55 protein-coding genes and 1 pseudogene are annotated in these 53085 nt (G+C 74.0%); 33 read left to right on the top strand and 23 right to left on the bottom strand.

Going from position 1 to position 53085, the window contains the following annotated elements; translation table 11 throughout:
- Nucleotides 1-91: pseudogene (locus tag ABT238_RS33040) on the top strand (indole-3-glycerol phosphate synthase); the annotation flags it as partial.
- A 38-nt stretch (nucleotides 92-129) separates the two neighbouring features.
- On the opposite strand, the gene ABT238_RS33035 reads toward ABT238_RS33040, so the two are convergent.
- From ABT238_RS33035 to ABT238_RS33025, 3 genes are all read right to left on the bottom strand, one after another.
- The gene (locus ABT238_RS33035) at nucleotides 130-654 is read right to left on the bottom strand and encodes a peptidylprolyl isomerase (RefSeq protein ID WP_350570499.1); all 525 of its coding nucleotides are present in this window, start codon (nucleotides 652-654) and stop codon (nucleotides 130-132) included.
- Nucleotides 655-808: 154 nt separating this feature from the next.
- On the bottom strand, nucleotides 809-1012 hold the full coding sequence (locus tag ABT238_RS33030) for a DUF397 domain-containing protein (RefSeq protein ID WP_350802477.1): 204 nt from the start codon (nucleotides 1010-1012) through the stop codon (nucleotides 809-811).
- Nucleotide 1013: 1 nt separating this feature from the next.
- A complete protein-coding gene (locus tag ABT238_RS33025) occupies nucleotides 1014-1874 on the bottom strand; it encodes a helix-turn-helix domain-containing protein (RefSeq protein WP_350802472.1) in 861 nt (286 codons plus the stop codon).
- A 314-nt stretch (nucleotides 1875-2188) separates the two neighbouring features.
- On the opposite strand from ABT238_RS33025, the gene ABT238_RS33020 reads away from it, so the two are divergent.
- The 6 genes from ABT238_RS33020 (at nucleotide 2189) to ABT238_RS32995 (ending at nucleotide 4376) form a co-directional block, all read left to right on the top strand.
- Nucleotides 2189-2554, top strand: a complete 366-nt coding sequence (locus ABT238_RS33020; protein ID WP_350802467.1) for an ATP-binding protein — start codon at nucleotides 2189-2191, stop codon at nucleotides 2552-2554.
- Nucleotides 2551-2784: a hypothetical protein gene (locus ABT238_RS33015; protein ID WP_350802462.1), complete on the top strand. Its 234-nt coding sequence runs from the start codon at nucleotides 2551-2553 to the stop codon at nucleotides 2782-2784. Before ABT238_RS33020 ends, ABT238_RS33015 begins: the two co-directional genes overlap by 4 nt.
- Nucleotides 2781-2906, top strand: coding sequence for a hypothetical protein (locus ABT238_RS33010; RefSeq protein ID WP_350802457.1), 126 nt, complete (start codon nucleotides 2781-2783; stop codon nucleotides 2904-2906). The genes ABT238_RS33015 and ABT238_RS33010 overlap by 4 nt, the downstream gene beginning before the upstream one ends.
- Nucleotides 2907-2958: 52 nt before the next feature.
- Nucleotides 2959-3390, top strand: coding sequence for a VOC family protein (locus ABT238_RS33005; RefSeq protein WP_350570489.1), 432 nt, complete (start codon nucleotides 2959-2961; stop codon nucleotides 3388-3390).
- Between the two features lie 112 nt (nucleotides 3391-3502).
- Nucleotides 3503-3937, top strand: a complete 435-nt coding sequence (locus tag ABT238_RS33000) for a ribonuclease domain-containing protein (RefSeq protein ID WP_350802450.1) — start codon at nucleotides 3503-3505, stop codon at nucleotides 3935-3937.
- Nucleotides 3915-4376 (top strand): barstar family protein, encoded by a 462-nt coding sequence (locus ABT238_RS32995; protein ID WP_350570485.1) that lies wholly within the window; start codon nucleotides 3915-3917, stop codon nucleotides 4374-4376. Before ABT238_RS33000 ends, ABT238_RS32995 begins: the two co-directional genes overlap by 23 nt.
- 528 nt (nucleotides 4377-4904) lie before the next feature.
- On the opposite strand, the gene ABT238_RS32990 is transcribed toward ABT238_RS32995, so the two are convergent.
- The 3 genes from ABT238_RS32990 to ABT238_RS32980 all read right to left on the bottom strand — a co-directional run bounded on the left by ABT238_RS32990 (nucleotide 4905) and on the right by ABT238_RS32980 (nucleotide 7441).
- Complete coding sequence (locus tag ABT238_RS32990; RefSeq protein WP_350570483.1) at nucleotides 4905-5555, bottom strand: LuxR C-terminal-related transcriptional regulator; 651 nt, start codon at nucleotides 5553-5555, stop codon at nucleotides 4905-4907.
- Nucleotides 5519-6844 carry a sensor histidine kinase gene (locus tag ABT238_RS32985; RefSeq protein WP_350802437.1) on the bottom strand — a complete coding sequence of 442 codons (1326 nt, stop codon included), beginning with the start codon at nucleotides 6842-6844 and terminating at the stop codon, nucleotides 5519-5521. The genes ABT238_RS32990 and ABT238_RS32985 overlap by 37 nt, the downstream gene beginning before the upstream one ends.
- Before the next feature lie 189 nt (nucleotides 6845-7033).
- On the bottom strand, nucleotides 7034-7441 hold the full coding sequence (locus ABT238_RS32980) for a VOC family protein (RefSeq protein ID WP_350570479.1): 408 nt from the start codon (nucleotides 7439-7441) through the stop codon (nucleotides 7034-7036).
- Between the two features lie 225 nt (nucleotides 7442-7666).
- Here ABT238_RS32980 and ABT238_RS32975 point away from each other — a divergent pair, with 225 nt between their 5' ends.
- Together ABT238_RS32975 and ABT238_RS32970 are read left to right on the top strand one after the other, a co-directional pair.
- Nucleotides 7667-7963, top strand: a complete 297-nt coding sequence (locus ABT238_RS32975) for a hypothetical protein (protein ID WP_350570477.1) — start codon at nucleotides 7667-7669, stop codon at nucleotides 7961-7963.
- A 68-nt stretch (nucleotides 7964-8031) separates the two neighbouring features.
- Entirely contained in the window at nucleotides 8032-8571 is a 540-nt protein-coding gene (locus tag ABT238_RS32970) for a hypothetical protein (protein WP_350570475.1), read from the top strand.
- 130 nt (nucleotides 8572-8701) lie between these two features.
- Here the strand turns inward: ABT238_RS32970 and ABT238_RS32965 are convergent, their stop codons facing one another.
- Nucleotides 8702-8911 carry a hypothetical protein gene (locus ABT238_RS32965; protein WP_350570474.1) on the bottom strand — a complete coding sequence of 70 codons (210 nt, stop codon included), beginning with the start codon at nucleotides 8909-8911 and terminating at the stop codon, nucleotides 8702-8704.
- Between the two features lie 144 nt (nucleotides 8912-9055).
- Nucleotides 9056-9640, bottom strand: coding sequence for an RNA polymerase sigma factor (locus ABT238_RS32960; protein ID WP_350570472.1), 585 nt, complete (start codon nucleotides 9638-9640; stop codon nucleotides 9056-9058).
- Nucleotides 9641-9768: 128 nt separating this feature from the next.
- Between ABT238_RS32960 and ABT238_RS32955 the strand changes: the two genes are divergently transcribed.
- Together ABT238_RS32955 and ABT238_RS32950 are read left to right on the top strand one after the other, a co-directional pair.
- Entirely contained in the window at nucleotides 9769-10104 is a 336-nt protein-coding gene (locus ABT238_RS32955; RefSeq protein WP_350570470.1) for a hypothetical protein, read from the top strand.
- Between the two features lie 91 nt (nucleotides 10105-10195).
- Nucleotides 10196-11032 (top strand): arylamine N-acetyltransferase family protein, encoded by an 837-nt coding sequence (locus ABT238_RS32950; RefSeq protein WP_350570468.1) that lies wholly within the window; start codon nucleotides 10196-10198, stop codon nucleotides 11030-11032.
- A gap of 190 nt (nucleotides 11033-11222) precedes the next feature.
- Here ABT238_RS32950 and ABT238_RS32945 read toward each other — a convergent pair whose 3' ends face one another.
- Nucleotides 11223-11756, bottom strand: a complete 534-nt coding sequence (locus tag ABT238_RS32945; RefSeq protein WP_350802411.1) for an NUDIX hydrolase — start codon at nucleotides 11754-11756, stop codon at nucleotides 11223-11225.
- Between the two features lie 246 nt (nucleotides 11757-12002).
- On the opposite strand from ABT238_RS32945, the gene ABT238_RS32940 reads away from it, so the two are divergent.
- Nucleotides 12003-12638 carry a hypothetical protein gene (locus ABT238_RS32940; protein ID WP_350570466.1) on the top strand — a complete coding sequence of 212 codons (636 nt, stop codon included), beginning with the start codon at nucleotides 12003-12005 and terminating at the stop codon, nucleotides 12636-12638.
- A gap of 169 nt (nucleotides 12639-12807) precedes the next feature.
- Here the strand turns inward: ABT238_RS32940 and ABT238_RS32935 are convergent, their stop codons facing one another.
- Together ABT238_RS32935 and ABT238_RS32930 are read right to left on the bottom strand one after the other, a co-directional pair.
- The gene (locus ABT238_RS32935; protein ID WP_350570465.1) at nucleotides 12808-13314 is read right to left on the bottom strand and encodes an LbetaH domain-containing protein; all 507 of its coding nucleotides are present in this window, start codon (nucleotides 13312-13314) and stop codon (nucleotides 12808-12810) included.
- 85 nt (nucleotides 13315-13399) lie between these two features.
- On the bottom strand, nucleotides 13400-14785 hold the full coding sequence (locus tag ABT238_RS32930; protein ID WP_350570463.1) for an LCP family protein: 1386 nt from the start codon (nucleotides 14783-14785) through the stop codon (nucleotides 13400-13402).
- Nucleotides 14786-15009: 224 nt separating this feature from the next.
- On the opposite strand from ABT238_RS32930, the gene ABT238_RS32925 reads away from it, so the two are divergent.
- The 4 genes from ABT238_RS32925 (at nucleotide 15010) to ABT238_RS32910 (ending at nucleotide 19583) form a co-directional block, all read left to right on the top strand.
- The gene (locus ABT238_RS32925) at nucleotides 15010-15096 is read left to right on the top strand and encodes a putative leader peptide (RefSeq protein WP_350554585.1); all 87 of its coding nucleotides are present in this window, start codon (nucleotides 15010-15012) and stop codon (nucleotides 15094-15096) included.
- A 180-nt stretch (nucleotides 15097-15276) separates the two neighbouring features.
- On the top strand, nucleotides 15277-15831 hold the full coding sequence (gene ssuE / locus ABT238_RS32920) for an NADPH-dependent FMN reductase (protein ID WP_350570461.1): 555 nt from the start codon (nucleotides 15277-15279) through the stop codon (nucleotides 15829-15831).
- Nucleotides 15832-16210: 379 nt separating this feature from the next.
- Complete coding sequence (locus tag ABT238_RS32915) at nucleotides 16211-16999, top strand: ABC transporter ATP-binding protein (RefSeq protein WP_502884372.1); 789 nt, start codon at nucleotides 16211-16213, stop codon at nucleotides 16997-16999.
- Between the two features lie 22 nt (nucleotides 17000-17021).
- Nucleotides 17022-19583 carry an ABC transporter permease gene (locus ABT238_RS32910; RefSeq protein WP_350802392.1) on the top strand — a complete coding sequence of 854 codons (2562 nt, stop codon included), beginning with the start codon at nucleotides 17022-17024 and terminating at the stop codon, nucleotides 19581-19583.
- A 141-nt stretch (nucleotides 19584-19724) separates the two neighbouring features.
- Here the strand turns inward: ABT238_RS32910 and ABT238_RS32905 are convergent, their stop codons facing one another.
- Nucleotides 19725-21395, bottom strand: coding sequence for an LCP family protein (locus tag ABT238_RS32905; protein ID WP_350802383.1), 1671 nt, complete (start codon nucleotides 21393-21395; stop codon nucleotides 19725-19727).
- A gap of 220 nt (nucleotides 21396-21615) precedes the next feature.
- On the opposite strand from ABT238_RS32905, the gene ABT238_RS32900 reads away from it, so the two are divergent.
- Nucleotides 21616-22656 (top strand): glycosyltransferase family 2 protein, encoded by a 1041-nt coding sequence (locus tag ABT238_RS32900; protein ID WP_350570457.1) that lies wholly within the window; start codon nucleotides 21616-21618, stop codon nucleotides 22654-22656.
- A gap of 129 nt (nucleotides 22657-22785) precedes the next feature.
- Nucleotides 22786-23424 carry an acyltransferase gene (locus ABT238_RS32895; protein WP_350570455.1) on the top strand — a complete coding sequence of 213 codons (639 nt, stop codon included), beginning with the start codon at nucleotides 22786-22788 and terminating at the stop codon, nucleotides 23422-23424.
- A 23-nt stretch (nucleotides 23425-23447) separates the two neighbouring features.
- On the opposite strand, the gene ABT238_RS32890 is transcribed toward ABT238_RS32895, so the two are convergent.
- From ABT238_RS32890 to ABT238_RS32880, 3 genes are all read right to left on the bottom strand, one after another.
- Nucleotides 23448-25142 (bottom strand): LCP family protein, encoded by a 1695-nt coding sequence (locus ABT238_RS32890; protein ID WP_350802368.1) that lies wholly within the window; start codon nucleotides 25140-25142, stop codon nucleotides 23448-23450.
- 235 nt (nucleotides 25143-25377) lie between these two features.
- Complete coding sequence (locus ABT238_RS32885) at nucleotides 25378-26652, bottom strand: LCP family protein (RefSeq protein ID WP_350570452.1); 1275 nt, start codon at nucleotides 26650-26652, stop codon at nucleotides 25378-25380.
- Between the two features lie 36 nt (nucleotides 26653-26688).
- Complete coding sequence (locus tag ABT238_RS32880) at nucleotides 26689-27480, bottom strand: TIGR03089 family protein (protein ID WP_350570451.1); 792 nt, start codon at nucleotides 27478-27480, stop codon at nucleotides 26689-26691.
- A gap of 104 nt (nucleotides 27481-27584) precedes the next feature.
- On the opposite strand from ABT238_RS32880, the gene ABT238_RS32875 reads away from it, so the two are divergent.
- Nucleotides 27585-28835, top strand: coding sequence for an N-acetylmuramoyl-L-alanine amidase (locus ABT238_RS32875; protein WP_350570449.1), 1251 nt, complete (start codon nucleotides 27585-27587; stop codon nucleotides 28833-28835).
- 34 nt (nucleotides 28836-28869) lie between these two features.
- Here ABT238_RS32875 and ABT238_RS32870 read toward each other — a convergent pair whose 3' ends face one another.
- Nucleotides 28870-29313 (bottom strand): SgcJ/EcaC family oxidoreductase, encoded by a 444-nt coding sequence (locus ABT238_RS32870; protein ID WP_350570448.1) that lies wholly within the window; start codon nucleotides 29311-29313, stop codon nucleotides 28870-28872.
- A 54-nt stretch (nucleotides 29314-29367) separates the two neighbouring features.
- Between ABT238_RS32870 and ABT238_RS32865 the strand changes: the two genes are divergently transcribed.
- The 3 genes from ABT238_RS32865 (at nucleotide 29368) to ABT238_RS32855 (ending at nucleotide 30963) form a co-directional block, all read left to right on the top strand.
- On the top strand, nucleotides 29368-30390 hold the full coding sequence (locus tag ABT238_RS32865; RefSeq protein ID WP_502884371.1) for a DNA-3-methyladenine glycosylase family protein: 1023 nt from the start codon (nucleotides 29368-29370) through the stop codon (nucleotides 30388-30390).
- A gap of 70 nt (nucleotides 30391-30460) precedes the next feature.
- Nucleotides 30461-30652, top strand: a complete 192-nt coding sequence (locus tag ABT238_RS32860) for a hypothetical protein (RefSeq protein WP_350570446.1) — start codon at nucleotides 30461-30463, stop codon at nucleotides 30650-30652.
- Nucleotides 30649-30963 carry a PIN domain-containing protein gene (locus ABT238_RS32855; RefSeq protein WP_350802356.1) on the top strand — a complete coding sequence of 105 codons (315 nt, stop codon included), beginning with the start codon at nucleotides 30649-30651 and terminating at the stop codon, nucleotides 30961-30963. Before ABT238_RS32860 ends, ABT238_RS32855 begins: the two co-directional genes overlap by 4 nt.
- Before the next feature lie 18 nt (nucleotides 30964-30981).
- Here ABT238_RS32855 and ABT238_RS32850 read toward each other — a convergent pair whose 3' ends face one another.
- The 3 genes from ABT238_RS32850 to ABT238_RS32840 all read right to left on the bottom strand — a co-directional run bounded on the left by ABT238_RS32850 (nucleotide 30982) and on the right by ABT238_RS32840 (nucleotide 33839).
- A complete protein-coding gene (locus ABT238_RS32850; protein WP_350570442.1) occupies nucleotides 30982-32274 on the bottom strand; it encodes a coenzyme F420-0:L-glutamate ligase in 1293 nt (430 codons plus the stop codon).
- Nucleotides 32271-33230 (bottom strand): 2-phospho-L-lactate transferase, encoded by a 960-nt coding sequence (gene cofD / locus ABT238_RS32845; protein ID WP_350570441.1) that lies wholly within the window; start codon nucleotides 33228-33230, stop codon nucleotides 32271-32273. Before cofD ends, ABT238_RS32850 begins: the two co-directional genes overlap by 4 nt.
- Before the next feature lie 84 nt (nucleotides 33231-33314).
- Entirely contained in the window at nucleotides 33315-33839 is a 525-nt protein-coding gene (locus tag ABT238_RS32840) for a cysteine dioxygenase (protein ID WP_350570503.1), read from the bottom strand.
- A gap of 790 nt (nucleotides 33840-34629) precedes the next feature.
- Here ABT238_RS32840 and ABT238_RS32835 point away from each other — a divergent pair.
- The 3 genes from ABT238_RS32835 to ABT238_RS32825 all read left to right on the top strand — a co-directional run bounded on the left by ABT238_RS32835 (nucleotide 34630) and on the right by ABT238_RS32825 (nucleotide 40698).
- The gene (locus ABT238_RS32835; RefSeq protein WP_030310813.1) at nucleotides 34630-34899 is read left to right on the top strand and encodes a WhiB family transcriptional regulator; all 270 of its coding nucleotides are present in this window, start codon (nucleotides 34630-34632) and stop codon (nucleotides 34897-34899) included.
- Nucleotides 34900-35067: 168 nt separating this feature from the next.
- Nucleotides 35068-39015 (top strand): glycosyltransferase, encoded by a 3948-nt coding sequence (locus ABT238_RS32830; protein ID WP_350570440.1) that lies wholly within the window; start codon nucleotides 35068-35070, stop codon nucleotides 39013-39015.
- Between the two features lie 6 nt (nucleotides 39016-39021).
- Nucleotides 39022-40698, top strand: coding sequence for a DUF5719 family protein (locus ABT238_RS32825; protein ID WP_350802350.1), 1677 nt, complete (start codon nucleotides 39022-39024; stop codon nucleotides 40696-40698).
- A gap of 70 nt (nucleotides 40699-40768) precedes the next feature.
- Here ABT238_RS32825 and ABT238_RS32820 read toward each other — a convergent pair whose 3' ends face one another.
- On the bottom strand, nucleotides 40769-41221 hold the full coding sequence (locus ABT238_RS32820) for a metallopeptidase family protein (RefSeq protein WP_350570436.1): 453 nt from the start codon (nucleotides 41219-41221) through the stop codon (nucleotides 40769-40771).
- Between the two features lie 164 nt (nucleotides 41222-41385).
- On the opposite strand from ABT238_RS32820, the gene ABT238_RS32815 reads away from it, so the two are divergent.
- The 6 genes from ABT238_RS32815 to ahcY all read left to right on the top strand — a co-directional run bounded on the left by ABT238_RS32815 (nucleotide 41386) and on the right by ahcY (nucleotide 47931).
- Nucleotides 41386-41751: a DUF3499 domain-containing protein gene (locus ABT238_RS32815; protein WP_280686050.1), complete on the top strand. Its 366-nt coding sequence runs from the start codon at nucleotides 41386-41388 to the stop codon at nucleotides 41749-41751.
- Nucleotides 41752-41979: 228 nt separating this feature from the next.
- Entirely contained in the window at nucleotides 41980-43362 is a 1383-nt protein-coding gene (locus ABT238_RS32810; RefSeq protein WP_350570434.1) for a phosphomannomutase/phosphoglucomutase, read from the top strand.
- 101 nt (nucleotides 43363-43463) lie between these two features.
- A complete protein-coding gene (locus ABT238_RS32805; protein ID WP_344321698.1) occupies nucleotides 43464-43646 on the top strand; it encodes a Trm112 family protein in 183 nt (60 codons plus the stop codon).
- A gap of 97 nt (nucleotides 43647-43743) precedes the next feature.
- The gene (locus tag ABT238_RS32800; RefSeq protein ID WP_350802343.1) at nucleotides 43744-45063 is read left to right on the top strand and encodes an SIS domain-containing protein; all 1320 of its coding nucleotides are present in this window, start codon (nucleotides 43744-43746) and stop codon (nucleotides 45061-45063) included.
- Nucleotides 45064-45168: 105 nt separating this feature from the next.
- Nucleotides 45169-46146: a cation diffusion facilitator family transporter gene (locus tag ABT238_RS32795; protein WP_350802342.1), complete on the top strand. Its 978-nt coding sequence runs from the start codon at nucleotides 45169-45171 to the stop codon at nucleotides 46144-46146.
- A gap of 336 nt (nucleotides 46147-46482) precedes the next feature.
- Nucleotides 46483-47931, top strand: a complete 1449-nt coding sequence (gene ahcY / locus ABT238_RS32790; protein WP_350570429.1) for an adenosylhomocysteinase — start codon at nucleotides 46483-46485, stop codon at nucleotides 47929-47931.
- Between the two features lie 86 nt (nucleotides 47932-48017).
- Here the strand turns inward: ahcY and ABT238_RS32785 are convergent, their stop codons facing one another.
- The gene (locus ABT238_RS32785; RefSeq protein WP_350570428.1) at nucleotides 48018-49139 is read right to left on the bottom strand and encodes a hypothetical protein; all 1122 of its coding nucleotides are present in this window, start codon (nucleotides 49137-49139) and stop codon (nucleotides 48018-48020) included.
- Nucleotides 49136-49699 (bottom strand): SigE family RNA polymerase sigma factor, encoded by a 564-nt coding sequence (locus tag ABT238_RS32780; RefSeq protein WP_350570426.1) that lies wholly within the window; start codon nucleotides 49697-49699, stop codon nucleotides 49136-49138. Before ABT238_RS32780 ends, ABT238_RS32785 begins: the two co-directional genes overlap by 4 nt.
- Before the next feature lie 135 nt (nucleotides 49700-49834).
- Here ABT238_RS32780 and ABT238_RS32775 point away from each other — a divergent pair, with 135 nt between their 5' ends.
- Entirely contained in the window at nucleotides 49835-50488 is a 654-nt protein-coding gene (locus ABT238_RS32775; RefSeq protein WP_350570424.1) for a hypothetical protein, read from the top strand.
- A gap of 31 nt (nucleotides 50489-50519) precedes the next feature.
- Here ABT238_RS32775 and ABT238_RS32770 read toward each other — a convergent pair whose 3' ends face one another.
- Nucleotides 50520-51458 carry an RDD family protein gene (locus tag ABT238_RS32770; RefSeq protein WP_350802339.1) on the bottom strand — a complete coding sequence of 313 codons (939 nt, stop codon included), beginning with the start codon at nucleotides 51456-51458 and terminating at the stop codon, nucleotides 50520-50522.
- A gap of 219 nt (nucleotides 51459-51677) precedes the next feature.
- Between ABT238_RS32770 and ABT238_RS32765 the strand changes: the two genes are divergently transcribed.
- Nucleotides 51678-52682 (top strand): stage II sporulation protein M, encoded by a 1005-nt coding sequence (locus ABT238_RS32765; RefSeq protein WP_350802336.1) that lies wholly within the window; start codon nucleotides 51678-51680, stop codon nucleotides 52680-52682.
- The last annotated feature ends 403 nt before the right edge of the window (nucleotides 52683-53085 follow it).

The raw sequence follows: 53085 nt of genomic DNA, 5'->3' as shown, positions 1-53085 counted from the left end.
CGTGGAGGAGTTCTTCCACCGCGACTGGGCCTCTCAGGCCCGCCACAAGGTGGGCGTCCCGGTGCTGCGGCTGTTCGCCAGCGACTCGTAGGAAGTCGGCGGGGCCGACTTCCTACTCCGCGGGGGGAGTCAGCGAATCTCGATGGTGATCGACTCGATGACGACAGGCTCCAGGGGGCGGTCCCCGGGTCCGGTCGGGGTGGCGGCGATGGCGTCCACGATCTTCTGGCTGTCGGGGTCGGCGACCTCGCCGAAGATGGTGTGCTTGCGGTTGAGGTGGGGGGTGGCGCGGGTGGTGATGAAGAACTGGGAGCCGTTGGTGTTCGGGCCCGCGTTGGCCATGGCCAGGAGGTAGGGCTTGGTGAAGAAGAGCTCGGGGTGGAACTCGTCGGCGAACTCGTAGCCGGGCCCACCGGTGCCGTCGCCGAGCGGGTCACCGCCCTGGATCATGAAGTTGCCGATGACGCGGTGGAAGGTCGTCCCGTTGTAGAGGGGCGCGGAGGTCGGAGCCCCGGTGGAGGGATCGGTCCACTCACGTGAGCCCTCGGCGAGTTCGACGAAGTTGCGCACGGTGCGAGGGGTGTGGAACTGGAAGAGCTTGGCGGTGATGGTGCCGTGGTTGGTCTTGATGACGGCGTAGTGCTGCGAGCCCATGGGCGGGGCACCTTTCGGAAGAGGTCAGACCCGCCCGATCCTGTCACGGGCTCACGCGGTGTTTGGGGCCCCGCTGGCTCTCGCGGCCGACCACGCTTGAATCAAAAGTGAGACGCGTCGGCCTCTCGCTCGGGAGCGAGAGGCCGACGTGGTGTCAGGCCCAGAGGGCGGCGTGATGGTCGAACTCGCCGACCTTCACATCCTTGAGGAATTTGGCGAAATCTACGGGAGTCGTGCGAATGATGACACTTTCGCTGTCTGACTCCCTCATCTCCACCACCCCGTCAAAGGTGCGAACTTCTATGCATTCGCCCGAGGAGCTGCTGAAAGATGACTTCTGCCAGTCTTTTTGGTGCACTTCAGTCCTTCAGATTCTGAGCCGTCTCGCCGATCAGCTCGCGTGACTCCTCTTCGGAGAGCGCCGCCTTCTCAATCCGCTGGAAAATTGCACGATAGCTCTCGATCTCGCTCGGCGCATCGAAGAAGATTGGGCCTCGCGAGGATTCTAGCTCCACCGTGTCGAGCTCAGGAACCTCGCCAATGCTGAAGATGAGGCTTTCGATCGCGCCTGGATAGGTGTGAGCCTTGAATGGGACCACGCGGATGCTGACATTGCCTCGATGCGAGTCCTCGATCAGGCAGCCGAGCTGCTGGCGGAGAGTCTGCGTGCCGCCGTAGCGTGTCAGCAGGCTCGACTCATGGATGTATGCCTCCAGCTTCTTGTCGGGATTGCGCATCAAGAAGTTTCGCCGCTGGGTGCGGAAGGCCGTGTGGAGATCGAGTTCGTGGATCGAAAGGCTCGGAATCCTTCTGCTGAACATGCCCTTCGCGTAGTCGCCGGTCTGAAGGAGGCCTGGAACGAAGGTCGATGTCCAGACCTTGATCGGACCGGCCGCGAATTCCTCGTGCTCGGCGGACTCGAGGAAGGCACTGTGAAGTACTCCTCGATACTCCTCCCACCAGCCCTTGTTGCGGTCCTGCGTCATGTTTCCGAGTGCCTCAATGAGTGGATCGTTGAGGCACTTGCAGGCTCCGGCTATCGCCCGGATTCGCTGGCGGCTGACACCGGCCTTCCCGCTCTCCATCTGGCTGACCTGGCTGACGTCGATGTCGAGGATCTTCGCGAGCTGGGGGCCGTTGAGGCCGGCAGCTTCGCGAATCCTCCGCAGCTCGGCGCCGAGCCTGCGTTGCCTGAGCGACGGGTGACGGCGTGGCGGCATGGTTCCTTCCCTGTGTGAGTAGGCCAAGTCTGCCGCGCGGTCGACTCGTCGGTCCACCAAAGGGTCCAGGCGGCACACCTTGGAGTGAGTTTCGACGTTCGTGGGATCAAATTTGGGACTCTTGGTATAGCTTCAAGGCGTCGGAACCCAACGGACCGTCAGTAGCGCCCCACTTCACGGGCAGCCGGTACCTGCTGCCCGGGCGCCGAAGAGCAACCACGCGTGACCTCCAATCCCGCCCTGGCCTGGCTCACGGCGACGTTCCCGCCGACCGACACCTCCCCACTCTCACCACCACCCCACGGGGGTTCACCATGCGTGCCTTCAACCCGCCCGACTGGTCCGCCGCCCGCAGCGAGCTGCGCAACCTCCTCACGTCCGCCGGCTGGCACCCCGACACCACCGCCGACGCCGAACTCGCCCTTCACGAGCTCTTCGTCAACGCCTGGCGGCACGCCGGCTGCCAGGCGCCCCGCGTCATCGTCGTCCTCAGCCCCCGCACCCTGCGGGTCTCGGTCTGCGACGACAGCCCCGACCTGCCCGAGCCCCGCCTCCCCGCCGACCCCTTCGCGGTCTCCGGGCGCGGGCTCCACCTCGTCCGAGCGCTCACCCACCGGTTCGGCGCCGACCCCACCAAGACCGGCAAGGTCACCTGGTTCGAGCTGGACGCCGCCGCGTGAACGCCCCCATCACCCCCAGCGACACGTACCTGCGCACCTACACCGAGCCCGAGGTCACCGCCCTCCTCCGCGAACTCCACGAGCGCGGCAAGACCTTCGGCATCCAGTGGGGCTCCGCCACCGTCAACGGCACCACCATCGACGGCCGCCTCCTCATCGACTTCGGCGACACCTCCCTCGCCACCCTCCTCAACCTCCTCGAACTCCTCCGCGAAGCGGGCCGGACGTGACCGGCTTCCTCATCGGCGCCGCCTTCGCCGCCCTCCTCGCCCTCGCCATCGCCACCGTCATCACCGGCGTCATCACCGCCCTCAAGGTCCACCACCACGCCGACGACGACCAGCCCAACTGACCCCCCGGAAAACCCGATCGAACACCCGCTTTCCGCTTGCTACGCTGCCTGAATGTCATCGGTCAAGAAGTTCCAGGTCACCTTCGACTGCGCGAAGCCCACCCTCCTCGCCCGCTTCTGGTGCGAGGTGCTGGGATACGTCGCCTCGCCGCCGGACGGGTTCGCCACGTGGGACGACTTCGACCGCTCGGACGCACCCGGCAAGGAGCCCCAGTACTTCCCCTGCACCGACCCCACGGGCGAGGGCCCGCGCGTGCTCTTCCAGCGCGTCCCCGAGGGCAAGGTCGTCAAGAACCGCGTCCACCTCGACGTCCGCGTCGGCACCGGACTCGTGGGGGAGGAGCGCCTGGCCACGCTCCAGGCCGAACGCGAACGGCTGACCGCGCTCGGAGCGACGTGCGTGCAGGTCCTGATCGCCGACGAGGAGAACGAGTCCTGCATCCTGATGCGGGACATCGAGGGCAACGAGTTCTGCCTCGACTGAGGTGTCACCCGGGCGGGTGGGCGTCCCGCAGTCCCCGGCGCGCCCGCCCGCACGCCCAACCCCCCTGCGGTACCCCTTCGATGCACGCATCCCCGCACCGAAACGGGTACCCATGACCCTCCGCCGTCTGGCGCAGGCCGCCCTGGCCCTGGCCCTCGCCTGCCCCGTCCTCGCTCCGGCCGCCCCCGCCTGGTCCGCCCCCGTCTCCACCCGGGCGGTCATCCAGCCCCCGCTCCCCGTCGAGGACTTCCCTCCGCAGGTCGAGCGCGCCTGCCACATCTGGTTCGACCTCGGCTGGCCCACCAACCCGCGCCCGGTCGACTTCCGCCTCCCCGGCCCGGAGTACATCCGCGGCAGCAACCCCTACGGCAACCGCAGCGGCGACCTCCCGGCCGGCGCCCCGTACCACGAGTACGACGTCAACCCCCGCCCGACGCCCACCACCCACCGCGACGCCGAGCGCCTGGTCCGCGACGAGGCCACCGCCCGCACCTGGTACACCTTCGACCACTACGCCAACTTCCGTGAGATCTCCAGTGGTTGCTGAGGAACCCCTCGGCCCGGCCCGGTGGGACCTCCTGCCGGGCCATCCCTGGGCCGGGTTCGCCGCCGGCGCCCACCAGCTCCGCCTCGTCCGCGGCGACCGCTGCCGCACCCGGGCCGCCCTCTTCGCGCAGTGGGCCGAATCCCTCGCCTTCCCAGGCTACTTCGGCCACAACTGGGACGCGTTCGAGGAGTGCCTCCACGACGTCCTCCACCCACCCGGTGCCGAGACCACCACCCGCCTCCTCGTCCTCGTCACAGCCGCCGACGCCCTCCTCGCCGACGAGCCCCCCGACCAACTCACCCTCCTCCTCGCCATCCTGGACACGGCGGCCGCCACCACCCTCTCCACCGACTCCCCGCTCCGCGTCCTGTTCACCACCACCCCACCCCGCGCCGCCGCCACCGGCCACCGCCTGCGCACCGCGGGCCGCGCCATCTGACCGCGCCGACCGCGCCGCAGCGGTGCCGGCGGCCCTGGAAGGGCGGCCAGTCCGAGTCGGGGGGAGGCGACACCTGCCTCCGTTCGAACCTCCCGCCCGTCCGACGGCCGGCGCCGGTCGATGGCGACGGCGGCCACCCAGCAGGCCTGGCAGGCATCGGCCTTCCCCGGCAGCCATAGGTACGGCGAGGCGGACAGGCCGTCCTTCCGGATCCCGCACAGCGTCGTCCCGAAGTGCCCATGGGCGTGGGAGACATCGGCGGGCAGCTCCTCGGACTCCGCCCGTTCCCAGCGCCGGTCCGGTGACACGTACTGCGGCCGCGAGATCTCGTCCACGCCGTGGCCCAGCTCGGTCCACGCGTAGCACCAAGAGCAGAACCACTGCTCCTTCACCGGTAGGTCCTACGGCATCCGGACGTCGGGTAGCGGTACCGGCTGCGTCCCGTGTCCACACACGTCACAGATCACGGCCGAACCATGCCATGCGGCCCCGACAGGATCTTCCCGGGCGCCCTGCGGAGCCCGCCGGTCAGGAGGTGACCTCCAGGAAGGCCAGCACCGCCCGCACCCGGCGGTGGTCCTCCTCCGAGGGCGGCAGGTCGAGCTTGAGGAAGATGTTGGCGGTGTGCTTCTTCACCGCCCGCTCGGTGATCACCATGCGCTCGGCGATCCCGGCGTTGGAACGTCCCTCCGCCATCAGTTGGAGCACCTCGCGCTCCCTCGGCGTCAGCCGGTCCAGCGGTTTGCGCCGTTCGGTGCCGCCGACCAGCATGGCGATCACCTGCGGGTCGAGTGCGGTGCCGCCCGCCGCCACCCGGTGGACCGTCTCCACGAACTGGTCGGGGTCGAACACCCGGTCCTTCAGCAGGTAGCCGATCGCGCCGAGGCCGTCGGCGAGCAACTCCTTGGCGTAGAGCTGCTCGACGTACTGGGAGAGCACCAGGACCGGCAGCCCGGGTATCCGCCGCCGCGCCTCCAGCGCCGCCCGCAGGCCCTCGTCGGTGAACGTCGGGGGAAGCCGTACGTCGACCACGGCCACGTCCGGGCGCTCGGTGAGCAGGGCCCGCAGCAGGTCCGGTCCGGTGTCCACCGCGGCCGCCACCTCGAAGTCGTAGGCCTGCAGCATCCGGACCAGGCCGTCCCTCAGGAGGAAGAGGTCCTCGGCGAGGACAACGCGCACGGCAGCTCCATGGTCAGGGTCGTGGGGCCGCCGTGCGGGCTGCGGACGGCCAGGAGTCCGTCGAAGGTAGCAAGCCGGCGTTCGAGGCCGCGCAGCCCGGTGCCGCGCGAGGGGTCGGCGCCACCCGTCCCGTCGTCGGTGACCTGGGCCTTCAGCAGGCCGTCCGCGTACCAGAGTTGGACGTCGACGCGGACGGCTCCGGAGTGCTTGGCGGCGTTGGCCAGCGCCTCCGAGACGCCGAAGTAGACGGCGGACTCGACCGGTGCCTCGGGGCGGCCCGGCAACTCGGCCGACACCGTCACGTCCAGCGGGCTGTTCATGCCCAACGCCCGCACCGCGTCGACGAGTCCGCGGTCGGCCAGGACCGGCGGGTGGATGCCGCGGACCAGGTCGCGCAGCTCGCCGAGGGCGGTCGCGGAGGCCTGGCGGGTCTCGGCCAGCAGCCGCTTCGCGGCCTGCGGGTCGCGCTCGACCAGCCGCTCGGCGATCCCCAGGTTCATGCCCATGGCCACCAGCCGGGCCTGCGCGCCGTCGTGCAGGTCCCGTTCGATCCGGCGCAGTTCGGCGGCCTGGGCGCTCAGCGCGTCGCGCCGGGTCTCGGTGAGGCGGGCCACCTCGCGCCGGGCGGCCAGCGCCTCCGTGCGGGCGGTGGGGCCGAGCAGCGCCTTGGCCAGTGCGGTGTGGGCGCGCAGCGCAGCGGGGGCGTGTGCCAGCCCGACCAGGACGATCGGCAGCCCGAGGACGGCGGCGGTCCAGGCGCTGCCCGCGTCCGTCACGTGCACCCACAGGATCGTGGTGTCGCCGCCATGGGCGGCTCGCGTCGCCCAGATCCAGGGCGACAGCAGGCCGAGGGCGCCGTAGGCGGTCACGGTCAGGGGGATCAGCAGCAGAGTGAAGCCGATGACCGGGTCGACGAACAGCCAGAGCAGGTCCCGCCAGGTGGCCGGGTCGGTGAGGACCGTCCGGCAGCGCGCCCAGACGCCACCGAGGCCGGGTGGGGCCTCGGGTTGCGGCAGGTAGGGTGCGCGGATCTCGGTGCGGGACCAGCGGGCGGCCAGGGTCCGCCGCAGTCCGGCCAGCCGGCGGGCCGCCAGGGCGACCGGCAGCAGCAGCGGGACGCCCACCCCGAGGGCCGTCAGGCCGCCGGCGAAGGACGCCGCGGTGAGCAGCGCCACCTGCGGTACCACGAACGCGGCCAGCACCGTGCAGCGCACCGCGGCCCGTAGGGCGCGGGGTACTGCACGCGTACGCCGTGCCTCGCTCCCCGCATCGGCCTTGTCGTCGCTCACGACCGTTCCCCCCTCCGCGCCGGCCTCGCGGCCGGCCCTCCCGCGTCTTGTTCTGCGTCCGCGGGTCCAGACTGCCGCAGTGTCGAGGCCCGATCACTGGGCCTCGGGCCACTCCTGGGGGGTACCTGGGTACACCGGGGGCCCCGCACGCCCTGCGGCTGCGAGGCCCCCGGCCTTCTCGGGCGGCGGTCAGCCGTCGGTGCGCGGCACCGGCCTCTGCTGGCGCAGCGAGATCCGGTTGCCGTCCGGGTCGGTCGCCTCGATGCGGAGGCCGAACGCGTACTCCTGCGGTTCGGGCTCGTCGAACACCACCCCGCGCTCGCGCCAGACCTCGAAGTCCTTCCGCAGGTCGTCCGACTCCAGGATGACCGGGCCGGGCACGGCCGCGCCCTCCTTCCGCGCCGGCTGGCCGGCGGACGCCGCGTGCGACCAGAGGATGATCTCGAACGGGTGGCCCGCGGCGCCCACGGTCAGGAAGCGCCCGTCGGGGCCGGGGTAGTCGATGCGCTTCTCCAGCCCCAACTGCTCGGTGTAGAAGCGCAGCGCGCGGTCCTGGTCGGTGACGTAGACCGTGACGTACATGACCTTGGTGAGCATGGTGTCGCCCTTCGGTGGCTCGGGTGTTCCGTCTCTGCCTGCCTGACGGATCCCGGTCGTCTTGTGTGACAGCCGCGTGGAAAGTCGGCCGGTCCGACTTCCCACTCCGCGCCCGTGTCGCCGCGCCCGGCGTTCCGTTGCCGCGCGTCATCGCCTCACTACCTTGAGCCGCACCGGCGGAGCCGCAACGGGGCGGCTCCGCTCCGGCCGAGAGGGAGTAGACGCATGAAGCGACGCACCGCCACCGTTCTCGGGGCCTGGCTGACGGCGGCCGCGCTGGCCGTCGGGGTGCCGAACACCGCGTACGCGGCCCACGGGGTGCTGATCATCGACGGTGCCGCGCACCCGGATCCGAGCGGGTGCATCCCGCTGGGCGACTTCGTCCGCCCGGTGGTGACCAACTTCACCGACTCGGCCGTCCAGGTCTGGACCGGGTCGGGCTGCACGGGCCAGATCGAGGCGCTCATCGCCCCGGGCACGATCTACGCGCCGCTCGCGAGCAGGAGCGTCTACGTGCCCTGACGCCAAGTCGCCCGAACGATACGACAACTATAGTTACCAATCTCGTGATTGGTAACTATAGTTGTCGCATGCCGACTCCCGAGATCACCCCCGAAGAGCAGTCCGCCCTCGCCGTCGCCCTCCTCGACGCCCTGAACCCGCTCGCCTCGGCGCTCCGCGCCCGGGCATCCGGGCAACCCGAGCACCGCATGTGGGACGCCGACCCGGCCGAGGTGGCGCTCACCGTGCTCGCCGCCTGGAAGACGGTGGACGCCGAGGTCAAGCGGCTGACGGAGATCGCGGCCGGCACCGCCGGCGCGTACGGCGCGAGCTACGAGCAGCTGGGCGCCGCCTGGGGCATCACCCGCCAGGGTGCCCGCAAGAAGTGGCCGGACGCCGTCCCCCGCCCCGCGGCCGCCGCGGCGGACCCGGTCACCCTCGAACTGTTCGGCGGCGAGGCCGAACTGACCCGGGACCGGGTCACCGGCCACTGGACCTGGACCGCCCGGGCCGCCGACGGCTCCTGCGGCACCCCCGCCCCCGACGCCACCCCGTGCACGAGCCGCGAGGAGGCGGCCGCCTACGCGGGCGCTTACCTCCGCGAGTTCGCCGCCGCTTCCCGCGCCTGAAAGCGGCGGGCCTGCTGCCCGACTCCGGCAGCAGGCCCGCCGGGCGGAACCCTCGGCTACAGCCGCAGCGGAGCCGGGGCGGCCGGTCGCCTCGCGGAGAGCCGCCATCCGGCCGGCACACGCACATACGTCACAGCGTTCCCCCCGTCTCCGTGGCGGACCACGGAACGTCCCACATCGAGAGATCCCCCGCCTGCTCCCCGACGGCGTCGCCGAGGGCGTCGGCCCCCGCGGACAGCTCGGCGTACAGCACGTCCCAGCTCTCGAACACGTCGGCCCCCCCGGCCCCCTGCTGGTTCTGCGGCAGCGTCCCCCGTGTCGGCCGCATGAACTCCTGCATACGTTTTCCTTCCCGTGACGGGGCCGGTGGTCGGTCGTGGGCTGATACGACGACCACTGGCCCTCGAGGCTCCTCTCTGGCGCCCCGACCCGGGCCCGCGGACCGACCGGGCGGCCGGCCCGCGAACCCTAGACGCGGACCCAGTCAGTCGGCTTCCCGGCGCGGCAGCGGGATCGGCGCCGTCCGCGCCCGCTCGTTCGCCCGCTTCAGCTCGCGGGAGACGGTGGACGCGGAGATCCCCAGGGTCTCGGCGATCTCCGCCCCCTTCCAGAGCCAGATGTGGTGGAGCTCCCAGATCCGCGCCTGCCGCTGGTCGCCGATCGCCTTGTGGACGATCCGCAGCAGCTCCTCGAACTCCAGCCGGGCGCCCGGCTGGTTGTCGCCGGGGTCCCCGGCTGTCGCGGGCCGGCTCCCCTCGGGGATCTCCGCCACCGGCTCCTCCCGGCGGACGGGAGCCGACCTCCAGTGGTCGATGGCCATCCGGCGCGCCACGGTGGTGGCGTAGGCGATCACCGGCCGGTGGAACACCGTCCCCTTGCGGACCTCGTTGATCACGACCATGCAGGCCTTGGCCGCGATGCTCTCGGCCGTCTGCTCGTCGTGCGTCATCTCGCGGAGACTGGTCACCAGGCGCGGCAGGAGGTCACGGACGAGCTCCTCGAGCTGCGCCTCGCTCATCGGCGCCGACGGGGACGGGCCATGGGCGCCCGCCCCTTCCGACTTCGCCATGGGCGTCCTTCCGTTGGACTTCGCGGGGGTGGTCCGTCGCCATCCCTCACTCCTCCGACGACGCGCAACTCCCTTTCCTTGCACGAGCAGTGGTGGCAGGGCGAGCACCCCGGCCCCGTCGAGGAGGCATGAAGCACTCCATCGTCCTGCTCACCGTGCCGCACGCCGTCCTCCTCGGCGAGGACCTGACGGGCTGGCGCACCGCGCTGCCGGCCGCGTTGCTGGCCGCCGTCGTCCTCGACGTCACCACCGCCGTGCTCCGCGGCGCCCTGCTGCGCGTACCGGGCGCCCTGCTCACCCTGCTGGTCGGCCCGCAGCTGACGGAGCCCGCCCGGCTCCGCCTGATGCCGCGGTGGCGCGCGGAGCTGTCGCGGCGGCTGGCCGCAGGCCCGCGCCGCCGGCGCCGCTACCTCGCCGCCCTGTGGTTCGTCCTGGCCCTCGCCTGGGGCGCCGCCAAGCCGTAGGCCCGGCGACCGACGGCCCTGGGCCCTGGGGCCGAGGGCTCCGGGCCCGGGGACGGATGGCCGGAGCGGCTCCATCCGCTTGGATGGCGGCATGGACGAACTCGCGAACGACCCCGAAGGCCTCACCGCCGCCCAGGTGGCGGCGTACCTCGACCGGATCGGGGCCGAGCGGCCAGGGCGGGCCGGGGCCGCCGAACTGGCGCGGCTGCAGGAGGCGCACCTGGACGCCGTGCCGTTCGAGAACCTGAGCATCCACCTCGGCGAGCCCGTCGTCCTGGAACCGGCCGCGCTGCTGGAGAAGATCGTCGCCCGGCGGCGCGGCGGGTTCTGCTACGAACTCAACGGGGCCTTCGCCGCGCTGCTGCGCGCGCTCGGCTACCGGGTCGACCTGCTCGCCGCCCGCGTCTTCGACGGCCCGCGGCCCGGGCCGCCGTTCGACCACCTCGCGCTGCGGGTGGAGGCGGACGGCGTCGCCTGGCTGGCCGACGTGGGCTTCGGGCGGTTCGCCCGCCGGCCGCTGCTCCTCGACGAGCGCGGCGAGCAGCACGACCCGGCAGGCCGGCTGACCGTCCGCCCGAGCGGGGACGGCGGCGCGGCCGACGACCTCGACCTCGACGTCGTCCTCGACGGCGAGCCGCAGTACCGGCTGGAGCGGCGCCCGCGCCGGCTGGCCGACTTCGTGCCGACCTGCTGGTGGCAGACCACGTCCCCCGACTCGCACTTCACCCGCGGGACCACCTGCTCCCGCCCCACCCCGGACGGCGGCCGGATCACCCTCACCAGCACCCGTGCCACCGGCGGTACCCGCCTGCTGCGCACCGCCCCCGACGGCACCCGCACCGAGGACCTGCTCGCCCCCGACGCCGCCCTCGCCGCCTACCGCACCCACTTCGGCTTCACCCTGGACCGCCTCCCCACCGCCCCCTGAGCAAGCGTCGGGCCGTCGCGGCGATCACCCGCCCCGGTGATCGCCCGGCCGGCCGGGCGCAGAACCGGTCCAGCCGCACCGCCGACAGGTCGACCCCGGCGCCCGGAGCCGTCGGGCGGAGGCGAGGAAGTCCGCCCCGTCCCCGGTGTCGGCCGGACCGCCCCGCCGCGGCGACGGGTCCGCGGCGGCGCTACAGCAGGCCGAGGTGGTCGAGGCCCAGGTAGGCCGGGCCCACGTCGGTGAGCCGGCCGCGGCGCAGCACGGTGGAGCGGAACTCCTCCAGCTCCATCAGCACCACCTCGATGAACTCGTTGCGCTCGTGCGCGAGCCGGGCGGTGGGGGTGCAGCCGGTGGCGACGCAGGCGTAGCGCACGCCGTTGGAGTAGGCGTCGTGCCAGGTGGCGGTGACGAGCCGGACGTCACCCCGGTAGCCGGTCTCCTCGGCGAGTTCGCGGGCGGCGGCGTCCTGCGGCGACTCGCCCGGGTCGACCACGCCGCCCGGCAGTTCGTACAGCACCGTCCGCGGGCCCGGCCGGAACTGCCGGGTCAGCACGATGCGCTGATCGGTCGTCAGGGCGACGACGGCCGCGGCCGCGTACTCGTCGGCGAGGTGGTAGACCTCCTCGCGGCCGTCGGGCATCGCGAAGGTCACCCGGTCGGCGCCGCGTCCGTACGCGCTGTGGATCGGCTCCCGGTGGAGCTCCCGCCAGTGTGCGTCGCCCATCGGGGCGGGCTCCTTCCATGGGGGCGCGCGGAGGCGTGGCGCGCGGCGGCGCGCGAGCGTTCCCGGGGGCGCGCACTGCGTGGTGTGCAGGCGCAGGATAGCCGCGCGCCGTCCGCTCCGGGGGGATTCGCCGGAATCACGCGCCGCGACCGAACGGGCACCATATGCTGCGCGAGGCGCGGCCGGCCCGCCACCGGGGGCAGCCGTGAGCCGTTCAACTCCGCTTTCCGGCAAGGTGGTTCACGCATGGGGCAGAAGAGTCGGCGCAAGGACGACGGCGAGGTGACCTTCGAGCAGGTGACCGTCCTCTCCTTCGAGCCGCAGGACGACCTCCGGGTCGACACGGACGGCCGCGTGCTGCTGCTGAGCGAGCCCGCCAGCCTGACCCGCATCCCGGTCCGGATCGTCCGCGAGGCCATGACGATCAAGCGCGTCGCGGGCTACTGGGTCACCTGGGCCGAGTGGTTCGGCCCGGACGACATCCGCAACCACGCGCGCTGGGTCCCCGACGAGGAGTACGTCCAGCCGGACGAGGGCGGCCTGGGCGGGCGGCTGGAGGTCACGGTGACCGCGTACTGGGCGGTGGAGACGGAGCCGCGCCGGGCGCGGCTGCGGACCAGCGAGGCGGTGGTCACCTTCCCGCCGGGCGAGGGCCTGCGCGAACTCGTCCTGGAGCGGCCCCTGCCGCAGCACCCGGCCACCCTGGTCGTCCACCTGACGCGCGCCGGCTGGACGGGCGGGCGCGGCGGCCAGGTGATCCACCACGGCTTCGCGGGCGAGCGGGAGGGCGTGCCGGGGGAGGGCGCCGGCTGGCGGGGCGAGCCCGTCCACCGGTACGCCGAGTGCGCCACCGGCCACCTCCCGGGCGTGGCCGTCCGCTGAGGCGGCGCGGCATCCGCCCGTGACGGCCGCCCGGCCGACCGGTCCGGCGTGAGCGGCCAGGAACCGGACGGCAGCGGCCACGAGCCGGACGGCGGTGGCCTCATCCGCGAGGCCGGCGTGCCCTTCGGCGGCGCGGTCCTCCGCCCCCGGCCCGCCGACGCCTGACGGCTCAGCCGAGCGCCCCGGCCCCGAGCGCCGCCTCCGGCAGGCCGGACGCCGCCACCGCCTCGTCCGCCGGCCACCCCGCCCGCAGGCCCACCCTGCGGGCGGGGGCGCCGGCCCAGACCTCGCCCCGCCCGGTCGAGCGGGTCAGCACGGCGTTGGCGCCCACGACGGTGCCGGCGCCGACGGTCAGTACGCCCTCCTTGCAGATCACCTTGGCCCCCGCGCACAGCACCGCGCCGTCCTCCACCACCACCCGCCGCATCGCGCTCTCCTCCTGCGGCACCCACGGGTCGGCCCGGCCGACGGTCACGCCGTTGTACAGCGTCACCCCGGTGCCGAGCGTGGTGTACGGGTGCAGCACGGTGCCGAAGCCCCGGTGGAAGACGACGAGGCCCGGCCCGATCTCGGCGGCGGCCGGCACCTCCATCCCGTAGAACGCGAGCGCCTCCTGGACCAGGCGGCCCAGGAGGCGGTGACGGCGGCGGTAGATCAGCGCGGTGACGAGTGACATCCACCCATTGTGTCGGCGAGGTTACGGTGAGTCACGCACGCCCGGGGCGGTCGGGACGTCCGTGGCGTCCGCGGCCGCCGCCGCTTCATGGCTGCTTCACGTCCGGCACGGGGGTGTCGTTCTTGAAGGCGTCGAAGACCTGCTTGGCCTTCGCGGTGTCCCACTTCACCGCCGACTCGCCGGTGTTGGTCTTGAAGTCCGGGTTGGCTATCGGCACCGTGATGCTCTTGCCGCCGCCGCCGTTGACGTCCTTCATGGCGAGGAACAGCGAGCCCAGGTCGGTCAGCCCGGCGTCGTCGTCGACGATCAGGGTGCCGAGGCCGGAGGAGACCAGCGGGTAGAACGTGAACGGGTTGAGCACGGTGGCCGGCGAGGCCGCCTGCTTGGCCAGCGCGCCGAGGAACTTCTGCTGGTTGCGCATCCGGCCGAGGTCCTGGTCGGCCATCTGGTGGCGCTGGCGGACGAAGGCGAGCGCCTGGGTGCCGTCGAGGTTCTGGCAGCCGGCCTTGAGGTCGAGCCCGGAGTCCTTGTCCTTGACGTCCTGCTCGATGCACATGTCCACGCCGCCGACCGAGTCGACGATGCCCACGAAGCCGGCGAAGCCGATCTCGGCGTAGTGGTCGAGGCGGATGCCGGTGTTCATCTCGACGGTCTGCGCGAGGAGCTTGCCGCCGCCCGCCGCGAACGCCGAATTGATCTTCGAGGTGGTCGCCTTGACGGGCTTGCCGTTCTCACCGGTGTGCTCGGGGATCGGCACCCAGGAGTCGCGCGGGATGCTCATCAGGGTGTTCCCGTTGTCCCCGACGTGCAGGATCATCATCGAGTCGCTGCGCTTGCCGCCCGCGTGGCCGGTGTGCAGGTCCTCCTCCTGGGAGTCGGACAGGCCGTTGCGGCTGTCGGAGCCGACGATCAGCCAGTTGGTGCCCTTGCCCGCGGCCGGACGGCCCGGGTAGTCGACGAGCACGTTCTCGTGGTTGAGCTTGGAGTCCGCCCAGAACCAGGTGGAGACGGCGGTGACCATCAGGGCGATCAGCACGCCGAAGACCGACCACTTGACGATCCGGCGCCGGGGCCAGCGCGAGGGACGGGCGGCGGGCGACTGCGGCCCGCCGGGGGGTATCGGCCCGCCGGGCGCACCCGGCGCGCCCTGCGCCGGCACCCCGGGCCGCGCATCGGGCCGGCCCGGCCCGGCGCCGGGGCCGTACCCCTGCGCCGGCCCGTACCCGGGCGCCTGCGGCTGCCGCGCCTGCTGCGGCGGCTGTCCGTGCGGCTGCCGCGGGGGCTGCCCCTGCGGGTGTCCCTGTGGCTGGGGCTGCCGGGGCGCCGGGGCGCCCGCCCCGCGCGGGTTCAGCGAGGCGGGCAGCGGCGGCTCGGCGCCGCCGCCCTGCCCGTACGCGCCGCCACCGCCACCGTTGCCGCCGCCGTACGGGTTCCCGCCGCCGCCCGGGCGGCCCTCCTGCCACGTGTTCATGTGGGAGAGAATGCCCGACGCCGGGCGCCGTGACTCCCCCCGGGGCCCCCACCAGGGCCCTTGTAGCAGTTTTGATGCACGCACCGGATCGTTCCGCGGCAAGGTGCCGACGGGCGTGCGCCCCGCTCCGGACCGGGCCCCGCGCGCCTCCGTCTCATCATCCGTCTCACCAGGTGTTCGTCTGGCGGGACGATCCTTGACCGCCCGGAACGCTGCGTGTTTGCATGACTGCCATGGATCAGCGATGGACTCTCACGCGTCGGCGGCACGTCGACCTGCTGCGTGTGTCCTGTTCGCTCTGTTGTGGCTGACGCGCACCCGTCGAACCCCACCACCGTCCTCTTCTCCCACCTTCTCGACGCTGCCCGCGCAGCGCGCCCACCGCTGCCCGCCGCCCGGCCGGTCCCCGTCCGTCCGATCGGTGCGCCCCGCGCCCGGTGAGTGCCCCGTGCTGCCGAAGCGCCGCCCCGCTTCCTCCCCGAGGTGAACCCATGGCCACCGTCCTGTCCGTCTCCGGCTCCCCGTCCCCGACCTCCCGCACCACCCGTCTGCTGCGTCTGGTCGACGCGCGGCTGGAGGAGCGCGGCCACCGCGTCGTCCCCTTCGAGGTGCGCAGCCTGCCCGCGCACGCGCTGCTCTCCGCCGACCTCTCGCACCCCGAACTGGCCGCCGCCCTGGAGCTGTTCGCCGAGGCGGACGGCGTGGTGATCGGCACCCCGGTCTACAAGGCCGCGTACTCCGGCCTGCTCAAGGCGCTGCTGGACGTGCTGCCGCAGTACGCGCTGCGCGACAAGGCGGTCCTGCCGCTCGCCACCGGCGGCTCCACCGCGCACGTGCTGGCGGTGGACTACGCGCTGCGGCCGGTGCTCAGCTCGATGGGGGCCGACCACATCACCCAGGGCTGGTTCGTGCTGGACCGTCACATCAGCGTCCGGGACGACGGCGCCACCGTCATCGAGCGCGAGACCGACGTGCTGCTGCGGCCGGTCGTGGACGCGTTCGCGGCCGCGCTGGAGCGCCGGGCCACCCCTGCCCTCGCGTCCTGACACCCCTCCGGCGCCCCGCGCGCCGGACCTCCGCACGGCCCCAGGCCCCGTCCGGCGAACCGCCGGGCGGGGCCTTCACGCGGGCGGACCCTGACCGGGCCCGGGCCGACCCCTAGGGGGAGGGGTGCGCGACCCCGTACAACTCCGGTTGGGCCGCTTCCTACCGTCGGATGACGAGGGGGAGGGGTGCCGGCTCCTAACGTGGTGCACATCCCCGCCCGTCCGAGGCGGACCCGATGCGGTCGGGTCCGGGTCCCCGGTACACCGGGAGGGTGGGGCTGGCTCCCGGTCGAAGACTCTCCCCTGCGCGATGTCGCCGGGCGGGTGGTACGGACGAGGCTGGGGGGCAACGGGTGGGCCCACTTCTTAGGAGACGACAGTGACGACGGCAGCAGCAGCCGTGTACGACCCCCAGCTTCCCGGCGGTGCCACCGCCGTCGCCGCCTCGGCTCGTCAGGTGACCAAGTCCTACGGCTCGGGCGAGACCAGGGTCACCGCCCTCGACGCGGTCGACGTCGACATCCACCGGGGCCGCTTCACCGCGATCATGGGCCCCTCGGGCTCCGGCAAGTCGACCCTGATGCACTGCCTGGCCGGTCTGGACACGGTGACCGACGGGCGGATCTGGATCGGCGACACGGAGATCACCGGTCTGAAGGACAAGCAGCTCACCAGGCTGCGCCGGGACAAGATCGGCTTCATCTTCCAGGCGTTCAACCTCCTGCCGACGCTGAACGCGCTGGAGAACATCACGCTCCCGATGGACATCGCCGGCCGCAAGCCGGACCAGGCCTGGCTGGACCGGGTGGTGGAGACGGTCGGCCTCTCGGGCCGGCTCAAGCACCGCCCGACGCAGCTCTCCGGTGGCCAGCAGCAGCGGGTCGCGGTGGCCCGGGCGCTCGCCGCCCGCCCGGAGATCATCTTCGGCGACGAGCCCACCGGCAACCTCGACTCCCGCTCCGGCGCCGAGGTGCTCTCCTTCCTGCGCCGCAGCGTCGACGAGCTGGGCCAGACCATCGTGATGGTCACCCACGACCCGGTCGCCGCCGGCTACGCGGACCGCGTGCTGTTCCTCGCCGACGGGGTGATCGTCGACGAGATGCACGCCCCGACGGCCGACTCCGTCCTCGAGCGCATGCGCCGTTTCGACGGCAAGCGCACCAGCTGAGCGGGCAGGGACGGACAGGATCATGCTGCTCAAGACGTCACTGCGGAGCTTCTTCGCCCACAAGGGGAGAATGCTGCTCTCGCTGATCGCGGTCGTGCTCTCGGTCGCGTTCGTGTCCGGCACGCTGGTGTTCTCCAACACCGCGACCAGCACCTTCGACAAGCTCTTCGCGTCGACCGCCTCCGACCTCTCGGTCGGGCCCGCCAAGCCGGAGTTCGGCGAGGAGGACGCCCGGGAGAAGGCGCGCGCGATATCCGTCGAGACCGTCCGCAAGGTCGCCGCGGTCCCCGGGGTGAAGACGGCGATCGGTCAGGTCGCGGTGGAGAACGCCACCCTGGTCGACCCGGCCACCAACAAGCAGGTCGGCCCGACCAGCGGCGCCCCGACCATCGTCGGCAACTGGGCGGACACCCCGCGCAACGCGGTCGAGATCACCTCCGGCCACCTGCCGCAGGGTGGCGACCAGGTCGTCGTCGACGCGGACACCGCCAAGAAGGCCAAGCTCGGCCTGGGCGGCAGGCTGCGGGTGATCACCACCGACAAGCACGACTTCACCATCGTCGGCATCGCCTCGTTCAAGACCACCAACCCGGGCGCCGCGCTGGCCTTCCTGGACACCCCCACCGCGCAGAACGTCCTGCTCGGGCAGAGCGCCTTCACCTCGGTCGAGGTGTTCGGTGACGGCAGCCGCACCGACGAGCAGCTCAAGTCCGACGCGCTGGGCGGGCTCGGCGCGGGCTACCAGGCGAAGACCGCCGCCGAGCAGAAGGCGGACGGGCAGAAGAGCGTCGGGTCCTTCCTCGACTTCATGAAGTACGCGATGCTCGGCTTCGCCGGCGTCTCGCTGCTGGTCGGCGGCTTCCTGATCATCAACACCTTCTCGATGCTGGTCGCCCAGCGCACCCGGGAGATCGGCCTGCTGCGCGCCGTCGGCGGCAGCCGCAAGCAGGTCAACCGCTCGGTGCTGGTGGAGGCGCTGCTCCTCGGCGTGACCGGTTCGACCCTCGGCATCGGTGCCGGCCTGGGCCTGGCGGTCGGGCTGATCCAGCTGATGAACGCGGTCGGCATGCACCTCGACGCCGGGGACCTCGCCATCGGCGCCGACGTGTTCGTCGCCGGATACGCGGTGGGCATCGTGATCACCGTGCTCGCGGCCTGGATCCCGGCCCGCCGGGCCAGCCGGATCGCGCCGATCGCCGCGCTGCGCGACCACGGCACCCCGGCCGAGCCCCGCTCCAACACCGTCCGGGCGGTCATCGGCCTGGTGCTGACGGCCGGCGGCGGCGGTCTGCTGGTGCTGGCCGCCAGGGCGGAGAAGACGGCCACCGGCGGCCAGTACATCGGGCTGGGCGTGCTGCTCACCCTGGTCGGTTTCGTGGTCCTCGGCCCGCTGCTGGCCACCACCGTGGTGCGGGTGCTCGGCGCCCTGCTGCCCACCCTGTTCGGCCCGTCCGGCAGGCTCGCCCAGCGCAACGCGATGCGCAACCCGCGTCGCACCGGTGCCACGGCCGCCGCCCTGATGATCGGACTGGCGCTGGTGGTCGGCGCCTCGGTCTTCACCTCCACGGTGATCAAGTCCACCAACCAGCAGATCGACCGCTCCGTCGGTGCCGACTACATCATCTCGGCCGGCCAGAACGGCGTCTCCCCGGAGATCGTCGACGCGGTGCGGAAGACCTCGGGCGTGGACCACGTCACCGAGCAGAAGTCCCTGCGCGCGCGCTTCACGACGCCGGACGGCAAGACCTCGGACTCGACCGTCTCCGCCGTCTCCGCGCAGTTCACCGACGACTTCCGGCTGCCGGTCAAGGCCGGCAGCGCCGACTCCCTCAAGCAGGGCTCGCTCGCGGTCGGCGAGGACTACGCCAAGGACCACGGCCTGAAGGTCGGCGACGCCGTCAAGATCGACTACGGCCAGGGGCGCGCCCAGTCGCTGCCGGTCGGCGTCATCATGACCAAGGGCAACTCGCTCTTCGACGGCAACACCTTCGCCTCGCTCGACACCGTCGGCAAGGCGGTGCCGGCCGCGGCCCAGCCGGTGGACGCCGTGCTCTTCGGCAAGGCGGCGGCGGGAGCGGACGTCGCCCGGACGCTCACCGCGCTGGAGGACGCGCTCAAGGAGTACCCGCAGGCCTCGGTCCGCGACCAGGCCGGGTACAAGGACCTCGTCCAGGAGCAGGTCAACACGCTGCTCTACATGATCTACGGCCTGCTCGGCCTGGCGATCGTGGTCGCGGTGCTCGGCGTGGTCAACACCCTGGCGCTCTCGGTGGTCGAGCGGACCCGCGAGATCGGCCTGCTGCGGGCGATCGGGCTCTCCCGCCGCCAGCTGCGCCGGATGATCCGCCTGGAGTCGATGGTGATCGCCCTGTTCGGCGCGATCCTCGGCACCGCGCTCGGCCTGGCCTGGGGCATCACCGGGCAGCGGGTGCTGCGGACGCAGGGCCTGGAGGCGCTCGCCGTCCCGGTCACCACGATCGTCTTCACGCTGGCGGCCTCGGTGGTCATCGGACTGCTGGCCGCCCTCATCCCGGCCTTCCGGGCCGGACGGATGAACGTCCTCGCGGCGATCGCGACGGACTGAGCGGGTGCGACCCCCGGATCGGGGGATCGGGGGTCGCACCGGGGGACCAGGGGCGGGGGCCGAGGGACCAAGGGAATAGGGGGAAGGGGCAGGGCGCCGTGGGCGCCCTGCCCCTCGCCGTTCGGTGCGCGCCGGGCCGGCTCACGGGCAGATGATGTCGCTCGCCCGTTCGGCGCCCTCCGCCTCCTCCGCCCCCGCCGGGCCGGCGGACGCCGCACCCGGCGCCGCACCCGGCCCCGAGGACGGCGGGGCGGCGAGGGCCGAGGGCCCGGCGGACGGCCCCGCCGCGGGCTGGCCCGCCGTCGGAGCCGCCGTCGGCGAGGCCTCCGGGTAGTCCGTGCCCGCGTACAGCTGGAGGATCACCCCGAGCCCCGGCACCGGCGTCAGCTCGGCCTCCGGCACCGCGCCCGCCAGCGTCCGCGCCGCATCCGCCCAGCGCGGGTCGTACCGGATCACCGTCCGCCCGGCCGCGGTGCCGGCCGGGGCGTTGGACGGCGCCCCGGTGGTGGCGAACCCGGCCCGCCGCAGCTCGCCGTCGACCCGGGCACCCAGCCCGGCCACGCCCGTCGCGTTGAACACCTGGACGTGCACCTGCTCCGGCGCGACGACGGCCGCCGTCGCCCGGGCCGAAGCCGCCGGACCCTCAGCCGTCGCCTCGGGGTCCGGGCCCCCGCCCGTCCCGCCCGTCCCGCCCGTTCCGCCTGCCCCGCCCGTCCCGCCCGTTCCGCCTGCCCCGACCGCCCCGCCCGTCAGCGGCCGCTCCTCCCGGACGGCCTCGAAGAGCTGCCGCGCCCCCTCCTCGTCCCACAGCACCGTCGACCCCCACCCGGCGACCGGATGGTCCACCGAGGCGAGCGGCACGGTCACGAAGTCGGCCCGCCCGGCCGTCAGGTCCTTCATCCTGGTCGCCAGGGTGATCAGGTCGTCGGCCGCGAGCCCCTTGTCGGCCTTGACCGAGCCGAGCAGGCTGTCCGTCACCCGGGCCAGCCGGACCGGGTTGAGCAGGGTGCCGCTGCTGGTCACCTCGTGCAGCAGCTGGGCGACGAACTTCTGCTGCCGGTGCATCCGCCCGAGGTCGGAGCTGCCGTCGACGTGCCGGGCGCGCACGTACTTGAGCGCCCCCGCGCCGTCCAGGGTGCTGGTGCCGGCCGGCAGGTCCAGACCCGAGTACTCGTCCTTGAGCGGCTTGGCCGTGCAGACCCGGACCCCGCCGACGGCGTCCACGGCGGCCACGAACCCGGCGAAGTTCACCTGCAGGTAGTGGTCGATCCGCAGCCCGGTGTTCTGCTCCACGGTGGCGACCGCCAGCTGCGGCCCGCCCAGCCCGTACGCGGCGTTGATCTTCCCCTTGCCGGCCGGGACCTCCTTGCGGGTCGCCGGATCCCGGTGGGCCGGGATGTCGACATAGGAGTCACGCGGAATGCTGATCACACTGGCCCGGGAGCCGTTCCCGGCGAGCTGGACGATCATCATCGTGTCGGTGCAGCGGCAGGACTCGCCCCCGGCGTGCAGCACGGTCTTCAGCGTCTTCTCCGGGATGCCCTCGCGCTCGTCGGTGCCGACCACCAGGAAGGTGGTGGAGCCGTCGTCGGCCGGCCGGGCCCCGTCCCCGCCGAAGGCCTCGACCCGGTCGATCGAACCGAGGCCGTGCAGCACCGCCCAGCCGCCGCAGGAGGTGGCGAGGATGCCGAGGGCGATGCCCGCGGCCAGTCGGCGGGGCCATCGGCGCCGTCGTCCGGGAGAGGATCCGGACCGTCCGGGCGAGGCGCCGGCCGGGCCTCCGGGCAGGGCGGAGAGGGGGGAGACGGGCATCTCTCGGATGGTAGGGGCGCCCTCGGCCGGGCCGGGTGAGGGCGCGCCGGGGTCGGGGGGTACGGTGGGCCCCGATCGGTGAAACGTTCCTCCTTGCGCTCTCCGGCGACGGCGGAACGTCTCGTCGACGTCCCCCCGCGTGCGTCCGCTCCCGGGCCGGGCACAGCGGCCCAGACCGGGACAAGACGGCGCCCCGCCCGCACCGGTACGGTTGGCCCCGATGAACACCAAGGCTGCTGAGGAGCTGCCGGCGGTCTCCGTGATCATGCCGGTGCTCAACGAGGAACGACACCTGCGCACGGCAGTCCGGCACATCCTGGAACAGGACTACGCCGGGCCGATGGAGGTGGTGATCGCCCTCGGTCCTTCCACCGACCGCACCGCGCAGATCGCCGCCGAACTCGTCGCCGAGGACCCGCGGGTCCGGACCGTGGAGAACCCCACCGGGCGCACCCCCGCCGGACTGAACGCCGCGATCCGCGGCTCCCGCCACCCGATAGTGGTACGCGTGGACGGCCACGGTCTGTTGACCCCGGGCTACATCACCACGGCCGTCCGGCTGCTCGGCGAGATGGAGGCGGCCAACGTCGGCGGAATCATGCACGCCGAGGGCGAGACCGAGTGGGAGAACGCGGTCGCCGTCGCGATGACCTCCAAGATAGGCGTCGGCAACGCCGCCTTCCACACCGGCGGCCTTGCCGGCCCTGCGGACACGGTCTACCTCGGGGTGTTCCGGCGCGAGGTGCTGGAACGCCTCGGCGGCTACAACGAGGAGTTCGTCCGCGCCCAGGACTGGGAGCTCAACTACCGCATCCGCCAGGACGGCGGCCTGGTCTGGTTCACCCCGCAGCTGCGCGTCACCTACCGCCCCCGGCCCAGCATCAAGGCGCTCGCCAAGCAGTACAAGGACTACGGCCGCTGGCGCCGGGTGGTCACCCGGTACCACAAGGGCTCGGTCAACCTGCGCTACCTCGCGCCCCCGGCCGCCTTCCTGGGCGTCACGCTCGGGCTGGTGCTCGGCGTCGCCGTCCACCCGGCCTTCCTGGCCGCCCCCGGTGCCTACCTGCTGGGCGTCCTCGGCGGTGCGCTGGCCGAGGGCCGCGGCCTGTCGCTCAAGGCGCGGCTGCTGCTCCCGGTGGCCTTCGCGACCATGCACCTCAGCTGGGGCTTCGGCTTCGTCACCTCCCCGCGCTCGCTGGCCCGCAAGGTGATCGGCAGCCGTGCCCCCTCCGCCACCGACGTGGTGGCCGAACGCGGCTGACGTCCGGCGCCCTCCCCGGGCCCCGACCACGCCGGCCGGCCGCCCGCGCAGACCGCGCAGACCGCGCAGACCGGCCAATCCCGCGGACCCGCCCTCCCGTTCCCGCGCCCGACGCTATCGTCGGGCGCCATGGGGACAGTTGAGGGCGGGTCCGCCGCCGCTGCCGGGGCCCGGGTCGAGCCGACCGCCGACGTGGACGGGCGCGCGGTGCTCGGCCCCGGGACGACCGTCTGGCACCTCGCCCAGGTCCGCGAGGACGCGGTGGTCGGCGCGGACTGCATCATCGGCCGCGGCGCCTACGTCGGCCCCGGTGTGCGCATCGGCGACCGGGTCAAGCTGCAGAACCACGCGCTGGTCTACGAGCCCGCGGTGCTGGAGGACGGCGTCTTCGTCGGCCCGGCCGCGGTGCTCACCAACGACCTCTACCCGCGCTCGGTGGACGTCGACGGCCGGCTCAAGCGCGGCGACGACTGGCACGCCCGGGGGGTGACGCTGCGCCAGGGGTGTTCGATCGGCGGCCGCGCCGTCCTGGTCGCCGGGGTGACGGTGGGCCGCTGGGCGCTGGTCGCGGCCGGCGCGGTGGTCCACCGGGACGTCCCGGACTTCGCCCTGGTGGCCGGCGTCCCGGCCCGCCGGATCAAGTGGGTCGGCCGGGCCGGCGAGCCGCTGGAGGCGGCCGGCGGGGACCGCTGGCGCTGCCCGCGCACCGGCGAGGAGTACCGGGAGGCCGACGGCCTGCTCGCCCGGGTCACCGCGGAGGACGCCTGAGGCGCACCGAGCGGCCCGGGGCGCTACTTCGCGCAGACGTCGGTGTCGTCGGCCTGGACCCGCTGGAGGTCCTTGGGCGCCTCGGTCGGCGGCGCGCTCGGGCTCGCCGCGGCCGCCGCGGCGGCCGGAGCGTCCTTGCCGAGCACCAGCACCAGCCCGTCCTTGGCGCCCAGCTTCGGGTCCGCCTTGACCGCGTCGGCGGGCAGGCCCAGCGCGGCGGCCAGTGCCGCCGCCTCGGTGGCCTTCCCGGCCGGGTGGGAGACCGTGGTGGCGGCCGTGACCGGCGCGTTGGCGGAGGTGGCGGCCCGGGCGTAGCCCTTCGCCTGGAGCCGGTCGACGGTCTGCTGGGCCTGCCCGGGCGTCCCGCTGCCGTTGCGCACCGTCACCCGCAACTCCTTCGCGTCCACCGCCGGAGCGGCCGACGAAGCCGGAGCCGTCGGGGTCGTCGTGGCCGACGGAGAGGCCGGGGCCGCCGTCCCGCTGGCCGCCGGAGCCGTCGGGGTCCCGGTCAGCGACCGGTCGTTCCCGACCATCGAGAACAACTGCCCGGCGTCCGGCTGCTTGAGCACCAGCCGGTTCTCGTCCACCGGGTCGTCCAGCACCGGCACGGTGGCGAAGGTGATGTTCTTGGTGTCGACCTTGCTGACGTCCAGCGCGAGGCTCGTCAGCTTGTCGACGCTGCCGATCCCGGAGTCGACGGTGAGCGCCTTGGTGGAGGCGTCCGCGAGCTTCCACAGCTTGGCCGGGTCGGTCAGGGTGCCGTTGCTCTTGACGGAGCGGATCATCGAGCTGATGAACTGCTGCTGCAGCGGGATCCGGGTGAGGTCGCCGCCCTGCCCGACGGCGTGCCGGGTGCGTACGAAGGCGAGCGCCTCGTCGCCCTGGACGACGTGCCGGCCCTTGCTCATCTTCAGGTGCGAGTCCGGGTCGTTGATGTCCTTGGCCACGCACACCTCGACGCCGCCGACGGCGCTGGAGAGCGTCTTCACGGCCTCGAAGTCGGCCATCACGAAGTGGTCGACCCGGATCCCGGTCAGCTTCTCGACGGTCTTCCAGGTGCAGCCCGGGTCGCGGCCCTCCTGGCCGAGGCTGTTGTTGAACATCGTGCGCGCCGAACCGGGAATGGTCTTCCCGTCCGGCGTCGAGCAGTCCGGGACGGGCACCATGAGGTCGCGCGGGATGCTGAGCACCGTCGCGTTGCTGCGGTCCTTGGCGACGTGGAAGAGCAGCGTGGTGTCGGCGTGCCCGGCGCTGCCCTCGTCGCCGTATTCGCGGCCCAGGCCCTCCCGGCTGTCGGTGCCGATCACCAGGATGTTCATGGCGTCGCCGGCCGCCTGGGGCCGCTCCGCCTCGTTGCCCAGCTGCACCTTGACGGCGGTGATGTTGTTGTTGAAGTGCTGGTAGGCGTAGTACGCGCCGCCGCAGCCGGCCACCAGGACGAACGCGCCCAGGCCGGCGGTCCACTTCAGCAGCCGCCGGCGGCGGTTGCGCCGCGCGGTGCGCGCCCGGCGGTGGGCGGCCCGGCCGCCGACGGCCGGCAGTTCGGGTACGGACCCGGGCTCCGGCTCGGGCGCGACACCGGACGCGGCATCGGGCACGAACTCGGGCGCGAACTCGGGCTCGCCCGCGTGCCGCCGGCGCTGGACGGGGATGCCCCGGGTCGGGTCGGACGGGGGCCGGCCGGCGTCCGGCGTGGCGCCGTGGGTGTCCTGCTGCACGGGTGTTCCCCTCCCTCCGACCGGTTCCCGGGCCGGTGCGCGAATTGCGCGACCGACTCGGACACCCTAGACGAGCCGGGTGGGGGAATTGTTCCTGGTGTGATCTCCGCCATGGTGCTTGACGGCATTTCCGCAGGTGAATCCGGTGCTGGGAATTTCCGGGGAGATCCTTTAAGGATCATGATCCGTGTACGGAACGGTGATCCGATCAACGGTTGATCAGGAGTGCTCCGGGTCAGCGCACCGCGCACGCGTCCACGTCGGCCGTCCGCCCCTCGAAGGACGGCGGGGTGCTCACGCTCGGTGACGGCTCGGCCGACGGCGACGCCGTCCGGTCGGGTGAGGGCGACGCCGCCCGGCCGGCCGTGGGCACCGCCCGGGCCGTCGGCGACGGCCCCGACCCCGGCGGCCGCACCTCCACCGGCCGGTCGTCCCGCAGCGCCGCGAAGAGCTGGGTGGTCTGCGGCTGCACGAACTCGTCCCGGTCCGAGTCGAACCGGTACGGCTGCCGCGGCGCGGTCAGGAAGGTCACGTCCGAGGACGGGATCCCGCGCAGGTCCTGCGTCAGGTCGTACAGCGCGCCCAGCGAGGACAGCCCGCCGTCGGCCCGCACCGACGAGGTGGCCGCGTCCAGCACCGGCCACAGCTTGGTCGGGTTGAGCAGCACGTCCTGCGACTGCACCTTGCGGATCAGCGCCGCGAGGAACTGCTGCTGACGCCCCATCCGCTGGGTGTCGCTGCCGTCGCCCAGGGTCTCCCGGGCGCGGACGTAGCCGAGCGCCTGCTCGCCGCGCAGGGTCTGCCGCCCGGCCGGCAGGTCCAGCTTGGCGTCCTTGTCGTGGATCGGCTGCGGGACGCACACCTCGACCCCGTCGACGGCGTCCACCATCCGCTTGAACCCGGTGAAGTCGACGATCACGTAGTGGTCGATCCGGATGCCGCTGAGCTGCTCGACGGTCCGGATCGAGCAGGCCGGGCCGCCGGTCTCGAAGGCCGTGTTGAACTGCATCAGCGCGGGCCGGCTGCGGTTGCCGTCCGGCTTCTCGCAGGCGGGGACGGTCACCATGACGTCGCGCGGGATGGAGACGGCGGTCGCGTGCCGCCGGTCGGCCGCCAGGTGGAGCAGGATCGTGGTGTCCGAACGCTGGCCGCCCGCCGAGCCGTAGGAGGCGTTGGCGCCGGTCCGGTCGTCGCTGCCGATCAGCAGCAGGTTCTCCGCGCCGCGGGCCCCGGCGGTCCGGGCGGGGCGCTCGGCCTCCAGCCGGGCCAGCAGCTGGTCGGTGGTGGAGTCGGTGCGGATGTTGCCGTCGAGCTTGCGGTAGGCGATCCAGAGCACCGTGCCGCAGGCGACCAGCAGGAACGCGAGGGCGCACGCGGTGACGACCAGCCACCGCCGGCGGCGGCGACGGCGGTCGCCGGAAGCCTCGGGATCGGCTTCCGGCTCCGCGGCGCCGGTCTCCTCGGTCGGGGGGCGTTCGGTCGGGGGGTGCTCGGTGTCGTCCTCGGCCATGGCAGGGATCCCTACCCGCCGGGCCGGGGCCGGGGATTACCCGAGGCGCAGTGTCACCCGTTCGGACTCCACGCGCTTCTCCCACTGGTCGGCGTCCAGGCCGTCGGAGTTGCGGCAGAGCACCACCGACGCGCCCGCCGACAGCGGCGCCAGCAGTCCGGCCTCCAGGCCCGCCCAGTCGTCGTAGGAGAGGGTGGAGAGCACCCGGTCACCCGGCCCGACCCCGAGCCGGGCGGCGCCCTCGCGGGCCAGCCGGACGGTCTGTTCCCCGGTCAGCTTCAGCGGCAGGCCGTCGACGGAGGTCTCCAGCGCCGGGGCGTCCGGGGTGACGGGGGAGTAGGGGGCGAACCGGTCGCCCTGGCCGGGCACCTCGGCCGCGTAGTCCAGGAAGCCGTCCGGCCGCTGCGGGAACCGGCCGCCGAGCGGCCGCAGCGCGAGCGCCACCCGCTCGCCCTCGCAGGCCTGGGCGGCCTCCAGGCCGTCCGGGCCGCTGACCACCAGGTCGGCGGCGGCCGGGTCGCCGCCCGGGACCGCCGTCACCCCGACCGACCAGCAGGCGAGCAGCCAGACGGCGCTCTGCCAGTGGGCCGGGAGGAGCAGCGCGGCGCGGTCGCCCGGCCCGGCGTTGAGCTCGTCCTGGAGCAGGTTGGCGGTCTTGGCCACCCAGTTGTCGAAGGTCCGGGCGGAGAGCTCGACGCGTTCGCCGCTGGCGTCGTCGTAGAAGGTGACCAGGGGGGCCGCGGGGTCGACTGAGGGAGTGCCACCTCGCAGGAAAGCGTGCAGCAGCTCGACGGGGGTGCGGGCATCGGCAGCGAAAGGCGCAGTCATGGTGCGCCCCAGCCTACGGCCTTCGGGTGGACGTCCGGGAGGGGTGGTGGAAGCAGCGCCGGGTGGCGTGGCGCGCGGGCCGAAATCCCGTGAACATCCGGTTTATGCGCAATTTCCGCCCGGCCCGCAGAGGCCGTCCCGCCGTCGTCGTGCCCGCCGTCCTGCTCGCGGTGTGCGCCTCCGTTCTGCCGGCGGGCCCGGCCGCCGCCGAGTCCGGCTCCTTACCCGCCGCCGCCCCGCCGCGGACCGGGCCGCGGACCTCGGCTGGCGGCGGCTCCGTCACCTCGCTCCCGTTGACCGCCCGGCCGGCCGCCGGGCGCGCACTCGCGCCGCGCACCACCGGGCGGTTCGAACTGCTCGGGGTCACCTGGGACGGCCCGGCGCACGCCCTCGCCGAAGGCACCGTCCGGGTCCGCACCCGGGACGCGGCCACCGGGGCCTGGCGCGACTGGCAGCGGCTGGACGCCGACGCCGAGGACGGCCCGGACACCCGCGACACCCCGGACGGCGCCGGCACCCGGGCCGGGGGTACCGGCGGGCCCCGGCGGAGCGGCACCGCCCCGCTGTGGACCGGCCCGAGCGACGGCGTCGCCGTCGAGGTGACCGCCGGCCCGGCCGGTCCGCCGCCCGGTCTGCGGGTCGAGCTGGTCGACCCGGGCCGCGGCGCCGAGTCCTCCGCCCCCCGGACCAGGCCCGCCGAACCGGCGGGCGGCGGCCGCCGCACGGGCCACCAGGCCCCGCGCCCCGAGATCGTCACCCGGGCCGGCTGGGGCGCCGACGAGTCCATCCGGGAGTCCGGCTTCGCCTACACCGGCCAGGTCCGCGCGGTCTTCGTCCACCACACCGCCACCGCCACCGGGTACGCGTGCTCCGACGCGCCCCGGCTGATCCGGGCGATCTACCAGTACCACGTGCAGAGCAACGGCTGGCGGGACATCGGCTACAACTTCCTGGTCGACCGCTGCGGCACCGTCTACGAGGGCCGGGCCGGCGGCACCGACCTGCCGGTGCACGGCGCGCACACGCTCGGCTTCAACACCGACTCGGCGGGCGTCGCGGCGATCGGCACCTTCGTCGAGGACGTGCCCCCGCCGGAGCTGCTGACCGGCGTCACCAGGGTCGCCGCCTGGAAGCTCGGCCTCACCGGCCGGGACGCCTCGGGCAGCGTGCAACTGGTCTCCGGCTCCAGCAGCAGCCTCTACCCGGCGGGCACCACCGTCTCCTTCGACGCCGTCTCCGGCCACCGCGACGCCTTCAACACCGAGTGTCCGGGCGCCGCGCTCTACCCGATGCTGCCCGGGATCCGCACCGAGGCGGCCCGCCTCCAGGGCCGCGCCGAGACCGCCGTCCCGTAGTCGCTCCGGTCCCGCGGCCACTCCGCTCCCGTGGTCACCCCGGCCCCGGCCCGCGTGCGATCAGCTCCCGGAGCTCGGCCGTCAGCGCGCGGGCGAGGTCGGGCCGCAGGTCGTACCGGGCCGGGGTGGTCTGCAGCAGCGCGATCCGCCAGCCCGCGCCCGCGTCGACCGCGATCACCGTCTGCACCGCGTTCAGCGCCGGGTCCAGGTCCTGCGCGTCGTCCGGCACCAGACCGGCGACCGCGTCCAGCTGCGCCACCCCGGGGCCGATCGCCCGCACCCGCCGCACCTTGGCGACGTACTCGGGCGTCGCGTGGTCGGTGAAGATCCGCCCGACCTCGGCGGCCATCACCGAGCGGCCGCTGTGCCTGGTCCCGTCGAAGCCGATCACCTCGCCGTCCGGCGCGAACGGCCCGGCGAAGGCCGAGCCGTCCCGCAGGTTCCAGCCCTCCAGCACCCGGTGGTAGAGGGCGCGCACGGCACTCTCGTCACCTGGGGACAACCCCGCCACCCGCGTATCGTTCATATCCCCATGGTCGGCGGACAGCGCAGGAGGTGCACGGCGGTGAGCGGGAGCACGCGCAGGGGCGCGTACACGGGCCTGCCCGCCCCCAGGGCCACCGCTTCCGGCGGCTCGACCGGTCCCGCGGCCGTGCGCCACTGGCGGCCCGGCTTCCCGCTGGACGTCGCCCGCACCCTGCTCCCGCTGCGCCACGGACCGGGGGACCCGGCGTACCGGACCACCGCCGACGGCGCCGTCTGGCGCGCCTCCCGCACCCCGGCGGGCGTCGGCACGCTACGGGTGCTCACCCGCCCCGCCGAGGGTGTCGTCGAGGCGGATGCCTGGGGCCCGGGCGCCCAGTGGCTGCTCGACCGGCTGCCCGAGCTGCTCGGCGCCGGGGACGACCCGGCCGCCCTGGTCCTGCCGCCCGGCCCGCTGCGCGAGGCCCAGCGCCGGGTGGCCGACGTGCGGCTGGCCAGCACCGGCCTGGTCATGGAGTCCCTGGTACCGGCGATCCTGGAGCAGAAGGTCACCATCGGCGAGGCCCACCGCGCCTGGCGCGTCCTGCTGCGCGCCTTCGGCACCCCGGCGCCCGGTCCGGTCGAGGGCCTGCGGGCGGCGCCCTCGGCCCGCGAGTGGTCCCTGGTGCCGAGCTGGGAGTGGCACCGCGCGGGCGTGGACCCGAAGCGCTCGGCGACGGTGCAGCGCGCCGTCCGGCTGGCACCCCGCCTGGAGGAGGCCTCCGCGATGGACCACGAGGCGTCCTTCGCCCGCCTCACCGCCGTCCCGGGCATCGGCGTCTGGACGGCCGCCGAGACCCTCCAGCGCAGCAACGGCGACGCCGACGCCGTCTCGGTCGGCGACTTCCACCTGCCCAACACCGTCGGCTGGGCGCTGGCCGGCCGCGTCCGCAGCGACGACGCCGAGATGCTGGCCCTCCTGGAGCCCTACCGCCCCCACCGCCACCGCCTGTGCCGCCTCATCCTCGCCACCGGCACCCACGCCCCCCGCTTCGGCCCCCGCCTCACCCCCAACGACCACCGCCACCGCTAAGCCCCACGGTCGGGTGAACCCTCCGCCAAGAGGGAGTACCACGGTGCAGTACTCGGCGGAGGCTGGTCGCATGGAAGCAACCACGCGGGAACCGAACCAGCAGACGGCCAAGGAGATTGGAGCCGTCGAGCGCGGCGAGACCGTCACCGTCACCGAGGACGGCCGCCACGTGGCCACCACCGACGACATGCCGAGCTTCGGCGGCGGGGGCGGGCGCATCCTGGCCGATCTCGGCCCGCACACGGAAGGGTTCGGCCGGTGACGCCGGTCGCGGTCGTGGGCGACGCCGGCGCCCTGCTCGCCGCCTACGCACGGGACGAGCCCGGCCACGGCGCCTGCGCGATCGGCCGGTCCGAGGTCCCCGAGGTCGGCTCGCACCTCGGGGCCGCGCGGATCGTCATGCGTCGCTACCCGGACCTGGGGATCGGTCCGACGGACGCGATCAACGTCGCGCTCGCCGCCGAGTTCCGCACCGATGCCGTGCTGACCGTCGACCGGAGGCACTTCCGGGCGATCCGGCCGCTCACCGACCGCGATGCCTTCCGGCCGCTGCCGGACGGCCTCGACGGCTGATCCCTGACGCCGGGGCGGCTAGCGGACCTCGATGAAGGCGTCGGCGGGGCGGTCGGGGCGGGTGCGCGGGGGTTCGGCGGGGCGGCCCACGGCGACGGCGCCCATCGGGTCCCAGTGGGCGGGGAGGCCGAGGGCGCTGCGCACGGTGTCGCGGCAGAACATGGTGGACGAGACCCAGGCCGAGCCGTAGCCCTCGCCGGCCAGGGTGACCAGGAGGTTCTGCACGGCGGCGCCGATCGCGACGGTGAACATCTCCCGTTCGGCGGTGGCGCGGCGCTCGTCGGGGTAGTCGTGCGAACCGTCCATCACCAGGCACGGCACCACCAGGTACGGGGCGGCCCGCAGGACGTCGCCGCGGGCGGTCCGGCGGGCGATCTTCTCCTCGTCCCAGCCGTCGAGCTCGGCGAGGTCGCGGCGCCAGGCGGCGAGCATCGCGTCCAGCAGCCCGGTCCGCACCTCGGGGGTCTCCAGCAGGACGAACCGCCACGGTGTGGTGTGGTGCGGCGCGGGCGCGGTGGCCGCGGCGGCGACCGCGCGCCGGACGGCGCCCGGGTCGACCGGCTCGGCGGTGAACGCGCGGATGGTGCGCCGCTGGGTGACGGCCTGCCGGATCGCCTCGGAGGTGCCGAGCCGGAACATGTCGTCGGCGGCGGGCCTGAGCAGCGGCCGGACGCCCTCGCCGTCCTCGGTGGTGACCAGGTGGCCGAGGCCGCGGACCACGGCGACCGGGGTGCCGGTGGCCTTGCCCTTCACCAGGTCGCCGGCGCCGGCGAGCTCGTCGGCGGTGGCGGTGACGGTCTGGAACAGCTCGTTGCCGTGCGAGTCGGAGCGCCCCCGGTGGTCGTCCAGGACGGCCAGGCCGGCGGCGCCGATGGCGACATCGGTGAGGCCGTTGCGCCAGGGCCGGCCGAAGGTGTCGGTGACGACGACGGCGAGCCGGCGCCCGGTGAGCTGCCGGAGCCGGGCGCGCAGCGCGCGGGCGGAGGCGTCCGGGTCCTCGGGCAGCAGCAGGACGGTGCCGGGCGCGGTGTTCGAGGCGTCCACCCCGGCCGCGGCCATGACCAGGCCGTTGCGGTTCTCGACGATCCGGATCGGGCCGCGCCGGGCGACCAGCCGGACGGTCTCGGCGTCGATCGCGGCCTCCCGGTCGGCAGCGTGCAGCAGCCGGCCCTCGGCCTTGCTGACCACCTTGGAGGTGACCAGCAGGATGTCGCCGTCCTCGTAGTCGGCGGCCTTGGCGATCAGGGCGGCGAGGTCGCTGTCGGCGTCGATCTCGGGCAGCCCGGGGACCGGGAGGATCCGCAGGCTCACCGGCGCACCTGCTCGGCGAGCGCCAGCGCGGCCCGGGCCATCTCGGCGGTGGCGGCGACGTCGGTCATCAGCAGCGGCACGGCCCGGCAGGCGATCCCGCCGGCCTCGACGGCGGCCACGGCCGCCTCGTCCGCGGTGTCCACCAGCCACCCGTCCATGAGCTCGGAGCCGTAGTTCAGCGCGACCGCCTCGGCGGTGGCCTCGACGCCGACGGCGGCGAGCACCTTGTCCGCCATGCCCCGCACGGGCGCGCCGCCGATGATCGGGGAGAGCCCGACCACCGGCGCGGGCGCGGCGGCGACGGCGGCCCGGATGCCCGGCACGGCGAGGATGGTGCCGATCGAGACGACCGGGTTGGACGGCGGGAAGAGGATGACGTCGGCGGCGGCGATGGCCTCCAGCACGCCGGGCGCCGGCTTGGCGGTGTCCGCGCCGATCGGCACGATCGCCTCGGCGTCGACGGCGGCGTGCAGCTTGACCCAGTACTCCTGGAAGTGGATCGCCCGGGTGCCCTGGTCGTCGGTGATCCGCACATGGGTCTCGACCCGGTCGTCGCTCATCGGCAGCAGCCGCACCCCGGGCCGCCACCGCACGCAGAGCGCCTCGGTGACCTGGCTGAGGGTGTAGCCGGCGGTGAGCATCTGGCTGCGCACGAGGTGGGTGGCGAAGTCGCGGTCGCCGAGCCCGAACCACTCGGGCCCGACGCCGTACTCCTTCATCTCGGCCTTGATGGACCAGGTCTCGTCGGTCCGGCCCCAGCCCTGCTCCTCGTGGATGCCGCCGCCGAGGGTGTACATGACGGTGTCGAGGTCGGGGCAGACCTTCAGCCCGTAGAGGTGGATGTCGTCACCGGTGTTGCCGATGACGGTGATCTCGTCCTCGGGACCGAGGGCCTCCCGGAGTCCGCGCAGGAAACGCGCTCCGCCGATCCCGCCTGCCAGTGCCACGATGCGCATGCGCCCATCCTGCCACGCGCCGACGGGTCGTCAGCCCGGCCCTTGACAACCGCGCCCCCCGGGGCGGCGGACCTCGGCGCGCCCTCAGCGCGCCTCGGCCTCGGCCCCGGTCCCGACCCCGGCGGACGCCTGCGGGTGCTGCTCGGGGACGGCCGTGCCGCCGTACTGGTTCATCTCGGTCAGGCCGGGGCTGTACAGGTGGATGGAGACGGCCGGCTCCAGCGAGCCGTTGACCACCTCGTGCAGGTAGCCGGCGGAGAACACCCGCTGACCGCCGGGGCGCAGCGTCCGCGCGCCCTCTCCGGCGTGGGTGAGGGAGCGCTCGACCAGCTCGCCCCGCACGACGCTCATCACGCCGGAGGAGGCGCCGTGGTCGTGGAAGCCGCTGCTCTGGCCGGGCAGCCAGCTGAGCAGCCAGACTTCGTAGCCCGGGCCGGTCTCCAGCCGGGCGTACCAGCGGGTGAGCGCGTCGTAGCGGACCAGCGGCTCCCAGCGGGCCCGGTCGGCGGCGATCTCGCGCACCAGCCGGGAGTGGTCGGCGACGGTGACGGGGTGCCCGGGCAGGTCGGTGCGGGCCAGGTGCGGGAAGGCCAGCGGGTCGCCGGCGATGGAGACGTCGCTGAGGCCGTCGGCCCACGGGTGGTCGCCGGGGCGGGTGGCCGGGGCGGGGGCGCCGGGGCGGGTGGCGGCCCGGAGGCCGACGGGGGTCGCCGGAGGCTGGGGGAGGGTGAGCTTGCTGCGGTCGCGGTTCCGCTTGCGGATGCGGATCATTCGCACGGGAGTCGTCCTCGGAAGGGCTGGGGCGTCAGGGGATCAGCCGGATCCGGGATGTCCTGGGGCGGGAATCGCGGGCGGCCTCTGTGCTTCCTGGGCGGCGCGCGGCGGGACGGCGGGCGCCTAGATACAGCGGCAGGAACAGAGGCGACAACAGGAGTTCACGGCACGGCGGAGGGCGGAACCACTCCGGGGGCTGGCGAACTCTGACATAGGGGCAAGGACACCGCATCCAGGGGGGCGGTGTCAACTCGGGGAGAGCGGACATTCGGGCCGGATGGGTCATGAACTACCCGATGGGGTGATAAATCACCCTCTATGTTTCGATGGGAAGATCGCCGGGAAGGGAGGCCGATGACCGGCCTGTGGCGGTGACTGCGCGTCACCCGGCCCCCGGTTGCGAAGGGTTCACCGGCCTTCGAGGGCAAACGGGCGTGAGGTCCGATGTGTCCGGTTATGTACACTATTCGTAACGGCTTGGTGCCGGGGAGTGAATCCTGGCCCCAATACCAGAGCTCGGCTTGACTGGGCCAGAGTGACGCAACTGTAATTTCACTCGTGTCGTCGGCCGCACGAGGCAACGGCAACCACGGGGACGCCAATAGGGGCAGAGGAGGCGCGCCACATGAGCGAGCTCTTTGAGCTGTTGATCGGTGACGGCATCGAGGAGGAAGAGGAACTCGGCTGGCAGGAGCGCGCGCTGTGCGCCCAGACCGACCCGGAGTCCTTCTTCCCCGAGAAGGGCGGCTCCACGCGCGAGGCCAAGAAGGTCTGCCTCGCCTGCGAGGTCCGCTCCGAGTGCCTGGAGTACGCCCTGGCCAATGACGAGCGCTTCGGCATCTGGGGCGGCCTCTCCGAGCGCGAGCGCCGCCGGCTCAAGAAGAGCGCGGTCTGACCGGGGTGGACGCGTCCCCCGGATCCCCGGACTCCGGATCCTCGAAGCACCGGCCCGCACGGACGACCTGCGGCCAAGCGCCTCACCACTCGTGGTGAGGCGCTTTCGCGTTCCCGGACGGGCGGCCAGGACGGACGCCGTGGACGGAGCCGCCATCAGGAGCCGTTAGTGTGGTGCGCCATCCGGTTGCCGTTCACCGGCTGTGTCCACCGAGAACTGGGGCCCGCGCACTCGATGACCGTCTACAGCCACCAGAGCGGCTTCTCCTCCAGCAGGCCGCCCGCCTACGCCCGCCACCTGGTCACCGCCGTGATCGTCTCGCACGACGGCGCCCGCTGGCTGCCCCGGGCCCTCGCCGGCCTGCTCGGCCAGGACCGCCAGGTCCAGCGCGTCCTCGCCGTCGACACCGGCTCCACCGACGAGTCCCCGCGCCTGCTCGCCGAGACCCTCGCCGACTGGCTCCCGGAGAGCGGCCCGATCGTCCTCGGCCGCCGGGCCGGCTTCGGCACCGCCGTCGGCGAGGCCGTCTTCAACAGCCCCCCGCTGCGCCCCGAGGACCTGCCCTACCGGCTCGACCCCTCCGGCTACGACCCGGTCACCGGCGGCTGGGACGACTTCGGCGACCCGCTCGGCGAGGAGGACGACCTCGGCCGCGGCGGCCCCCGGGAGACCCGGCCCGTCGAGTGGCTCTGGCTGCTGCACGACGACTGCGAGCCGCAGACCGACGCGCTGCGCCGGCTGCTCCAGGTCGCCGACTCCACCCCCAGCGCCGCCGTCGTCGGCCCCAAGCTGCGCAGCTGGTACGACCGCCGGCAGCTGCTGGAGGTCGGCGTCAGCATCGCCCGCTCCGGCCGCCGCTGGACCGGTCTCGACCGGCGCGAGCAGGACCAGGGCCAGCACGACCAGGTCCGCCCGGTGCTCGCCGTCTCCACCGCCGGCATGCTGGTGCGCCGCGACGTCTTCGAGGAGCTCGGCGGCTTCGACAAGGCGCTGCCGCTGATGCGCGACGACACCGACTTCTGCTGGCGGGTCAACGCCGCCGGCCACCGCGTCGTGGTCGCCCCGGACGCCGTGCTGCGGCACGCCGAGGCCGCCAGCCGCGAGCGCCGCGCCATCGACTGCGGCCCCGCCCACCCGCACCGGGTGGACAAGGCCGGCGCCGTCTACACCCTGCTCGCCAACTCCAAGGGCGCGCTGTTCCCCTACGTCCTGCTGCGGCTGGTGCTCGGCACCCTGCTGCGGGTGGTCGCCAACCTGCTCGGCAAGGACCCCAAGCAGGCCTTCGACGAACTCGCCGGCCTCGGCCACGAACTCGTCCGGCTGCCCCGGCTGATGGCCGCCCGCAAACGCCGCTCCCGCAGCCGCTCCGCCGACGCCCTGGACGACCGCACGCTCTTCCCCGCGCCCGGCGCCACCGCCCGGCTGGCCGTCGAGGGAGCCATCGGCTCGCTCGGCATAGGGGGCGGCGACGACGCCGGCTCCGGCCGCCACGGCACCGCCGAGGCCGGCGGCGACGAGGACGCCGAGGACCTGGTCGTCGAGCAGTTCGCGCTGGTCAAGAAGCTCGCCCGGCGCCCCGCACCGGTGCTGTTCGCCGCCCTGCTGGTGTTCGCCCTGGTCGCCTGCCGCGGCCTGTTCGGCGCCGACGCCCTGTTCGGCGGCGCCCTGCTGCCCGCCACCGACGGCGCGGCCGGGCTCTGGTCGATGTACGCCGACGCCTGGCACCCCGTCGGCACCGGCTCCACCGCCGCCGCCCCGCCCTACCTCGCGGTGCTGTCGATCCTCTCCTGGATGCTGTTCGACCACGCCGACCTCGCGGTCACCCTGCTGGTCGTCCTCACCGTCCCGCTCTCCGCCGTCAGCGCCTACCTGGTCTCCCGGCCGCTGATCGACTCCAAGCTGGTCCGCGCCTGGGCCAGCGCCACCTACGCGCTGCTGCCCGCCGCCACCGGCGCGCTCGCCCAGGGCCGGATCGGCACCGCCGTGCTGGCCGTGCTGCTGCCGCCGCTGGCCCGCGCCGCCGCGATCACCGCCGGCCTCGGCATCCGGGACGAGAGCGCCGCCAAGGGCGCCCGCCCCGGCTGGCGCTCCGCCTGGATGACCGTCCTGCTGCTCACCCTGGCCACCGCCTTCGTGCCGCTGGTCTGGGCGCTGGCCGTCCCGCTCTGCCTGGCCATGCTGGTCATCGCGGTGGTCCGCGGCGGCGCCTTCGGCTCCGGCGTCACCGCGCTGCGCCTGCTCGGCCTGCGCGTCCTGGTGATCCTCGCGGTGCCGGTCGGCGTGCTGGCGCCGTGGTCGCTCCAGGTGCTCGCGGACCCGCAGCTGCTGCTGCTGGAGGCGGGCCTGCCCGGCCTGCACGGCGCCGGGCCCACCGCCACCGGGCTGCTCCTGGTCAACCCGGGCGGCGCCGGGGTGCCGCCGGTCTGGCTCTCCGCCGGCGTGGTGCTCGCCGCGCTGGCCGCCCTGCTGCGCGCCGACCGCCGCCGCGCGGTGCTCGCCGCCTGGGGCGCCGCCGGTGCCGGACTGCTGTTCGCCGTCGCGGTGGCCGGCACCTCGGTCACCCCGGCCTCCGGCGGCCCGGCCGTCCCCGCGTGGTCCGGCCCCGCCACCCTGCTGGCCGGCGTCGCCCTGCTGGCCGCCGCCGCGATCGGCGCCGACGGCGCCAACGCCCGCGTGGCCGGCATCGCCTTCGGCTGGCGCCAGCCGGTCGCCGCCCTGGTGGTGGCGGCCGCCGTGCTCGCCCCGCTGGGCACCGGCCTCTGGTGGGCCGTCACCGGCGCCGACGGTCCGCTGCACCGCGGCCGCGGCGCTCAGGTGCCCGCGTTCATCGCCGAGCAGGCCGGCACCACCGACCGCTCCCGCACCCTCGTCGTCACCGGCGACCCGAAGGGCGGCTCGGTCGGCTACACCGTGGTCCGCGGCGCCGGCCTGACGCTCGGCCAGGCCGAGTCCACCGTCGACCCCGCCACCGGCACCACGGCCGGCCTGGACAAGACGGTCGGCAGCCTGCTGGCCGGCTCCGGCGCCGACCAGGCGGGCGCGCTCTCCCGCTACGGCATCGCCTACGTGCTGGTCGACCAGCCGCTGATCGGCACCTTCAAGGACGTCCTGGACACCACCCCCGGCCTGGTCAAGGCCAACCAGGACGGCGGCGCCGCGCTCTGGCAGGTCGACGGGACCCCGGCCACCCGCGCGCTGATCACCGCCCCGGGCGCCGTCCCCGTGGTCGTCCCGGCCGGCGAGCGCGACCTCGACACCACCGTGCCGGCCGGCCCCGAGGGCCGGGTGCTGCGGCTGGCCGAGTCCGCCGCCCCGGAGTGGAAGGCCACCCTGGACGGCACCGCCCTGGAGCCGGTCACCGTCGACGGCTGGGCACAGGGCTTCAAGCTCCCGGCGGGCGGCGGCAAGCTGGCCGTCACCCGGGAGGGCGGCCTGCTGCACACCGGCTGGATCTGGGCCCAGCTGCTGCTCGGCCTGACCGTCCTGGTGCTGGCCCTGCCCGGCCGGCGCAACCACAACGACGACGACCTGCCCGAGGACGTGGTCGAGGCCGCCGCGCTGGCCGCCGCCGCCCAGGCGCAGGCCCCGGCCCCCGGCAGCCGCCGGGCCCGCCGGATGGCCGAGCGCGGCGAGGGCGCCGAGGGCCCGGTCCCGGACACCGACGAGCCGGACGCCGGGGTGTACGAGGGCCGGCCGGGCGCGATCCCGGCGCAGTCGGCCGCCGAGCCGGTGGCCGGGGCGGTCCAGGCGGCCGCCGCCGCGCAGGAGGCCGAGCCGTACGCCGACCCGTACCAGACGTACCAGCAGGCCGACCCGTACAGCTACGACCCCTACGCCGCCCAGCAGCCGGTCGGCGCGCCGTACGGCGGCCAGGGCTACGGCGGTCAGGACGGCTACCAGCAGCAGGGCTACCCGGCGTACCCGGCGGAGCAGCAGTACGGCTACGACCCCTACCAGCAGCCCGGCCAGCAGGCCGCCCAGCCCGGCCAGCAGCCCTGGGTGCCCGGCCAGCAGCAGGGCGAGCCCTACTACGACCAGCCGGACCCCAACGAGCCGCACGACCCGAACGCCCCGCACGGCCCGGGCCGGTACCCGCACCACGGATCGGGGAGCTGACCCGCGATGAAGAAGCCCGCCTTCAGGAAGAAGTCCACCGCCCCGGAGACCGCCCCCGCGGCCGCGCCCGCCGGGGCCGGCGACGGCGCCCCCGCCCCGCGGGGCTCCGGCGCGGCGAAGACCACCCAGTCGCTGCTGGCCGCGGCCGTGGTGCTCGCGGCGGTGTTCGGCATCGCCGAGCTCCGCCCGCCGGCCACCCCGGCCGCCACCGACCGGGCCACCGCCACCACGGCGCAGGTCGAGCGCAGCACCGCGGTCTGCCCGCAGCCGATCCAGGGCCTCACCGGCTCCACCACCCTCACCGCGTACACCCCGCCGGGCGCCGGCGAGGGCGCCGGCGGGGTCGGCTGGCTCTCCGACGCGGCCGCGCCCGCCGCCGCGCCGGCCACCGCGGCCCCGAGCGCCGCGCCGGCCGCCACCGGCGGCGCGCCCGCGGCTCCCACCGCGGCGCCCGCCGCCGACAAGGACACCGCGCCCTCCGACGCCCGGCTCACCCTGGCCAAGCCCGGCACCCCGGTGTCCGCCCCCGCCGCCAACGGCGACACCGCGCCCGGCACCGGGGCCGTCGCCACCGGCGCGCTCGCCCCCGGCTTCACCGTCACCCAGACCACCACCGTCACCGAACAGCGCGGCCTCGGCCTGTCCGGGATCACCTGCACGCCGTCCGGCACCGGTTTCTGGTTCGTCGGCGCCTCCACCGCCGAGGGCCGCAACGACTACATCAGCCTGGTCAACACGGAGGCCAGCGCCGCCGTGGTCGACCTCAAGCTCTACGGCGACAAGGGCCTGATCGAGAACGACGCCGCCAACGGCATCACCATCGCCCCCGGCAGCTCGCAGTCGGTGCTGCTGCCCACCCTCAGCAAGGGCCAGGTCGCCGATCTCGCCGTGCACGTGGTCGCCCGCACCGGCCGGGTCGGCGCCGCCCTGCACGCCGCCGACGGCAACAAGGGCGCCGACTGGGTGCCCGCCTCCGCCGACCCGGCGCCCGTCCAGGTGATGCCCGGCCTGCCCGCCGACACCGCGGCCGCCCGCCTGGTCGTCTGGGCCCCGCCGGAGGACGACGCCGACCTGAAGATCGAGCTCTCCGGCAAGAACGGCTGGTTCACCCCGGCCGGCAACGAGTCCATCCACGTCAAGGCCGGCATGGTGGCCGCCGTCGACCTCGGCAAGGTGACCCGCGACGAGGTCGCCGGCCTGCGGGTGTCGCCCAGCGACGACAAGCACCCCACCCCGGTGGTGGCCGGCCTGCGGATCGACCGCGCGGCCAACGGCAAGTCCGACGCCGCCTGGCTGGCCGGCACCGTGCCGGTCGGCGCCCGCGCCACCGTCGCCGACAACCGGGGCGGCGGCGCGTCCACGCTCTTCCTCACCTCCACCGGCGAGGCCGCCACCGTCAAGGTCACCGCCTCGGCCGGCACCGGCGGCGGCACCCCCGCCACCCAGGAGGTGCAGCTGCCGGCCGGCGGTACCGTCGCCCTCCCGGCGCCCGAGCCGGCCGGACTGAACGGCAGCTACGCGCTGACCGTGGAGACCGTCTCCGGCGGCCCGGTCGCGGCCGCCCGGATGCTCGCGATCACCACCAAGGACGTGCCGATGTTCACGGTCCAGGCGCTGCGCGACGACCGCTCCAGCGTCAGGGTCCCGCAGGCCTCCCAGGACCCGGGCGTGGTCCTGCGCTGAGCACCGACCGAGGAGGGGCCGCACCCGGGCACGGGTGCGGCCCCTCCGGCGTTCCGGCGCCGTTCCCGGCTCAGTCCTCGTCGTACCGTGGGTCGATGGCGTCGGGGGAGAGCCCCAGCAGCTCCGCCACCTGCTCGATCAGGATCTCGTGCACCAGCGCCGCGCGGTCCTCCCGCGACTTCGCCCGGATCTCCACCGGCCGCCGGTACACCACGATCTGGCTCTTGCGGCCCTTGCGGCCCGGCGAGACCCGGCCCAGGGGCACCCCGCCGTCCGGATCGGTGCCGTCCGGCTCGTGCAGCGGCACCTCCTGGACGGCGAACTCCACCTCGATCAGCTGCGGCCAGCGCCGCTCCAGCCGTTCCACCGACTCGCGGACGTAGTCGTCGAACAACTCGGAGCGGGTGAGCGAGATCGGGACCTGCGGCGGCGCCAGCGGGCCGCGCAGGCCCCGGCCGTGCCGGTCACGGTGCCGCGGGCGGCGCGAGGGACCCGTCGATGACTGCGGTGCGGAGCTGTCCATATCACTGCCGAGAGTAGTCCTTGGACGCCCGGAAGTGGACCACCCCCGCACCTGTTCGCCCGGGGCGAGCGGAGCACCGCGACGGCGCGCGCACGACGACACGGCACACCCTCCGGACAGGCGGTCTTCGCTCCCCGGCGGGGAGTGCTGTACCGTCCACCCTCGTGAGCTCTGTACGTCGTTGTTCGCGGACCGCGTGCGGCCGTCCGGCCGTCGCGACGCTGACGTACGTCTACGCGGACTCCACCGCCGTCCTCGGGCCGCTCGCCACCTACGCCGAGCCGCACTGCTACGACCTGTGCGCCGAGCACGCCGAGCGCCTCACCGCCCCGCGCGGCTGGGAGGTGGTCCGGCTCGCCGCCGAGGCCGGACCGCTGCGCCGCAGCAGCGACGACCTGGAGGCGCTGGCCAACGCCGTCCGCGAGGCCGCCCGCCCGCAGACCCCCCGTCAGGGCCGGGCCCCCGAGGGAGAGTCCACCGAGGGCGGCCGACGCGGTCACCTCCGGGTGCTCCGCTCGCCCGACAACTGACCCGCCGCCGGGCCCGCTCCCGTCCGCGCCCCGCGCGTGCCCGCCCCGCCCGTGGCCGCGCCACCGGTCCCGCCCCCGCACGAACCGTTCCGCCCGCCCGGGTACGCTGCCCCCCTACCGGGAACCGGCCGCCGCCGTGCCCGGACGTATGTGACCACGGGGCGACCAGCCCGCCGGCCAGGCCGCCGGCGCGTTCGCCGACCAGACAAGAACCAGGGTGGAGCCGCAGTGCGCGACCTCAAGCAGCTCGTGAAGGCGTACGACGTACGGGGCGTCGTCCCGGACCAGTGGGACGAGAGCCTCGCCCGGGCCTTCGGCGCCGCGTTCGTCCAGGTCACCGGCGCGACCGCGATCGTGGTCGGCCACGACATGCGCCCCTCCTCCCCGTCGCTGAGCCTGGCCTTCGCCGAGGGCGCGGCCGGCTACGGCGCCGACGTCGTGCAGATCGGCCTCTGCTCGACCGACCAGCTGTACTACGCCAGCGGCGCGTTCGACCTGCCCGGCGCGATGTTCACCGCCAGCCACAACCCGGCCCAGTACAACGGCATCAAGCTCTGCCGGGCCGGCGCCGCCCCGGTCGGCCAGGACACCGGCCTCGCCGAGATCCGCGAGCTGGTCGAGTCCTGGACCGGCGAGGACGACACCGTCACCGTCCCGGCGCGCGACGTGAAGCCCGGCACCCTCTCCGAGCGGGAGACCCTGCGCGGCTACGCCGACCACCTGCTCGGCCTGGTCGACCTCACCGCCATCCGCCCGCTCAAGGTCGTCGTCGACGCCGGCAACGGCATGGGCGGCCACACCGTCCCCACCGTCTTCGACGGCCTGCCGATCGAGCTCGTCCCGATGTACTTCGAGCTGGACGGCACCTTCCCCAACCACGAGGCCAACCCGCTCGACCCGAAGAACCTGGTCGACCTGCAGGCCGGGGTCCGCGAGGTCGGCGCCGACCTCGGCCTCGCCTTCGACGGCGACGCCGACCGCTGCTTCGTCGTCGACGAGCGCGGCGAGCCGGTCTCCCCGTCGGCCATCACCGCGCTGGTCGCCGCCCGCGAGATCGCCCGCGCCAAGGCCGCCGGCGAGGCCGAGCCGACCGTCATCCACAACCTGATCACCTCCTGGACCGTCCCCGAGGTGGTCCGCGAGCTCGGCGGCAACCCCGTGCGCACCCGCGTCGGCCACTCCTTCATCAAGCAGGAGATGGCCGTCACCGACGCCGTCTTCGGCGGCGAGCACTCCGCGCACTACTACTTCCGCGACTTCTGGCGTGCCGACACCGGCATGCTCGCCGCGCTGCACGTGCTGGCCGCCCTCGGAGGGCAGCCGGGCACCCTCTCCGCGCTCACCGCCGAGTACGACCGGTACGCGGCCTCCGGCGAGATCAACAGCACCGTCGCCGACCAGGCCGACCGCACCGCCGCCGTCCGCGCCGCCTTCGCCGTCGAGGGCACCACCGTCGACGAGCTGGACGGCCTCACCGTGGCCGGGCCGGACTGGTGGTTCAACCTGCGCGCCTCCAACACCGAGCCGCTGCTGCGCCTGAACGTCGAGGCCAAGGACCCGGCGAGGATGGCCGAACTGCGCGACGGCGTGCTGGCCGTCGTCCGCGCCTGACGTACGGCCCCGGTGCCCCGGCCGGTAGGGTTTCCTCTCGGCCGGGGCACCGCCGTGCCGTCCCGCCGCAACCCCCGCACCGAGACCGGAGACCGAACGCCATGAAGCTCGAATCCTTCCTGCTGGAGATCCTGGTCTGCCCGCAGTGCCGGGCCGCGCTCACCGAGGGCGGAACCGAGGAGCAGCCCGAGCTGGTCTGCACCGGCGAGGGCTGCGGTCTGGTCTACCCGGTGCGCGACGGCATTCCGGTCCTGCTGGTGGACGAGGCCCGCCGCCCGGCCTGATCCTGGACGGGGCGGCTTCGCCCTGACCGGGTACCGCCCGGGGCCGGCCGCCCCGCGTCCGCCGTCCTCAGCGCCCAGCCAGCCGGAGGCCCGCCGCATGCTCGACGACACCCTGCTCGACGACCCGGCCGCCCTCCAGCGCGCCGACCACGACCGCGCGCTGCTCGCCCTCGCCGGCTCCGGCGCCCGGGTCCGCACCGCCCTGCGGCTCGCCGACGCCGCCGGCCTGGACCGGCTGCGCCCCGACGGCCGCCCGCGCGCCGTTCTGGTCGCCGGGCACGGCAGCGCGCTGACCGCCGGGGAGATGCTGGCCGCCCTGGCCGGCACCGCGAGCCTGGTAGTCCCGCTGCCGCCCACCGATGCCGCGCCCGTCCCGCGCCCCGACCGGGCCACCGCCCCGGCCGTCTTCACCGCAGGCCTGGCCTGGCAGCTGCCCGGCTGGGCGGGCCCGCTCGACCTGCTGGTGATCAGCTCCGCCGGCGGCGGCGAGCGGGGCCTGGTCGCGCTCGCCGAGCAGGCCTACGCGCGCGGCTGCGCGATCGTCGTCACCGCGCCCGAGGGCAGCCCGCTCGCCGAGGCCGCGCTGCAGGTACGGGCGCTGCCGCTGCCCTTCGTGCCGTCCGCCGTCGAGGCCGCCGAGCCCGGTGGCCCCGGCCCCGCGGCCGGCCGCGGCGCCGAGCCGGACCTGCCCGCCGAGGACCCGGCCGCGCTCTGGGCCCACCTCGCGCCGCTGCTCGCGCTCACCCAGAAGCTCGGCGTCACCCAGCTGGCCTACGACGCGCTGCCGCTCACCGCCGACCTGCTGGACGCCACCGCCGTCCGCTGCCGGCCGGACGCCGCCGCGTACACCAACCCGGCCAAGGGGCTGGCCGCCCGGCTGGCCGGGACCGTCCCGCTGCTCTGGGCCGAGGGCCCGGTGGCCGGTGCCGCGGCCGTCCGGTTCGCCGGCCAGCTCGCCGACCGGGCCGGCCGCCCCGCCCTGGCGGGCCTGCTGCCGCAGGCGCTCACCGCGCACCGCGGCATGTTCACCGGCCAGCTGGGCGCGGGCGCCGACCCCGACGACTTCTTCCGCGACCGGGTCGAGGAGCCGGATCCGCTGCACCTCCAGGTGCTGCTGCTGCGGCACGTTCCGGAGGGCGAGGGCGAGGGCGCCGGAGCGTCCGGCGCCGGGGCCTCAGGGTCGTCCGGGTTCGACACGCCGGGGGAGGCGGACGGCGGTCCCACCGAGGTGCCGGCCGACGACGCGGGCCCGCGCAGCTTCGGCGCCGCCCGGGCGTACCGGCTCGCCACCGCCCACGACGTCCGGCTCACCGAGTACGCCAGCCACCGCTCCGACCCGCTGCACGCGCTGGCCGACCTGGTGGCGCTCACCGACTTCGCCGCCGTCTACCTGGGCCTCGCCGTCGCGCAGTCCTGAGCCGACGCCGGGCGGCCCGGTACCGTATGCGGTCGACGACGACCGGCAGACCGGGCGTCCGGCACGGGCCGCGCGGACGGCCCCCGACGGAGGGACCTTCCGGGCATGAGCACCGAAGGCGGTACCAAGGCGCTGGTCGCGGCGCTGACCGCGAACCTGGGCATCGCGGTGAGCAAATTCGTGGCCTTCGCGTTCTCCGGCTCCTCCTCGATGCTCGCCGAGGGCGTCCACTCGCTGGCCGACTCGGGCAACCAGGTGCTGCTGCTGGTCGGCGGCAAGCGGGCGCAGCGGGCCGCCACCCCCGAGCACCCGTTCGGCTACGGGCGCGAGCGGTACATCTACGCGTTCCTGGTGTCGATCGTGCTGTTCAGCGTCGGTGGCATGTTCGCGGTCTACGAGGGCTACGAGAAGATCGCCCACCCGCACGAGCTGGACAACTGGTACTGGCCGGTGGGCGTGCTGGTGTTCGCCATCGCACTGGAGAGCTGGTCCTTCTTCACCGCGTTCCGCGAGGCCGCCAAGGACAAGGGGACGCACGGCTGGACGTCGTACATCCGCCGGGCCAAGGCGCCCGAGCTGCCGGTCGTGCTGCTGGAGGACACCGGAGCGCTGATCGGCCTGGTGCTGGCGCTGTTCGGCGTGGGCCTGACCGTGATCACCGGGGACGGCGTCTGGGACGGCATCGGCACGCTCTGCATCGGCCTGCTGCTGATCGTCATCGCGTTCGTCCTGGCGATCGAGACCCGCTCGCTGCTGCTCGGCGAGTCGGCCCACCCCGAGGTGGTGGGCCGGATCCGTGACGCGCTGGTCGACCACGACTCGGTCGACCGGGTCATCCACATGCGCACCCTGCACCTCGGCCCCGAGGAACTGCTGGTCGCCGCGAAGATCGCCGTCCCGGCCGACTCGACGGCCGCCGAGGTCGCCGAGGCCATCGACGCCGCCGAGGTCCGGGTGCGGCGGGCGGTGCCGATCGCCCGGGTGATCTACCTGGAGCCGGACATCTACAGCGCCGAGAAGGAGGCGGCGGGCGACGACCCGTACGCGACGCCCGGCGGGCCGGTCCCCGGCGGCGCGCACTGAGGTGCGCGGGCGCCCCGGGCGGGGGCCGGGCGGGAGGCCGAAAAAGGCCGTAGCGGGCCGCCGTCCGGGGCCGTCGGTGTAGATTCGTCCCCAGAGCCAGAACGTCGCTGCTGATGGCGGTCGATCGGCGGCCCGCCCCCGCGGGGGTGCGCGCCGGTCGAGGGAGAGAGGTCCTCCGACGGTTTGTGCCGAGCAACAGGGCATCCGTGCCGCGCCGGTTCGACCGTGCCGCGGGCCGGGCGCCCTGGCGTCGCCGCACACCCGTGCGGCCCGCCGTGTTGTGACGCACCTCAGGACCTCGGACACGCCCCACCCCCGTCAGCGAGGAGCAGACGCATGTCGACCGACATCACCGGTGACTTCAAGGTCGCCGACCTTTCCCTGGCCCCGTTCGGCCGCAAGGAGATCCAGCTCGCCGAGCACGAGATGCCCGGCCTGATGGCGATCCGCGCCGAGTACGCCGAGTCGAAGCCGCTGGCCGGCGCCCGGATCACCGGCTCGCTGCACATGACCGTGCAGACCGCCGTCCTCATCGAGACCCTCACCGCCCTCGGCGCCGAGGTCCGCTGGTGCTCCTGCAACATCTTCTCCACCCAGGACCACGCCGCCGCGGCCATCGCCGTCGGCCCGGAGGGCACCCCGGAGAACCCGCAGGGCGTGCCGGTCTTCGCCTGGAAGGGCGAGACCCTGGACGAGTACTGGTGGTGCACCGAGCAGGCGCTGACCTGGCCGGACGGCAAGACCCCGAACATGATCCTGGACGACGGCGGTGACGCCACCCTGCTGATCCACAAGGGCGTCGAGTTCGAGAAGGCCGGTGCCGCGCCGGACCCGTCCACCGCCGACAACGACGAGTTCCGCATCATCCTGGAGCTGCTCAACCGCACGCTCGTCGAGACCCCGAACAAGTGGACCGAGGTCGCCGCCACCATCAAGGGCGTCACCGAGGAGACCACCACCGGTGTCCACCGCCTGTACGAGATGCACCGCGACGGCAAGCTGCTGTTCCCGGCGATCAACGTCAACGACTCGGTCACCAAGTCGAAGTTCGACAACAAGTACGGCTGCCGCCACTCGCTGATCGACGGCATCAACCGCGCCACCGACGTCCTGATCGGCGGCAAGGTCGCGGTCGTCTGCGGCTACGGCGACGTCGGCAAGGGCTGCGCCGAGTCGCTGCGCGGCCAGGGCGCCCGGGTCATCGTCACCGAGATCGACCCGATCTGCGCGCTGCAGGCCGCGATGGACGGCTACCAGGTCGCCACCCTGGAGGACGTCGTCGAGACCGCCGACATCTTCATCACCACCACCGGCAACAAGGACATCATCCTGGCCTCCCACATGGCGCGGATGAAGCACCAGGCCATCGTCGGCAACATCGGCCACTTCGACAACGAGATCGACATCGCCGGCCTCGCGAAGCTCCCGGGCGTCGTGAAGACCGAGGTCAAGCCGCAGGTCCACGAGTGGCGCAAGGACGACGGTCGCACCATCATCGTGCTGTCCGAGGGCCGCCTGCTCAACCTGGGCAACGCGACCGGCCACCCGTCCTTCGTGATGTCCAACTCCTTCGCCAACCAGACGATCGCCCAGATCGAGCTGTTCACGAAGACCGCGCAGTACCCGATCGGTGTCTACGTCCTGCCGAAGCACCTGGACGAGAAGGTCGCCCGCCTGCACCTCGACGCGCTGGGCGTGAAGCTGACCACCCTGACCCAGGAGCAGGCCGACTACATCGGCGTTCCGGTCGAGGGCCCGTACAAGCCGGAGCAGTACCGCTACTGATGCGGTGACGCTCGACGAGACATCCCGGTGGCCGACGCCCCCTCCCCTGTGGAGGGCGTCGGCCACCGGCGGTTTCCGGGGCGGGATCAGCGCACGACGTCGCGGGTCCAGCCGGCCGGGTCGGTGCCGAGCGGCGTGACCCGGTCCAGCCAGCCCTGGAGCCCGCCGACCGCGGCGAACGGCTCGTCGCCCTGGCTGGACATCGCGCACACGTGCAGCCCCCGCTCGGTCTTGCAGGCGCGCGGGACCTCCTCCTCGCCGGAGGTCAACGGCCGGCGCTTGTACGCCGGGTCGGGTTCGGCGTCGGGGCGGGCGATGACCGCGATGTAGCCGTTCCCCAGCTTGTAGCTCACCGAGGCCTCCCAGGCGTAGCCCATGGTGGAGTCGACGCCGATGTTGAACGCGCCGCCGTCCGGGACGGCGTCCGCGGGCACGTCCCGCAGGGTGAACGGCATGGCCGCGGCCTGCGGGCCGGTCCGCACGCCCGCGGCGATCCTGGACAGCAGCTCGGCCACCGGATCGGCGTCCATGTAGGCCGCGGTCAGCTCGGCCCAGCGCCCGTCGGGCAGCCGGAACACCAGGATGCGCTGGCCGCCCAGGCCGGTCGGCGTGTCCGGCCCGATGCCGCGCCAGTACGCCGGCTGCCCGTTCACCGGCGCGGTGTCGATCAGGTGCCATTCGACGTTCGGCACCGCCCCCGCGGCCGGCGGCTGCTCACTGGCGCCGTAGACGCTCAGGAAGATGAGCTTGCGGTTCGGGTTGTCCGGGCTGACACGCGCGCCGATGGCTTTGATGCTCAGCTTCCACGGTGCGGTGGTCGGTCCCGAGTTGTACGCGTACTGGTCGAAGCCGGTGGGCAGCCAGCCGAACGTCGTGTCCACCACCATCGGGGTGCGGCCGGTGTCGGGCCCGAAGCGGGGGAGGGCGGGCTCCGCGCCGGCGAGGCCCGTGGCGGCGGCGTCCGGCGGGCGAGGGTCCCCGAACGGCAGGGCGGCGGCGACCACCGAGGCGCCGAGGACCACCGCCGCCACCGCGCCGAGCACCCCGGCCCGGCGGCGGCGCAGCCGGGAACGGCCGGCGCGGATCGCCCACCCGGTGTCCAGCCGACTCGCGGGCGCGGGGGAGTCGGCGAGCGCGGTGAGCCCGGCGACCAGGTGGTGCTCCTCCCGGTCGGTGACGGGGGCGGAGTCGTGGGTGCGGTCGGTCATGACGCGGCTCCTTCTGCCGGGACCGGGATGCGGAGCTCGCGCAGCTCGCGGAACTCCTCCCGGACCTGCCACTGGTCGAGGGACCGGCGCAGCGCGTCGAGGCCCCTGGAGGACTGGCTCTTGACGTTGCCCGTGGAGCACTCCAGCGCGGCGGCGGTCTGCTCGACCGTCAGGTCGCAGTAGTAGCGGAGGACGACGGTGGCCCGTTGCCGGGGCGGCAGCGCGGCCAGCGCCCGGCGGAGGTCGACCGAGGCGTCCACGTCCAGCGCGGCGACGGCCTTCTCCGGAACCGTCTCGGTGCCGCGGCGGGCGGTCCACCGCCACCACGGGGAGCGCTGCTCGGCCAGGAAGGTGTTGAGCAGGACGGTCCGGGCGTAGCCGTCCATGTTCTCCACCCCGGAGAGCCGGCCCCAGCGGACGTACAGCTTGGTGACGGCCTCCTGGACGAGGTCGTCCGCGCGGTGCCAGTCGCCGCAGAGCAGGTAGGCCACCTTGCGGAGCCACGGCGCCCGAGCCGCGACGAACTCCGTGAACTCGGCGTCGCGGTTCTGATTCGCCATGGATGAACGCTCCCCCTCTCGGTGGCGCCGCGGGCGCGGCGTCCACCTCCCTGATGCGTCCCGCGCGCGGGAGGTTGCATGGCTTCTCGATCTCGACGGGACGGCCCGGCGCGGCGCGGACGTAGGCTTTCGGGCATGCCCAACGGCCGGTACTCGCTCCACGACACCCACGACCACGTCCTGCTCGGCGAGGAGCGGTTCAGCTGCGCGCCCGGCCCGGTCGGCTGGCGGTACGTCTCCAAGACGTACGCGCCGGACGGCCGCGTCCTCGGCACCGTGGACCTCACCCTGGACTCGCGCGCCCGGCCGCTGCGGATGGAGCTGCGGGCCGGCGGCTGGCAGGTGCGCGGCGGCGCCGTCGACGGGGTGGCCTGGGTGCGGGCCGACGCGGCCGACCCGGCCGGCGAGCAGGCGGCGGAGGGGCACGACCGGGCCCACGGCTTCACCGGGCGCTCGCCCGGTTTCCTGGTCGCCACCGCGCGGCTGCTGCGGCTGCGGGAGGGGGCGAGCGCGCGGGTGCGGCTGGTCGCGTTCACCGAGCCGGTGCTCGCGCCGCGCACCTTCGACCAGGGCTGGCTGCTGGAGGGGGTCGACACGCACGCGACGGACGAGGGGCCGCTGGTCGTCGAGCGCTACCAGGTCGCGGACCTGGAGACGGGCGAGCAGCAGGTGGTGCACCTGGCGGGGGACGTGGTGCTGGCGGCGGGCGGGGTCGAGCTGGAGGAACTGGAGTCACCGCCGAACCCCTGGCCTGCCGAGTTCGGCTACGGCGAGGGCCTCGGCGGCTGACGGGCGCCGGGGCGGGCTCGGGCGGGCGGGCTCAGGCGGGCGGGGCGAAGCCGCCGCCGGAGGCCGGGGGCGTCGGCGGAGCCGGGGGAGCGGCCGGGGCGGCCGGGGTGCTCGGCGGGGCGGGCGCCCAGCTCTGCTGCTGGGCCTGCGCCTGGGCGTGGGCCTGCTGCTGCGCCTGGGCCTGCTGCTGGGCCTGCTGGAACGCGTAGCCCTGCGCCCGGCTCCACTCGCGCCGCTGCCGCTCGGTCAGCACCGCGCCCAGGTACGCCGCCGGGTGCACCCCGTACGGCACCGGGTGGCCGGTGCGGGCCACCAGGTCGTCCGCGAGCCGGGCGGACATCTGGTGCGCGACGGCCTGGTCCAGCTCGCCGATCCGCCCGAGGAACTGCCGGACGGCCAGCCAGAGCGGCTCCGGCACGGCCGAGAGGTCCAGCGCGACCAGTTCGCCGCCGATCGCCTGGAGCAGCTGCGGGTTCACCGGCGGCAGCGCGATCGCCGCACCGCCCCCGCCGGGCACCCGCTCGCGGACGACCAGCGTCCCCGCGAAGACGTCGCCCAGCCGCTTGCCGTCCGAGGACACCACCGAGCAGACCACGGCCGGCACGCCGAACAGGACGATGATCTCCAGGAAGCCGACCAGCCCGCGCACCAGCGCGTGCCGGAACCGCACCGGCCCGCCGTCGCTGCGCACCACCCGGAGCCCGAGCGCGGCCTTCCCCAGCGAACGCCCCCGGGTCAGGGTCTCGATCATGACCGGCAGCGCCACCAGGAAGAAGACGGTCAGCCCGATCTCCACCGCGGCGACCGCCGCGCCGTCCAGGTCCACCAGAGTCAGGCTCAGTACCAGGGTCGTGGCCAGCAGCCCGGCGATCTGCACGGTGAGGTCCAGTGCGATCGCGAGCCCCCGGCTCGGAAGCTTCGCCGCGCGCAGGCCGAGGACGACCGCCTCGCCCGTCACCAGGTCGCTCAAGACACCCGTCCGTTCCCGTGGAGGTACGCGGTTCGTGGGCGGGGAATCCGGTGGATCGGCCCCCACGATCCCGTGATCTGCTGCCGTCAACATACGGGGCCGCGGAGCCCGCCGGGAAGGGAGGTCCCGGCGGCCGCTTCGCCGCCCGGCCCTGGCATGCTGGGCCCACCTGTCCGCACCGCCCGACCTCGCGCCCCGCGCCGATCATGGAGCCGCCGCATGGACCTGGACGTCTTCGTCGCCACCCACCAGGGGGAGTGGGCCCGGCTGGACGCCCTCGCCAGGAAGCGGCGCCCGACCGGCGAGGAGGCCGACGAACTCGTCGCCCTGTACCAGCGCGCCACCGGGCACCTGGCCAAGGTCCAGGCCGCCGCGCCCGATCCGACCCTCGAAGGCCGGCTCACCAGTCTGGTCTCGCGCGCCCGTGACGCGGTCACCGGCAGCCGGACCAGTGGCTGGCGGGACGTCGCGCGCTACTACACGGTGAGCTTCCCCGCCGCGCTCTACCGCTCGCGCCGCTGGTGGATCCCGGTGGCGGTGCTCTCGCTGCTCGCCACCGCGCTGGTCGCCTGGTGGGTGGCCGGCCACCCCGAGGTCCGCAACAGCCTGGCCGCGCCCGACGAGCTCCGCGAGATGACGAGGCCGGGGGGCGCGTACGAGACCTACTACTCCGACCGCCCGGCGAGTTCCTTCGCCGCCCAGGTCTGGACGAACAACGCCTGGATCGCCGTGCAGTGCCTGCTCTACGGGGTGGTGCTCGGCCTGCCGGTGCTGTGGGTGCTGTGGAGCAACGTCCTCAACCTCGGCCTCGGCGTCGGGCTGATGGCGTCCGCCGGCCGGCTCGACGTCTTCCTCGGGCTGCTCATCCCGCACGGGCTGCTGGAGCTGACCGCCGTCTTCGTTGCCGGCGGCCTGGGACTGCGCCTCGGCTGGACGATCATCGATCCCGGCCCGCGGACCCGCGCCACCGCGCTCGCCGAACAGGGGCGCTCGATCATCGGCATGGGAATCGGTCTGGCCACGGTGCTGGCGCTGTCGGGCGTCCTGGAGGCGTTCGTGACCCCGTCCGGTCTGCCGACCTGGGCCCGCATCATGATCGGCGCGCTCGCCGAGGTCGCGTTCCTGCTCTACGCGCTGGTGTTGGGCCGAAAGGCCGCCGCGGCCGGCGAAACCGGCGACATGGACGCGGCCGACCGGGCGGACCTGCAGCCGGTCGCGGCCTGAGCCGATGTGATCAACAGGCCCCTGACCTGCTACTCTTCTCGCATCCCGGCTAAACCATTGACGTGGTAAGGGTGGGCTAGTAGGTTTGAACGGTTGGGACCGGCTGGACAGCAGCCGGGCTCAGGCGTTAGTGTCTACGACACCGCCGAGTCGAGGCGAGTGTGCTTCATCGAATGCACGCCCTCTCCGACAAGGTAAATCCCGGAACTGAGCACACCGAAAGCTTTGATAAGCTTCGGAGCGAAGTCGAAGGAAATCCCTCCAGCGGGAATTCAGAGAAACGAAAGCCGGTCAAACCGGCCGCGAGGATCTGATAAGCTGGAAACACGAAAGAACGAAGCGCCCGGAGGGCCGGTGTGAAAGCCGCCTGATGGAAGCGTCCGTTCCTTGAGAACTCAACAGC

The sequence above is a fragment of the Kitasatospora sp. NPDC001527 genome (assembly GCF_040298605.1).
Taxonomy (GTDB): Bacteria; Actinomycetota; Actinomycetes; order Streptomycetales; family Streptomycetaceae; genus Kitasatospora.
The sequence above is the reverse complement of the archived record's forward strand: the minus strand, read 5'-3'. Positions and strand labels throughout refer to the sequence as shown.

Coding starts and splice junctions, on each gene's coding strand:
- ABT238_RS33035 (WP_350570499.1), bottom strand. CDS start 654: ATGGGCTCGCAGCACTACGCCGTCATCAAGACCAACCACGGCACCATC.
- ABT238_RS33025 (WP_350802472.1), bottom strand. CDS start 1,874: ATGCCGCCACGCCGTCACCCGTCGCTCAGGCAACGCAGGCTCGGCGCC.
- ABT238_RS33020 (WP_350802467.1), top strand. CDS start 2,189: ATGCGTGCCTTCAACCCGCCCGACTGGTCCGCCGCCCGCAGCGAGCTG.
- ABT238_RS33005 (WP_350570489.1), top strand. CDS start 2,959: ATGTCATCGGTCAAGAAGTTCCAGGTCACCTTCGACTGCGCGAAGCCC.
- ABT238_RS33000 (WP_350802450.1), top strand. CDS start 3,503: ATGACCCTCCGCCGTCTGGCGCAGGCCGCCCTGGCCCTGGCCCTCGCC.
- ABT238_RS32980 (WP_350570479.1), bottom strand. CDS start 7,441: ATGCTCACCAAGGTCATGTACGTCACGGTCTACGTCACCGACCAGGAC.
- ABT238_RS32975 (WP_350570477.1), top strand. CDS start 7,667: ATGAAGCGACGCACCGCCACCGTTCTCGGGGCCTGGCTGACGGCGGCC.
- ABT238_RS32970 (WP_350570475.1), top strand. CDS start 8,032: ATGCCGACTCCCGAGATCACCCCCGAAGAGCAGTCCGCCCTCGCCGTC.
- ABT238_RS32965 (WP_350570474.1), bottom strand. CDS start 8,911: ATGCAGGAGTTCATGCGGCCGACACGGGGGACGCTGCCGCAGAACCAG.
- ABT238_RS32960 (WP_350570472.1), bottom strand. CDS start 9,640: ATGGCGAAGTCGGAAGGGGCGGGCGCCCATGGCCCGTCCCCGTCGGCG.
- ABT238_RS32955 (WP_350570470.1), top strand. CDS start 9,769: ATGAAGCACTCCATCGTCCTGCTCACCGTGCCGCACGCCGTCCTCCTC.
- ABT238_RS32950 (WP_350570468.1), top strand. CDS start 10,196: ATGGACGAACTCGCGAACGACCCCGAAGGCCTCACCGCCGCCCAGGTG.
- ABT238_RS32945 (WP_350802411.1), bottom strand. CDS start 11,756: ATGGGCGACGCACACTGGCGGGAGCTCCACCGGGAGCCGATCCACAGC.
- ABT238_RS32940 (WP_350570466.1), top strand. CDS start 12,003: ATGGGGCAGAAGAGTCGGCGCAAGGACGACGGCGAGGTGACCTTCGAG.
- ABT238_RS32935 (WP_350570465.1), bottom strand. CDS start 13,314: ATGTCACTCGTCACCGCGCTGATCTACCGCCGCCGTCACCGCCTCCTG.
- ABT238_RS32930 (WP_350570463.1), bottom strand. CDS start 14,785: ATGAACACGTGGCAGGAGGGCCGCCCGGGCGGCGGCGGGAACCCGTAC.
- ABT238_RS32925 (WP_350554585.1), top strand. CDS start 15,010: ATGACTGCCATGGATCAGCGATGGACTCTCACGCGTCGGCGGCACGTC.
- ssuE (WP_350570461.1), top strand. CDS start 15,277: ATGGCCACCGTCCTGTCCGTCTCCGGCTCCCCGTCCCCGACCTCCCGC.
- ABT238_RS32910 (WP_350802392.1), top strand. CDS start 17,022: ATGCTGCTCAAGACGTCACTGCGGAGCTTCTTCGCCCACAAGGGGAGA.
- ABT238_RS32905 (WP_350802383.1), bottom strand. CDS start 21,395: ATGCCCGTCTCCCCCCTCTCCGCCCTGCCCGGAGGCCCGGCCGGCGCC.
- ABT238_RS32900 (WP_350570457.1), top strand. CDS start 21,616: ATGAACACCAAGGCTGCTGAGGAGCTGCCGGCGGTCTCCGTGATCATG.
- ABT238_RS32895 (WP_350570455.1), top strand. CDS start 22,786: ATGGGGACAGTTGAGGGCGGGTCCGCCGCCGCTGCCGGGGCCCGGGTC.
- ABT238_RS32885 (WP_350570452.1), bottom strand. CDS start 26,652: ATGGCCGAGGACGACACCGAGCACCCCCCGACCGAACGCCCCCCGACC.
- ABT238_RS32880 (WP_350570451.1), bottom strand. CDS start 27,480: ATGACTGCGCCTTTCGCTGCCGATGCCCGCACCCCCGTCGAGCTGCTG.
- ABT238_RS32875 (WP_350570449.1), top strand. CDS start 27,585: ATGCGCAATTTCCGCCCGGCCCGCAGAGGCCGTCCCGCCGTCGTCGTG.
- ABT238_RS32865 (WP_502884371.1), top strand. CDS start 29,368: ATGGTCGGCGGACAGCGCAGGAGGTGCACGGCGGTGAGCGGGAGCACG.
- ABT238_RS32860 (WP_350570446.1), top strand. CDS start 30,461: ATGGAAGCAACCACGCGGGAACCGAACCAGCAGACGGCCAAGGAGATT.
- cofD (WP_350570441.1), bottom strand. CDS start 33,230: ATGCGCATCGTGGCACTGGCAGGCGGGATCGGCGGAGCGCGTTTCCTG.
- ABT238_RS32835 (WP_030310813.1), top strand. CDS start 34,630: ATGAGCGAGCTCTTTGAGCTGTTGATCGGTGACGGCATCGAGGAGGAA.
- ABT238_RS32825 (WP_350802350.1), top strand. CDS start 39,022: ATGAAGAAGCCCGCCTTCAGGAAGAAGTCCACCGCCCCGGAGACCGCC.
- ABT238_RS32820 (WP_350570436.1), bottom strand. CDS start 41,221: ATGGACAGCTCCGCACCGCAGTCATCGACGGGTCCCTCGCGCCGCCCG.
- ABT238_RS32805 (WP_344321698.1), top strand. CDS start 43,464: ATGAAGCTCGAATCCTTCCTGCTGGAGATCCTGGTCTGCCCGCAGTGC.
- ABT238_RS32800 (WP_350802343.1), top strand. CDS start 43,744: ATGCTCGACGACACCCTGCTCGACGACCCGGCCGCCCTCCAGCGCGCC.
- ABT238_RS32795 (WP_350802342.1), top strand. CDS start 45,169: ATGAGCACCGAAGGCGGTACCAAGGCGCTGGTCGCGGCGCTGACCGCG.
- ahcY (WP_350570429.1), top strand. CDS start 46,483: ATGTCGACCGACATCACCGGTGACTTCAAGGTCGCCGACCTTTCCCTG.
- ABT238_RS32785 (WP_350570428.1), bottom strand. CDS start 49,139: ATGACCGACCGCACCCACGACTCCGCCCCCGTCACCGACCGGGAGGAG.
- ABT238_RS32780 (WP_350570426.1), bottom strand. CDS start 49,699: ATGGCGAATCAGAACCGCGACGCCGAGTTCACGGAGTTCGTCGCGGCT.
- ABT238_RS32775 (WP_350570424.1), top strand. CDS start 49,835: ATGCCCAACGGCCGGTACTCGCTCCACGACACCCACGACCACGTCCTG.
- ABT238_RS32765 (WP_350802336.1), top strand. CDS start 51,678: ATGGACCTGGACGTCTTCGTCGCCACCCACCAGGGGGAGTGGGCCCGG.